Annotated in this window: 66 protein-coding genes (1 of these 66 running past the window's edge); 38 read left to right on the top strand and 28 right to left on the bottom strand. The window is 62.6% G+C overall.

The genetic code is table 11. From position 1 onward, the window contains the following. Nucleotides 1-358 carry the 3' portion of a DUF411 domain-containing protein gene (locus tag E4O86_RS00320; protein ID WP_246206020.1) on the top strand. The gene continues 116 nt to the left of window position 1, outside the view, so the window shows 358 of its 474 coding nt (coding positions 117-474); the start codon falls outside the window, past its left edge; the stop codon is at nt 356-358. Between the two features lie 227 nt (nt 359-585). Beyond that, nucleotides 586-1632 carry an IS110 family RNA-guided transposase gene (locus E4O86_RS00315; RefSeq protein ID WP_161138521.1) on the top strand — a complete coding sequence of 349 codons (1047 nt, stop codon included), beginning with the start codon at nt 586-588 and terminating at the stop codon, nt 1630-1632. A gap of 201 nt (nt 1633-1833) precedes the next feature. Here the strand turns inward: E4O86_RS00315 and E4O86_RS00310 are convergent, their stop codons facing one another. Next, on the bottom strand, nt 1834-2052 hold the full coding sequence (locus E4O86_RS00310) for a helix-turn-helix domain-containing protein (RefSeq protein WP_161138520.1): 219 nt from the start codon (nt 2050-2052) through the stop codon (nt 1834-1836). 155 nt (nt 2053-2207) lie between these two features. On the opposite strand from E4O86_RS00310, the gene E4O86_RS00305 reads away from it, so the two are divergent. The 27 genes from E4O86_RS00305 (at nt 2208) to E4O86_RS00180 (ending at nt 23296) form a co-directional block, all read left to right on the top strand. Continuing rightward, nucleotides 2208-2462, top strand: a complete 255-nt coding sequence (locus E4O86_RS00305; RefSeq protein WP_161138519.1) for a helix-turn-helix domain-containing protein — start codon at nt 2208-2210, stop codon at nt 2460-2462. A 63-nt stretch (nt 2463-2525) separates the two neighbouring features. Beyond that, nucleotides 2526-2780, top strand: coding sequence for a DNA -binding domain-containing protein (locus E4O86_RS00300; protein WP_161138518.1), 255 nt, complete (start codon nt 2526-2528; stop codon nt 2778-2780). Between the two features lie 130 nt (nt 2781-2910). Then, nucleotides 2911-3114: a transcriptional regulator domain-containing protein gene (locus E4O86_RS23355; RefSeq protein ID WP_246206019.1), complete on the top strand. Its 204-nt coding sequence runs from the start codon at nt 2911-2913 to the stop codon at nt 3112-3114. 28 nt (nt 3115-3142) lie between these two features. Next, nucleotides 3143-3685 carry a DNA -binding domain-containing protein gene (locus E4O86_RS23880; protein WP_161138517.1) on the top strand — a complete coding sequence of 181 codons (543 nt, stop codon included), beginning with the start codon at nt 3143-3145 and terminating at the stop codon, nt 3683-3685. Between the two features lie 132 nt (nt 3686-3817). Beyond that, on the top strand, nt 3818-4090 hold the full coding sequence (locus E4O86_RS00290) for a helix-turn-helix transcriptional regulator (protein WP_161138516.1): 273 nt from the start codon (nt 3818-3820) through the stop codon (nt 4088-4090). An 8-nt stretch (nt 4091-4098) separates the two neighbouring features. Beyond that, the gene (locus E4O86_RS00285) at nt 4099-4977 is read left to right on the top strand and encodes a replication initiator protein A (protein ID WP_161138515.1); all 879 of its coding nucleotides are present in this window, start codon (nt 4099-4101) and stop codon (nt 4975-4977) included. 208 nt (nt 4978-5185) lie between these two features. Further along, nucleotides 5186-5839 (top strand): ParA family partition ATPase, encoded by a 654-nt coding sequence (gene parA, locus E4O86_RS00280; protein ID WP_161138514.1) that lies wholly within the window; start codon nt 5186-5188, stop codon nt 5837-5839. Next, nucleotides 5836-6579: a DNA-methyltransferase gene (locus E4O86_RS00275; RefSeq protein WP_161138513.1), complete on the top strand. Its 744-nt coding sequence runs from the start codon at nt 5836-5838 to the stop codon at nt 6577-6579. Before parA ends, E4O86_RS00275 begins: the two co-directional genes overlap by 4 nt. After that, nucleotides 6576-6830: a ribbon-helix-helix protein gene (locus E4O86_RS00270; RefSeq protein ID WP_161138512.1), complete on the top strand. Its 255-nt coding sequence runs from the start codon at nt 6576-6578 to the stop codon at nt 6828-6830. Before E4O86_RS00275 ends, E4O86_RS00270 begins: the two co-directional genes overlap by 4 nt. Then, a complete protein-coding gene (locus tag E4O86_RS00265; protein WP_161138511.1) occupies nt 6827-7336 on the top strand; it encodes a DUF2840 domain-containing protein in 510 nt (169 codons plus the stop codon). Before E4O86_RS00270 ends, E4O86_RS00265 begins: the two co-directional genes overlap by 4 nt. Further along, a complete protein-coding gene (locus E4O86_RS00260) occupies nt 7333-7878 on the top strand; it encodes a S26 family signal peptidase (protein WP_161138510.1) in 546 nt (181 codons plus the stop codon). Before E4O86_RS00265 ends, E4O86_RS00260 begins: the two co-directional genes overlap by 4 nt. Before the next feature lie 46 nt (nt 7879-7924). Further along, on the top strand, nt 7925-8260 hold the full coding sequence (locus E4O86_RS00255; protein WP_161138509.1) for a DUF736 domain-containing protein: 336 nt from the start codon (nt 7925-7927) through the stop codon (nt 8258-8260). A 4-nt stretch (nt 8261-8264) separates the two neighbouring features. Next, nucleotides 8265-9041 (top strand): lytic transglycosylase domain-containing protein, encoded by a 777-nt coding sequence (locus E4O86_RS00250; RefSeq protein ID WP_161138508.1) that lies wholly within the window; start codon nt 8265-8267, stop codon nt 9039-9041. 244 nt (nt 9042-9285) lie between these two features. Continuing rightward, nucleotides 9286-11025: a relaxase/mobilization nuclease domain-containing protein gene (locus E4O86_RS00245; protein ID WP_161138507.1), complete on the top strand. Its 1740-nt coding sequence runs from the start codon at nt 9286-9288 to the stop codon at nt 11023-11025. Between the two features lie 28 nt (nt 11026-11053). After that, a complete protein-coding gene (locus tag E4O86_RS00240; protein WP_161138506.1) occupies nt 11054-13039 on the top strand; it encodes a conjugal transfer protein TraG in 1986 nt (661 codons plus the stop codon). A gap of 6 nt (nt 13040-13045) precedes the next feature. Then, nucleotides 13046-13480 (top strand): CopG family transcriptional regulator, encoded by a 435-nt coding sequence (locus tag E4O86_RS00235; RefSeq protein ID WP_161138505.1) that lies wholly within the window; start codon nt 13046-13048, stop codon nt 13478-13480. Nucleotides 13481-13649: 169 nt separating this feature from the next. Further along, nucleotides 13650-14633, top strand: coding sequence for a P-type conjugative transfer ATPase TrbB (gene trbB, locus E4O86_RS00230; RefSeq protein ID WP_161138504.1), 984 nt, complete (start codon nt 13650-13652; stop codon nt 14631-14633). Continuing rightward, nucleotides 14633-14962: a TrbC/VirB2 family type IV secretion system protein gene (locus tag E4O86_RS00225; protein ID WP_425500101.1), complete on the top strand. Its 330-nt coding sequence runs from the start codon at nt 14633-14635 to the stop codon at nt 14960-14962. Before trbB ends, E4O86_RS00225 begins: the two co-directional genes overlap by 1 nt. After that, nucleotides 14962-15240: a VirB3 family type IV secretion system protein gene (locus E4O86_RS00220; RefSeq protein WP_161138502.1), complete on the top strand. Its 279-nt coding sequence runs from the start codon at nt 14962-14964 to the stop codon at nt 15238-15240. Before E4O86_RS00225 ends, E4O86_RS00220 begins: the two co-directional genes overlap by 1 nt. 7 nt (nt 15241-15247) lie before the next feature. Then, nucleotides 15248-17704: a conjugal transfer protein TrbE gene (trbE, locus tag E4O86_RS00215; protein WP_161138501.1), complete on the top strand. Its 2457-nt coding sequence runs from the start codon at nt 15248-15250 to the stop codon at nt 17702-17704. After that, nucleotides 17701-18468 carry a P-type conjugative transfer protein TrbJ gene (trbJ, locus tag E4O86_RS00210; RefSeq protein WP_161138500.1) on the top strand — a complete coding sequence of 256 codons (768 nt, stop codon included), beginning with the start codon at nt 17701-17703 and terminating at the stop codon, nt 18466-18468. Before trbE ends, trbJ begins: the two co-directional genes overlap by 4 nt. 9 nt (nt 18469-18477) lie before the next feature. Next, nucleotides 18478-18852: a putative entry exclusion protein TrbK-alt gene (trbK-alt, locus tag E4O86_RS00205; RefSeq protein ID WP_161138499.1), complete on the top strand. Its 375-nt coding sequence runs from the start codon at nt 18478-18480 to the stop codon at nt 18850-18852. 4 nt (nt 18853-18856) lie between these two features. Beyond that, entirely contained in the window at nt 18857-20209 is a 1353-nt protein-coding gene (trbL, locus tag E4O86_RS00200) for a P-type conjugative transfer protein TrbL (protein WP_161138498.1), read from the top strand. Next, the gene (gene trbF, locus E4O86_RS00195) at nt 20209-20892 is read left to right on the top strand and encodes a conjugal transfer protein TrbF (RefSeq protein ID WP_161138608.1); all 684 of its coding nucleotides are present in this window, start codon (nt 20209-20211) and stop codon (nt 20890-20892) included. Before trbL ends, trbF begins: the two co-directional genes overlap by 1 nt. Further along, nucleotides 20889-21866 (top strand): P-type conjugative transfer protein TrbG, encoded by a 978-nt coding sequence (trbG, locus tag E4O86_RS00190; RefSeq protein WP_161138497.1) that lies wholly within the window; start codon nt 20889-20891, stop codon nt 21864-21866. Before trbF ends, trbG begins: the two co-directional genes overlap by 4 nt. Continuing rightward, entirely contained in the window at nt 21863-23053 is a 1191-nt protein-coding gene (locus E4O86_RS00185; protein ID WP_161138496.1) for a TraB/TrbI/VirB10 family type IV secretion system protein, read from the top strand. The genes trbG and E4O86_RS00185 overlap by 4 nt, the downstream gene beginning before the upstream one ends. Nucleotides 23054-23056: 3 nt before the next feature. After that, nucleotides 23057-23296 carry a DUF2274 domain-containing protein gene (locus E4O86_RS00180; RefSeq protein ID WP_161138495.1) on the top strand — a complete coding sequence of 80 codons (240 nt, stop codon included), beginning with the start codon at nt 23057-23059 and terminating at the stop codon, nt 23294-23296. Here the strand turns inward: E4O86_RS00180 and E4O86_RS00175 are convergent. From E4O86_RS00175 to E4O86_RS00150, 6 genes are all read right to left on the bottom strand, one after another. Beyond that, nucleotides 23229-24278 carry a LysR family transcriptional regulator gene (locus E4O86_RS00175; RefSeq protein ID WP_161138607.1) on the bottom strand — a complete coding sequence of 350 codons (1050 nt, stop codon included), beginning with the start codon at nt 24276-24278 and terminating at the stop codon, nt 23229-23231. The genes E4O86_RS00180 and E4O86_RS00175 overlap by 68 nt on opposite strands. 106 nt (nt 24279-24384) lie before the next feature. After that, nucleotides 24385-25038, bottom strand: coding sequence for a BON domain-containing protein (locus tag E4O86_RS00170; RefSeq protein ID WP_161138494.1), 654 nt, complete (start codon nt 25036-25038; stop codon nt 24385-24387). Nucleotides 25039-25319: 281 nt separating this feature from the next. Then, a complete protein-coding gene (locus E4O86_RS00165) occupies nt 25320-25820 on the bottom strand; it encodes a nucleotide exchange factor GrpE (protein ID WP_161138493.1) in 501 nt (166 codons plus the stop codon). A gap of 55 nt (nt 25821-25875) precedes the next feature. Further along, nucleotides 25876-27720, bottom strand: a complete 1845-nt coding sequence (gene dnaK, locus E4O86_RS00160) for a molecular chaperone DnaK (protein ID WP_425500100.1) — start codon at nt 27718-27720, stop codon at nt 25876-25878. A 302-nt stretch (nt 27721-28022) separates the two neighbouring features. Further along, a complete protein-coding gene (locus E4O86_RS00155; protein ID WP_246206017.1) occupies nt 28023-28727 on the bottom strand; it encodes a hypothetical protein in 705 nt (234 codons plus the stop codon). Nucleotides 28728-28802: 75 nt separating this feature from the next. Further along, nucleotides 28803-29639, bottom strand: coding sequence for a universal stress protein (locus E4O86_RS00150; protein ID WP_161138491.1), 837 nt, complete (start codon nt 29637-29639; stop codon nt 28803-28805). Between the two features lie 516 nt (nt 29640-30155). On the opposite strand from E4O86_RS00150, the gene E4O86_RS00145 reads away from it, so the two are divergent. Both E4O86_RS00145 and E4O86_RS00140 read left to right on the top strand, forming a co-directional pair. Further along, entirely contained in the window at nt 30156-31196 is a 1041-nt protein-coding gene (locus E4O86_RS00145; RefSeq protein ID WP_161138490.1) for a zinc-dependent alcohol dehydrogenase family protein, read from the top strand. Nucleotides 31197-31489: 293 nt separating this feature from the next. Continuing rightward, nucleotides 31490-32320, top strand: a complete 831-nt coding sequence (locus E4O86_RS00140; RefSeq protein ID WP_161138489.1) for an aldo/keto reductase — start codon at nt 31490-31492, stop codon at nt 32318-32320. 230 nt (nt 32321-32550) lie between these two features. Here E4O86_RS00140 and E4O86_RS00135 read toward each other — a convergent pair whose 3' ends face one another. From E4O86_RS00135 to E4O86_RS00120, 4 genes are all read right to left on the bottom strand, one after another. Beyond that, on the bottom strand, nt 32551-33054 hold the full coding sequence (locus E4O86_RS00135; protein ID WP_129608313.1) for an Hsp20/alpha crystallin family protein: 504 nt from the start codon (nt 33052-33054) through the stop codon (nt 32551-32553). A 9-nt stretch (nt 33055-33063) separates the two neighbouring features. After that, on the bottom strand, nt 33064-33447 hold the full coding sequence (locus E4O86_RS00130; RefSeq protein WP_161138488.1) for an Hsp20/alpha crystallin family protein: 384 nt from the start codon (nt 33445-33447) through the stop codon (nt 33064-33066). An 11-nt stretch (nt 33448-33458) separates the two neighbouring features. Then, the gene (locus E4O86_RS00125; protein WP_161138487.1) at nt 33459-33899 is read right to left on the bottom strand and encodes an Hsp20/alpha crystallin family protein; all 441 of its coding nucleotides are present in this window, start codon (nt 33897-33899) and stop codon (nt 33459-33461) included. Between the two features lie 241 nt (nt 33900-34140). Next, complete coding sequence (locus tag E4O86_RS00120) at nt 34141-34464, bottom strand: hypothetical protein (RefSeq protein ID WP_205520530.1); 324 nt, start codon at nt 34462-34464, stop codon at nt 34141-34143. Between the two features lie 222 nt (nt 34465-34686). Between E4O86_RS00120 and E4O86_RS00115 the strand changes: the two genes are divergently transcribed. Both E4O86_RS00115 and E4O86_RS00110 read left to right on the top strand, forming a co-directional pair. Next, entirely contained in the window at nt 34687-35778 is a 1092-nt protein-coding gene (locus tag E4O86_RS00115) for a LuxR C-terminal-related transcriptional regulator (protein WP_161138486.1), read from the top strand. A 321-nt stretch (nt 35779-36099) separates the two neighbouring features. Beyond that, nucleotides 36100-36759 (top strand): helix-turn-helix domain-containing protein, encoded by a 660-nt coding sequence (locus E4O86_RS00110; protein WP_161138485.1) that lies wholly within the window; start codon nt 36100-36102, stop codon nt 36757-36759. A 37-nt stretch (nt 36760-36796) separates the two neighbouring features. Here E4O86_RS00110 and E4O86_RS00105 read toward each other — a convergent pair whose 3' ends face one another. The 10 genes from E4O86_RS00105 to trxC all read right to left on the bottom strand — a co-directional run bounded on the left by E4O86_RS00105 (nt 36797) and on the right by trxC (nt 46249). Then, nucleotides 36797-38617, bottom strand: coding sequence for a cation:proton antiporter domain-containing protein (locus tag E4O86_RS00105; protein WP_161138484.1), 1821 nt, complete (start codon nt 38615-38617; stop codon nt 36797-36799). Nucleotides 38618-38837: 220 nt separating this feature from the next. Continuing rightward, nucleotides 38838-39644 carry an ATP-binding protein gene (locus tag E4O86_RS00100; protein ID WP_161138483.1) on the bottom strand — a complete coding sequence of 269 codons (807 nt, stop codon included), beginning with the start codon at nt 39642-39644 and terminating at the stop codon, nt 38838-38840. Continuing rightward, on the bottom strand, nt 39641-41476 hold the full coding sequence (ftsH, locus tag E4O86_RS00095) for an ATP-dependent zinc metalloprotease FtsH (RefSeq protein ID WP_205520527.1): 1836 nt from the start codon (nt 41474-41476) through the stop codon (nt 39641-39643). Before ftsH ends, E4O86_RS00100 begins: the two co-directional genes overlap by 4 nt. Before the next feature lie 15 nt (nt 41477-41491). After that, on the bottom strand, nt 41492-42877 hold the full coding sequence (locus E4O86_RS00090) for a DegQ family serine endoprotease (protein ID WP_161138482.1): 1386 nt from the start codon (nt 42875-42877) through the stop codon (nt 41492-41494). A 113-nt stretch (nt 42878-42990) separates the two neighbouring features. Next, the gene (locus E4O86_RS00085) at nt 42991-43356 is read right to left on the bottom strand and encodes an SPW repeat protein (protein WP_161138481.1); all 366 of its coding nucleotides are present in this window, start codon (nt 43354-43356) and stop codon (nt 42991-42993) included. Further along, nucleotides 43331-43741 carry a DNA-directed RNA polymerase subunit omega gene (locus tag E4O86_RS00080; protein ID WP_161138480.1) on the bottom strand — a complete coding sequence of 137 codons (411 nt, stop codon included), beginning with the start codon at nt 43739-43741 and terminating at the stop codon, nt 43331-43333. The genes E4O86_RS00085 and E4O86_RS00080 overlap by 26 nt, the downstream gene beginning before the upstream one ends. A gap of 9 nt (nt 43742-43750) precedes the next feature. Beyond that, nucleotides 43751-44482: an ETC complex I subunit gene (locus tag E4O86_RS00075; protein WP_425500099.1), complete on the bottom strand. Its 732-nt coding sequence runs from the start codon at nt 44480-44482 to the stop codon at nt 43751-43753. A 77-nt stretch (nt 44483-44559) separates the two neighbouring features. Then, nucleotides 44560-45066, bottom strand: a complete 507-nt coding sequence (locus E4O86_RS00070) for an Hsp20/alpha crystallin family protein (RefSeq protein ID WP_161138478.1) — start codon at nt 45064-45066, stop codon at nt 44560-44562. 95 nt (nt 45067-45161) lie between these two features. Then, a complete protein-coding gene (locus tag E4O86_RS00065; protein WP_161138477.1) occupies nt 45162-45644 on the bottom strand; it encodes an Hsp20 family protein in 483 nt (160 codons plus the stop codon). Between the two features lie 155 nt (nt 45645-45799). Beyond that, nucleotides 45800-46249, bottom strand: a complete 450-nt coding sequence (trxC, locus tag E4O86_RS00060) for a thioredoxin TrxC (protein ID WP_161138476.1) — start codon at nt 46247-46249, stop codon at nt 45800-45802. Nucleotides 46250-46427: 178 nt separating this feature from the next. Here trxC and E4O86_RS00055 point away from each other — a divergent pair, with 178 nt between their 5' ends. The 3 genes from E4O86_RS00055 to E4O86_RS00045 all read left to right on the top strand — a co-directional run bounded on the left by E4O86_RS00055 (nt 46428) and on the right by E4O86_RS00045 (nt 47779). Next, complete coding sequence (locus E4O86_RS00055) at nt 46428-47159, top strand: peroxiredoxin (RefSeq protein ID WP_161138475.1); 732 nt, start codon at nt 46428-46430, stop codon at nt 47157-47159. Nucleotides 47160-47171: 12 nt separating this feature from the next. Beyond that, nucleotides 47172-47462, top strand: a complete 291-nt coding sequence (locus E4O86_RS00050) for a glutaredoxin family protein (RefSeq protein WP_161138474.1) — start codon at nt 47172-47174, stop codon at nt 47460-47462. Between the two features lie 98 nt (nt 47463-47560). Beyond that, nucleotides 47561-47779, top strand: a complete 219-nt coding sequence (locus tag E4O86_RS00045; protein WP_161138473.1) for a hypothetical protein — start codon at nt 47561-47563, stop codon at nt 47777-47779. Nucleotides 47780-47853: 74 nt separating this feature from the next. Here the strand turns inward: E4O86_RS00045 and E4O86_RS00040 are convergent, their stop codons facing one another. Continuing rightward, a complete protein-coding gene (locus tag E4O86_RS00040) occupies nt 47854-48165 on the bottom strand; it encodes a hypothetical protein (RefSeq protein WP_161138472.1) in 312 nt (103 codons plus the stop codon). A gap of 280 nt (nt 48166-48445) precedes the next feature. Between E4O86_RS00040 and E4O86_RS23980 the strand changes: the two genes are divergently transcribed. Then, nucleotides 48446-48838 (top strand): hypothetical protein, encoded by a 393-nt coding sequence (locus E4O86_RS23980; RefSeq protein ID WP_161138471.1) that lies wholly within the window; start codon nt 48446-48448, stop codon nt 48836-48838. A gap of 271 nt (nt 48839-49109) precedes the next feature. Here the strand turns inward: E4O86_RS23980 and E4O86_RS00030 are convergent, their stop codons facing one another. The 5 genes from E4O86_RS00030 to E4O86_RS00015 all read right to left on the bottom strand — a co-directional run bounded on the left by E4O86_RS00030 (nt 49110) and on the right by E4O86_RS00015 (nt 51693). Continuing rightward, nucleotides 49110-49628: a nucleotide exchange factor GrpE gene (locus tag E4O86_RS00030; RefSeq protein WP_161138470.1), complete on the bottom strand. Its 519-nt coding sequence runs from the start codon at nt 49626-49628 to the stop codon at nt 49110-49112. 277 nt (nt 49629-49905) lie between these two features. After that, entirely contained in the window at nt 49906-50232 is a 327-nt protein-coding gene (locus tag E4O86_RS23345) for a phosphate-starvation-inducible PsiE family protein (RefSeq protein ID WP_246206013.1), read from the bottom strand. After that, nucleotides 50117-50380 (bottom strand): hypothetical protein, encoded by a 264-nt coding sequence (locus E4O86_RS23340; protein ID WP_246206048.1) that lies wholly within the window; start codon nt 50378-50380, stop codon nt 50117-50119. Before E4O86_RS23340 ends, E4O86_RS23345 begins: the two co-directional genes overlap by 116 nt. Before the next feature lie 50 nt (nt 50381-50430). Then, on the bottom strand, nt 50431-50781 hold the full coding sequence (locus E4O86_RS00020; RefSeq protein WP_129608294.1) for a chaperone modulator CbpM: 351 nt from the start codon (nt 50779-50781) through the stop codon (nt 50431-50433). After that, the gene (locus E4O86_RS00015; protein WP_161138469.1) at nt 50782-51693 is read right to left on the bottom strand and encodes a DnaJ C-terminal domain-containing protein; all 912 of its coding nucleotides are present in this window, start codon (nt 51691-51693) and stop codon (nt 50782-50784) included. Nucleotides 51694-51989: 296 nt separating this feature from the next. On the opposite strand from E4O86_RS00015, the gene E4O86_RS00010 reads away from it, so the two are divergent. Continuing rightward, the gene (locus E4O86_RS00010; RefSeq protein WP_161138468.1) at nt 51990-52331 is read left to right on the top strand and encodes a DUF5335 domain-containing protein; all 342 of its coding nucleotides are present in this window, start codon (nt 51990-51992) and stop codon (nt 52329-52331) included. A gap of 56 nt (nt 52332-52387) precedes the next feature. Here E4O86_RS00010 and E4O86_RS00005 read toward each other — a convergent pair. Beyond that, nucleotides 52388-53870 (bottom strand): amylo-alpha-1,6-glucosidase (locus E4O86_RS00005; protein WP_161138467.1); only part of this gene is annotated, 1483 nt, incomplete at its 5' end.

Raw genomic sequence — 53870 nt, 5'->3', positions numbered from 1 at the left:
GAATTGCGGATGTTGCGGGGCTTGGGTCGAGGTTCTGCAGTCCGAAGGGTTCGACGTGACGGTCGAGGCGAGCATGGGGACACTGCTGACCCGCTACAAGCTCGACAACGGGGTCCCCCAGGAGATGATCTCCTGCCATACCGGCAGGATCGAGGGCTACATGATCGAAGGTCACGTACCTGTCGCCGACATTCGTCGTCTTCTCGACGAACGCCCGGATGCCGTCGGTCTTGCAGTGCCTGGGATGCCTTACGGCTCGCCGGGCATGGGGCCGGAAAGCGAGCGCGAAGCCTATGACGTGTTCCTGATCCGACGCGACGGTTCGACGGAGGTCTATGGCAGCTATTCGGCTGCCTGACGCCTGAGACGGCAAGACTGGCCGCTGCGCAGATTAATGCGCGCCGGTCACGAGCGCTGCCGGTCAAAAGGACTTCTTCGAGCGGCTCTTGGTCCGACAACAAAGGTTGCCCAAGGGCGCATTGTCGTCGTTGTTCAACGAAGAACGACCGAAATAGTCGTAGTTTACAAAACCATTCGAAGATTGGTTATGAGAAGTGCCGACCTTGATTCGAAGGGGGAAACGGCATGCCAGAAAATCACTATATCGGGCTGGATGTCTCGGCTCGCACCGTCAATCTCTGCGCCGTCGATCACGATGGCCACGTAGTGCACGAGCGCAAGCTCGCCTCCGAACCGGAGGAAATCGCACAGCATATCCTGTCACTTCGGTTTCCGATTGTTCGTGTCGGTCTTGAAGCCGGTATGTTGTCGCAACATATCTATGGGCGGTTGGCAGATGCTGGCCTCCCAGTCGTTTGCGTCGAAACCCGGCACATGAAGGCGGCGCTCGCCGCGCAACTCAACAAGACAGACCGGCACGATGCGCGCGGGATCGCACAGATGATGCGCGTCGGACTGTTCAAGCCGGTCCATGTCAAGACGCCGAGCAGCCAACGCCTACGCACCATCCTCACAGCGCGGCAGCTCTTGCGGAACAAGCTCCAGGACGTCGAAAACGAAATCCGCGGACTCATCCGCAACTACGGCTATCACCTTGGCAAGGTGACGGCTCGCGACTTCGAGCCTCGGGTGCGTGAACTCATTGCTGACACTGACCTCCATGCCGTTGCGGACGCTTTGCTGCAGGCGCGGCGCGGATTGCGAGAACAATTCGACCGGTTGGACGACATGCTCGTCCGATTGGCCCGCCAGGATGAATTGGCGCGCCGGTTTATGACCGTTCCCGGCGTTGGCCCACTTGTCGCACTGACATTCCGGGCGACAGTCGATGTCCCAGCCCGCTTCACGCGCTCGCGCACAGTCGGCGCACATTTCGGGCTGACACCGCGCAAGCAGCAATCCGGTGAGGTGGACCGCAGCGGCCGGATTTCGAGATGGGGCGATGAGATGATGCGAAGTCTTCTTTATGAAGCTGCACAAGTGCTGCTGACGCGAGTGAAACGGTGGTCTGCGCTCAAGGCCTGGGGCGCACAAATCTCGCGACGAAGAGGTCACAAGAAGGCGATCATTGCGCTGGCGCGGAAGATCGCTGTGATCCTTCATCGCATGTGGATCGACGGAACGGAATTCGACTGGGGCAAACGGCCGGGACCCGCTGCTTCAACCGTTTAGGGTTCGACCGGGTTCAGTCCAGGTCGAAGCATATCCCCGCGAGGGGACGGGGAACGGCGAGCGCGCAAATACGACTTGACCGCCAAGGCCGATGCCGAGGTGATGTCGCAATTTAGATTGTCCCGCCGGCTCCTCTGATCCCATCCTGTGGCGGTCTCGTACCGACCACGAAGAGAAGCATGATCCTCGCGGGGGTGCCGCTCAAACTTCGTCGTCGGGCTCGACTAGATCGACGTGGCTGACCCCGAGGGATTGGGCGAGTTCATACAGCGTGATCACGGTCGGGTTCCTCCGGCCGCGTTCGAGGCTGCTTAGATATTGCTGGCTGAAGCCGGAACGTACCTCGACCTCTTCCTGGGTCAGGCCCTTCTCCCGACGCAGGCGGGCGAAGTTCCGGCCGACCAGTTTGCGCATATCCATGCGCAGGAAGATCGCGATTTACATACTTTAAGTTTATCAACTATAGTATGTAAATGAACCGCTGGGGAGTATGGGAAACCATGCTATCCGGTTGGTCCGAATAGAGAAGTCGTAGTTCTGGCGCGCTCGGTCGGCCCGGTGGGAGGTGATCATGCATGATCACCGCCCGACAATCGCGGGCCGCTCGCGCGTTGCTGGGATGGACGCAGGAAACGCTTGCTGACCGGGCCCTTGTTTCGCTCACGGCGCTGAAGCGCCTCGAATCCGGTCATCGCGCCGTCTACGAGTCGACGGAGGATCAGGTCCGTCGAACGCTGGAGGCGGCAGGCATCGTCTTCCTGACGTCCGACCAAGGCGAAGGAGTGATGCTTGTTCATACTGAGGTCAAAGGCTCGAAGCATAGTCAGTAGCGTTGCGGTACGCTTCGGGCCGAATCAGATTGCGCGGCGCCATGATCGAGTAGCGAGAGCCAGTTGACACAGGATGCATTTTTCGATGAACCACCGCAGAGCGACGAGCTCACACGCTATGATCGAGCACACATGAAGCTCTACATGCGACTTCTCGACGCCGACTCAAGCGGTGCCGACTGGCGAGAGGCCGTTCACGTACTCTTCGGGATTGATCCGGACAAGGAGCCGTTGCGTGCCAGCCTAGTGCACCGCGCCCATTTGGCTCGCGCTCGTTGGATGACCGAACACGGGTACAAACAGCTGCTCCGCGAATAGGCAGCTAACGGAAGCATGATGCCGGCTCGGCATCACCTGCTGCCAAGAACCAAACTTCACTTACCTCGCCACAGCCATGATCGTTGCTTCCTTCGATGCAAGCCTCAGCGGCGACGAAGGGAGGAACTAGATGAGACCTGATACATCGCATTGGCATTCGTCGGTATCGTATGATTATGTGGACGGCCTGATCGCGTCAGACTTGGCCTGGGAATGGTTGCGGCGAAACACGAACTACCAGCACGATTATTTCCGAAGCGAGCGCCGTCCGACCCAATCGAAAGACTTAACGCGCGAGGTATGCGAGCGCTGGGGGTTGCGCTTTCCCGATTGACCCGGGTCTTTCGGCAAAAGACGTCACGGTGTTCTGGTCACCGGAAACCGACCCAGGCACGGTTATCCTGGGTGCATGGCAGGCTATATCCACCGTCGACAGCATCGTTGCGCCAGCGATAGATGCCGAGACCAGTCATACGGATTCCGATGGTGGTGTAAGTCTCACCCTTGGCCGCGGCCTCTTATCGATCCATGTCCTTCTTCTGCCGGGGATTGCGCCAGGTCAGCGAGTCATCGCTCTCCTCCCTCTGGGTACGGACGGCCTTGACCGCATAGAGGCGATCGCAAGGCTTTGGCGCATGGCGCATAGCCTTCGCTTGCTCCCCGACGCACGCATTACAGTGCAACAGCGCCGCCGGCTAAGACGTATGCTCCAGGCGGTCGACGGTCACAGCGAAGGAGCGAGCTACCGCCAGATTGCCGAAGCCATTTACGGTCAATCCCGCGTCTCCGAGACGCCTTGGAAAACCTCCGCCCTACGCGACGCGACTATCGACCTCGTTAAAGACGGTCTGGCCCTGATTGCCGGCGACTACCGCTCGCTACTCAAGCGTCGCCGTCGGCTGTAGGGCTATGCCAACGCGGGGGTGCTTTTTTGGCCATCCCAAATTCGCCATCCCCCCTCGCAGCTTCTCTCCGCCACCGTGGCCTTCGAACGCCGCCGATCACCGGCAGCCTTAACGAACGCCCGGAGGTGCGAAATGACCACTCTCGCCGGCTTGCCGCCGCGCTTTCTACGAACTCCGGAGGCAGCCAACTTTCTCGGCCTGTCCAGCCGTACGCTCGAAAAGCATCGTACCTACGGCACAGGCCCCGCATATCGAAAGCTCGGCGGACGGGTCGTTTACGCTCTGGAGGACTTGCAGGCCTGGGCTGACCGGGGCGCGGTCACCTCCACATCCGATCCTCGCGGCTCCGTTCTTCCGGCAAAGCGCCATGCGTCAGCGCTGCATGCCGGACGTCAGCATCGCTGAGACCGCAGATGACTTCGGCGCGCCGCAGCACAGAGCGCGAGCAGCTCGATCTTTTCCGGGCTCTCCCCGGCGATCTCGCACCGCGCGACGCGCAGGACCTCATGGCCTACCCATTCTTCTCCCTGGCAAAATCGAAGCGCCTTGCGCCAATCGACTTCAAAGCCGGGACGATCGTCATCCGTGTCGAGGCGGTGCCCGAACACGGCTTGGCAACCATCTGGGACGCGGACGTCCTGATCTGGGCGGCTTCGCAAATCGTCGAGGCGCGCGACATCGGCCTTCAGCCCTCGCGTCTGATGGCAGCAACGCCGTACGAAATTCTCTCGTTCATCGGCCGCGGCGTGAGCGCTCGCGATTACGATCGCCTGAAGGCTGCGCTCGACCGCCTGCAATCCACCACGGTAGCGACGTCGATCCGCCAGCTGACGGAGCGGCGGATGCATCGCTTCTCCTGGATCAACGAGTGGAAGGAAAGGGCCGATCCACACGGTCGCCCGCTCGGCCTAGAGCTGATCGTACCGGACTGGTTCTACGCCGCCGTCCTCGACGACGCGCTCGTCCTCACAATCGACCGCGCATATTTCGGATTGACGGGCGGCCTGGAGCGCTGGCTCTACCGGCTCGTGCGAAAGCATGGCGGTCGCCAACAGCACGGCTGGAGCTTTGACTTCGCACATCTCCACGCGAAGTCCGGAAGCCTCTCGCCACTCAAGCACTTCGCCTACGACCTGCGCGAGATCGTCCGCCGCCAACCGCTGCCGGGCTACCGCCTCAGCATCGATCGGACGCTGAACGGGTCCGAGCGCCTTGCCTTCATTCCCACCGAACCCGTGCACGGCGCCGCTGCGCGCAGCGGCGCGCCCCTTCGCCCTGGGGATAAGCTGTGAGTCGCCTCGTACTATCAGGGACCCGGCCTATCGTGCCATCGGGGACCCATCCCTCGTGCTTTCGGGGACCAAAATCGGCGAATCCTCCCGCTGATTCAACGTGTTGCGGCAGCCGTAACTCTTCTAACGAAGATTCCTTCGGAATCTTTCTAACGGCCTTCGCATTATCCATACCTGTGCATGGCGCTCCGCTTGCGGGAGCTACGCCATGATCCTCGCTCTGCTGAATCAGAAGGGAGGCGTAGGAAAGACGACGCTCGCGCTTCACCTCGCCGGCGAGTGGGCGCAGCGCGGGAAGCGCGTCACGGTCATCGACGCCGACCCCCAAGGCTCGGCACTCGACTGGTCGCAGCAGCGCGCGCGTGAACGGTTCCCGCGGATGTTCGGTGTCCTCGGGCTTGCCCGCGACACGCTGCATCGCGAGGCGCCTGAACTTGTCCGTGGCGTCGACCACATCATCATCGACGGTCCGCCGCGCGTCGCAAGCTTGATGCGCTCTGCATTACTTGCCGCTGATTTCGTGCTCATCCCAGTCCAGCCCTCCCCGCTAGACGGCTGGGGTTCGGCCGAAATGCTCGCGCTTCTCAGCGAGGCTCGCATCTATCGGCCGCAACTGGCGGCGCGCTTCGTGCTGAATCGCTGCGGCGCCCGCACGATCATCGCGCGCGAAACGGCCGACACGCTGGCAGACCATGACCCGCCGATGCTCGCCTCGACCGTCGGCCAGCGCGTCGTTTTCGCCAGAGCCGCGCAGTCCAGTCAGCTCGCCTCTGAGATCGACCGCGACGGCTTCGCCGCTCGCGAGATTCAGGCCCTGATCGACGAGATCGCCAAGCTTCACATCGAGAGGCTGGCGCCATGATCGTGCTCACTGGCGACTGCCGCGCTCTCATGCCGGCGCAAGGACCGTTCGATATGATCGTCGCCGATCCGCCCTACGGCGACACGTCGCTCGCCTGGGATCAGCGTGTCGACGGCTGGCTCCCCCAAGCATGCAGCGCCCTCAAGCCCACTGGATCGCTCTGGGCCTTCGGCTCGCTCCGCTGCTTCATGGCCACGGCCGAGCGGTTCGTCGAAGCGGGCTTCCGATACGCCCAGGAAATCGTCTGGGAGAAGCAGAACGGCAGCAGCTTTCACGTTGACCGCTTCAAGCGCGTGCACGAGTTGGTCGTGCAATTCTACCGCGCGGACGCGCCGTGGCGGAACGTCTACAACGATGTTCAGACCTCGCTTGATGCCACGGCACGGACCGTCCGCCGCAAGCAGCGCCCACCCCACATGGGCCATATCGACGCCGGCCGCTACACCAGCCATGACGGCGGCCCCCGGCTCATGCGCTCGGTTCTTTTTGTTCGCAATTGCCATGGGCGGGCCATCCATCCGACCGAGAAACCGTCAGCGCTGCTCGAAATTTTGATCCGCACCAGTTGCCCCCCGGGAGGCCTCGTGGGCGATTGGTTCGCCGGCTCCGGCGCTGCAGGTGAGGCCTGTCTTCTGTCTGGCCGACACTACATCGGCTGCGAGATCGACGCCGAAATGGCCGACCTCGCCCGCGCGCGCATAGCCACGGTCCTGCCGTTTCACGACGGGAGCCTTGCATGAACGACCGCAGGGCACCCCGCACTTTCGCTTCACGTCCCGGCGGCGCCGACAAGTGGGTGAGGGCGCCCGACCCGCGCCATGCCAGCAATGGCGCGACAGCCGAGTTCAGCGCTCGCCTCACCATTGACGTCACACCGGACCTGCGGGGGCGAATCAAGATCGCGGCCTTCCAGCACGGCGTCACGGTCGCTCACATGCTGCGCGACCTGCTCTCTCGCGAATTCCCCCCAAGTGAAGGAGACACGCCATGATCGGTGCGTCTGACCTGCGCATTGTATGCGAAGCTCTCCCGTCGGACGGCATCACCCGTGTCGAATTGACGTGGATCGAGAAGAGGGTCGAGCACTGGATCCGCTTCGGCCGCGACGTTCACGAAGAGATACTCGACCGTCGCCGCCGTATCGTCGGGTTTGCTCCGAACACGGTGTTTGCCTTTGTCCGTTGGGCAGCCAATGAGCACGGAACGATCATCTCGCGCATCGACATCGTCCGCGCGATCGTGCCGGGCGAACGCTACCAGACCCTGCCATTCGTGCGTCCTGGCGGCGACATCCTCCTCAAGGTGGAGAGCTGGCCGAAAGTCGAGCGCGTCCTCCAGATCATCGACGCCATTGAGACGGTTGGAATCGATCCGAGCGAGGTCTCGCCGCATCATTGGCGGCACGTCCACAACCGGCTGACTGCGGGGCAGGAGCCGCGCGCCTACACGATCGAGCAGCATCGCGCGATCCTCCTGCGCCGCGAGATCGAGTCATGACACGCTTCGGCTGCGTCATGACGACGTACTTCGCCGTGATGTCGGTCGGCGTAGGCTCCTTCGTCTCGGTGACGCCACGACTCATCTGGAACGCTTCCGCCAGCATGCCGATCGGCTTCTATACGATCGCGCCGGCGGATCGGCTCGAGGTCACCGACCTGGTCGTCGTCAATGCGCCCGAGCCGCTTTCCTCCTTCCTGGCTGAGCGTCACTACCTGCCACGTGGTGTGCCGCTTCTGAAACGTGTTGCCGGGCTGCCGGGGCAGGAGGTTTGCCGCCACGGTATGCACGTCACAGTCGACGGCGTCGACATGGGCGACGCGCTGGCGCGCGACCGTTTCGGCCGCGAACTGCCGGTCTGGCAGGGCTGCCGCCGCATCACCGACAGCGAGATCTTCCTCATGAACTGGTGGGTCGAGGACAGCCTCGACGGGCGCTACTTCGGCCCGCTCCCGGTCAGCACAATCGTCGGCCACGCACGCCCGCTGTGGACCGATGAGGAGGGCACCGGACAGTTCGAATGGCGCGCACCGCCGCGGTGACGGTGCGCGCTGTCGTCCTTCTCATCGCACTAGCAGGGAGACCGAAATGCCTCAGATCGGAGAGTTCACCCGCACAAAGAATGGCTATTCCGGACGTATCCGCACGCTCTCACTCGACATCGAGATGGTGTTGGTTCCGGCGGAACATTCGGACGCCGAGAACGCGCCAGACTATCGCGCGCATCTCGGTGACAGCGATGGCCCAGAGATCGGCGCGGGCTGGAAGCGCACCGGAGAGAAGGCTGGCGACTACGTGTCGGTCCAGATCGACGATCCGGCGCTCGGACAGCCGATCCGGGCCAACCTCTTTCAATCGGGCGACGGCAAGTCCGGCTGGGGTTTGCATTGGACGCGCCCGCAGAAGCGCGCCGAACGGGACTGATGGAATGCCCCGCTGCTGCACTTCACCAACGCAGATCATGAGACCCGGGCGGCGTTTGCCTGCTCGACGTCTCGCCGCTCTTCTCCTTTCCGGCCTGCTCTCGATAGTCACGACCAGCGGTTCGGCCAGCGCTCAGGCGGTGCCGTCCGCTAGCGCCGATCAGGCCAGCCCATTCGCTCTCCACATCGACGTAGCCTCGCGCCGCTTCCGCGTTCCGGCGTCCTGGATTCGCGCTGTCATGCGCGCCGAAAGCGCACATAACGTCCGTGCCGTATCCTCCGCTGGCGCGATCGGCCTTATGCAAGTCATGCCGGAAACCTGGCTTGAACTGCGTGCCCGCCACGGTCTTGGTAGCGACCCCTTCGATCCGCGCGACAACATCCTCGCTGGCGCGGCGTATCTGCGCGAGATGTACGACCGATACGGCAACGTCAGCGCCATGCTGGCCGCCTACAATGCAGGGCCCCGGCGCTACGACGAGTATCTCGCGGGCACGCGCAATCTGCCGGCCGAGACGCGGGCCTATGTCGCCACGATCGCACCCCTTCTCGGGGCTGAGCCGCTGCCGTACGCAATGTCATCGGCGCCCGGTGATCCGCTTGCGTGGATGAGCGCCCCGCTGTTCGCACGCTCTGATGACGGCCGGCAGGCAGCCGCGATGCATCCCGAGCGTCAGCGCGAGAGCATGCCGAACGCGCCACGAATGCAAGACGCCAGCGCGTTGTCAGCGCGTTCGCGTGCCCTCTTCGTGGCACGCGGCGGCAGCGAGAGACCGCAATGACGACTGCCGTCCCCATTCGCGTCATGGCGTCTTCGGGCGTGGAGTGGAGTGCATTGAGGCGGGAGCGCGGAAGCACGACCGCACGATGGCGAGATAAAAAGGCGCGATGTGCGCGCCAGGACGGTCGTGTCTTTTCAATAGCTTGCGAGCCGAAATCGGGAGGTGCGCCTCATCGGCGCAGCCTGCGAGTTCGACGTTCTCTCCGTTCAATCAGAGCCTTAGTGCGATGTGCGGGGTTGGCGCCATGAGCGTCGAGGACGAGTTCCGCATCCGCCCCGGCCGCATCCGCTCGACGCGCGCCCAGCGCGCTCGGCCGTTCATCGCGCAGGCGCTTGCGGCCGCGCAGCGGGCCGGCGGTCACATCTCTCGCTCGGGCAACATCAGCTCCGGCACGGGATCGCGCTTCGGACGTGGCCGCCGCGCGACCGTGCAGGCGAACCGTCTGCTCACCAGCCGCTCGCGCATCACGGTCATCAAGACCCGCGTCGTTCGCCATTCGGCGCGCTCGGCGCCGCTTGCAACACACCTCAGCTACCTCCGCCGAGAAGGCGTGACCCGGGATGGGGAGAAGGCCCGTCTCTTCGGACCCGGCGGCGACGATCTGGATGCCAAGGAGTTTGCCGAGCGGTGCGAGGACGATCGCCACCACTTCCGCTTCATCGTCTCGCCCGAGGATGCGACCGAGATGTCGGACCTCAAGACCTTCGCCCGCGACCTGATGAGCCAGATGGAAAAGGACCTCGGCACCAAGCTGGACTGGGTGGGCATTGATCATTGGAATACCGACAACCCCCACGTCCACATCATCCTGCGCGGCCGCTCCGACGACGGCCAGGACCTTGTCATCTCGCGCGACTACATCAAGGAGGGCATGCGTGCGCGTGCGCAGGATCTCGTGACGCAGGAGTTGGGCCCACGCACGGATCAGGAGATCCGGCGCAACCTCGAACGTCAGGTGGAGTCGGAGCGCTGGACCAACCTCGACCGGCAACTCTCGCGTGACGCGTATCGGACAGGCGTCATTGATCTGGCGCCGAGCCCTGATCGCCAGCCTGACGAGTTTCGCGTCCTGAAAGTCGGACGGCTGCGCAAGCTGGAGGCTCTGGGCCTCGCCGATCAGATCGGCCCGGGCCAGTGGGTGATGGTCGAGAATGCCGAAAACACCCTGCGCGAGCTTGGCGAGCGAAGCGACATCATCAAGCGCATTCATCGCAGTCTGGCCGAGCGTAATATCGAGCGCGGCACCTCAAGCTACGTGCTCGCCGGAGAGAGTCTCGACGACCCCATCGTTGGCCGCCTCATCGCGCGTGGTCTCGATGACGAGTTGAAGGGCTCGGCCTACGCTGTGATTGATGGCGTCGACGGCCGGACTCATCACATTAAGCTCGCCGACCTCGATGCTGCGGGAGACTCAGGCTCGGGTTCGATCGTCGAGCTGCGCAAGTTCGATGATGCACAGGGCCGGCGGCGCGTCGCCCTCGCAGTTCGATCGGATATCCCGCTCGAGCAGCAGATTATTGCCAACGGTGCCACCTGGCTGGACCGCCAAGCGATTGCGCGCGAACCGTTAGCCCTTGGCGGCGGTGGTTTCGGCGCCGAGGTGCGCGACGCACTTGATCGCCGTGCCGAGCATCTCATCGGTCAGGGCCTGGCCGAGCGTCAGCCGCGCGGCGTGAGTTTCAGCCGCAACCTCATCGAAACACTGCGCCGCCGCGAGCTCGACGCACTGAGCGAGCGCCTGACCGCTGAGACAGGACAAGCCGCCGCCAAGCCGTCGGCCGGCGAATATGTCGCCGGCACATACCGTCGCCGTTTCGATCTCGCCTCCGGCCGGTTTGCGGTGCTTGACGACGGGCTCGGCTTCCAGCTCGTCCCGTGGTCGCCGTCGCTCGAGCGGAATCTCGGTCGCCATGTCTCGGGCGTTGCACGTGGCGATGGCGGGATCGATTGGAGCTTCGGCCGCAAGCGGGGCATCGGCCTGTAACGAAGCGAGGGAAAAGGAGAGCAGGTTGATGTCCGCAACCAAGATCCTCTGGGGGCAGCTCCTCGCCGTCGCACTGATCATCCTCGGCACGACGTGGGTCGCGACCGAGTGGACGGCGTGGCGATTGGGCTTTCAAGCCCAGCTCGGCGAGCCATGGTTCATCGTGTTCGGCTGGCCGGTCTACTATCCGCCGTCCTTCTTTCTGTGGTGGTATTTCTACGATGCCTATGCGCCGGCGATCTTCGTGGAAGGGGCCCTCATCGCAGCGTCAGGCGGCTTCATCGCGATCGCAGCCGCGATCGGCATGTCGGTGTGGCGTGCCCGTGAGGCCACGAACGTCGACACCTACGGCTCGGCACGATGGGCCCGGACCGACGAAGTGGAGGCGGCGGGCCTCCTCGGTCCCGACGGTATCGTACTCGGCAAGCTGGGTCGCGACTACCTCCGGCACGACGGGCCCGATCATGTTCTCTGCTTTGCGCCGACGAGGAGTGGGAAGGGCGTGGGGTTGGTCATTCCCTCGCTGCTCACCTGGCCAGGCAGCGCGATCGTCCACGACATCAAAGGGGAGAACTGGCAGCTAACTGCCGGGTTTCGGTCGCAGCATGGCAGGGTGCTGTTGTTCGATCCGACCAACGCGAAGTCTTCCGCCTACAACCCGCTGCTCGAAGTCCGGCGCGGGGAATGGGAAGTCCGGGATGTCCAGAACATCGCCGACATCCTGGTTGATCCCGAAGGCTCTTTGGAGAAGAGGAACCATTGGGAGAAGACCTCCCATGCGCTGTTGGTCGGCGCCATCCTACACGTGCTCTACGCGGAGGAGGACAAGACGCTCGCCGGCGTGGCGTCGTTCTTGTCCGACCCGCGGCGTCCGATCGAGTCCACGCTCGCGGCGATGATGAAGACCGCCCATCTCGGCGAGGCAGGACCGCATCCGGTGATCGCGAGCGCGGCACGAGAGCTGCTGAACAAATCGGACAACGAACGAAGCGGGGTGTTGAGCACCGCGATGTCGTTCCTCGGCCTCTATCGCGATCCTGTTGTGGCTGCCGTCACGCGCCGCTGTGACTGGCGGATCACCGACATTGTCGGAGATGCACGGCCGACGACCCTCTATCTCGTCGTGCCGCCATCCGACATTGTGAGGACCAAGCCGTTGATCAGGTTGATCCTCAACCAGATTGGCCGCCGCTTAACGGAGGACTTGAACAGCAAGGCCCGGCGGCATCGGCTTCTGCTCATGCTCGATGAGTTTCCGGCGCTTGGCCGCCTCGACTTCTTCGAGAGCGCACTGGCATTCATGGCCGGCTACAAACTGAAAAGCTTCATGATCGCGCAAAGCCTCAACCAGATCGAGAAGGCCTACGGACCGAACAATTCAATCCTGGACAATTGCCACGTCAGAATCTCGTTCGCGACCAATGACGAAAGGACAGCCAAAAGGGTCAGCGACGCCCTCGGCACCGCGACCGAACTGCGGGCGATGCGGAACTACGCCGGGCATCGGCTCAGTCCGTGGCTCGGCCATCTGATGGTCTCGCGCTCCGAGACGGCCCGGCCCCTGCTCACGCCGGGCGAGATCATGCAGCTCCCGCCCGCAGACGAGATCGTGATGGTGGCGGGCACACCGCCCATTCGCGCGAAGAAGGCGCGCTATTTCGAGGACCCCAGATTTCAGGCGCGAATCTTGCCGCCGCCCATCCTGACGAAGACAGATCGCCAGCAATCGGACGACTGGACGGGCAGGCCCTTGCCGCCGCGACCCTTGCAGGATGCCGCGTCGTCAGTGAGCGGCATGGACGACGAAGACCCGACGGGCTCCGAGAGGCGCCGCCAGCCGGAGCTGGATCGCGTGGCACCGATCGAGAAGAAGCCGCCCATCGCCAATGAGTTCGAGATCGACCCCAACGATGACGAGCCCGACGATGCCGCGCGGCTAAGGCGCATGAACCGCCTCGTGCAAGGCATCGCGCGGCAGGTCTCGCTCGATCCGAACGACGGCATGGAGCTGTAGGGCACCATGCCAAATCCGAACAAGAAGCAGCGGCTCTCGGTTTATCTTGAACCCGGCGTCACCAAATCGCTCGCGGAATACGCAGCGCGTCGTGGCCTGTCGCGGTCGCTCATCGCCGAAGCCGCGATCGCCTCTTTCCTGTCACCTGACGCCGCCGAGCGGCAGGAAGCTGCTATTGCGAAGCGTCTCGATCAGCTCGACAGGCGTATGACGCGCCTCGAACGAGACCTGGGGATCGCGGTAGAGACGCTCGCGGTCTTCGTCAGGAGCTGGTTGATGACAAACCCGCCGCTGCCGGAGCCGGCCCAGGCGGCCGCGCGCGCACAAGCGGGCGAACGCTACGATGCGTTTGTCGCTGCGCTCGGTCGCCGCCTCGCCAAGGGACCGCGGTTGCGTCAGGAAGTATCCGAAGATGTCCCTGGCGACTCACCACCTGAATAGAGGGCACGAGACCGGTCACTAGACTTCCGCGGTTTCGCCGTTTCCCTGTATTTGTACGCCACAGTACGACGACCACATTCCCATTGTTGCGTCGCCCGAATTTCTGCCTCTTCTACTCGTCCCCGATCCAGGGCCGCTCTCGAGTGGTCCCGCGCAGAACGGGGACGACATGGCGAATTCTTTCCAGCAAACAGAGGCGATACTTCGCGGCACACGCATGCTGCGGACGGCCCTAGGGCCCGCGGTCGCCGGTTTCCTGGAGGACCCGTCGATCGTCGAGGTGATGCTCAACCCGGATGGGCGGCTCTGGATCGACCGGCTCTCCGAAGGCCTCGCTGATACTGGCGAGCGCCTGTCGGCCGCCGACGGAGAGCGCATCGTCCGCCTCGTCGCCCACCATGTCGGTGCAGAAGTCCACGCCGGAAGTCCGCGGGTCTCTGCGGAGTTGCCCGGGACGGGAGAGCGCTTCGAGGGCCTGCTGCCGCCTATCGTGGCCGCGCCTGCTTTTGCGATTCGGAAGCCCGCCATCGCGATCTTCACGCTGCAGGATTATGTGGCCGCCGGCATCATGACGGCCGACCAGGCGGAGACCCTTCGCAGCGCGGTCACCGATCGCCGCAACATTCTCGTCGCCGGGGGAACGAGCACCGGCAAGACCACGCTCACCAACGCGCTCCTCGCAGAAGTATCGAAATCGGCCGATCGCGTCGTTCTCATCGAGGACACGCGCGAGCTTCAGTGCAGCGCCCCCAATCTCGTGGCGATGCGCACCAAGGACGGCGTCGCGACGCTGTCCGACCTGGTGCGCTCTTCTCTGCGGCTGCGCCCCGACCGCATCCCCATCGGCGAGGTGCGCGGCACTGAGGCCCTGGACCTTCTGAAAGCTTGGGGCACCGGGCATCCCGGTGGCGTCGGAACCATTCACGCCGGCACAGCCATCGGGGCACTGCGGCGTCTCGAACAGCTCATCCAAGAGGCGGTGGTCACGGTGCCTCGCGCCCTCATCGCCGAGACGATCGACCTCGTCGCTGTCCTCAGCGGCCGCGGATCATCGCGCCGCCTCGCCGAGCTCGCACGCGTCCACGGCCTCACACCCGACGGCGACTACCACGTCATCCCCGCAACATTGCCCGCCACAGGAGATCACGCGTGATCCACAAGCTCCAGAACCTTCGTCGTCATGTTGCCGCTGCAACCGCGGCCGCTGTCGTCAGCCTCGCGCTTGCTCCGGCCGCACATGCCTCCGGCTCCTCAATGCCGTGGGAGCAGCCGCTCGAACAAATCCTTCAGTCGATCGAGGGACCCGTCGCGAAGATCATCGCAGTGATTATCATCATCGTCACCGGCTTGACTCTCGCGTTCGGCGATACGAGCGGTGGCTTTCGGAGACTCGTTCAGATCGTCTTCGGTCTCTCGATCGCCTTCGCGGCCAGTTCGTTCTTTCTCAGCTTCTTCAGCTTCGGCGGCGGAGTGCTCGTGTGATGACGGGCATTGCAGACAACGCAGAAGTCCCAGGCTTCTCGGTGCCCGTTCACCGGGCGCTGACCGACCATATTCTGCTCGGCGGTGCGCCTAGGTCAATCGCGATCCTCAATGGCACGCTGGCGGCCGCTCTCGGCCTTGGCCTTCGGCTCTGGCTCGTCGGGCTCGGACTCTGGGCTGCCGGCCACTTCGCGGCCGTATGGGCAGCCAAGCGCGATCCGTTGTTCGTCGAAGTGATCCGCCGGCATCTGCGCATCCCCTCCTTTCTCGCGGTCTGAGCCTGCCATGATGAACCTCGCCGAATATCGCCGCACCGCCACTCGCCTCGCAGATTTTCTGCCTTGGGTTGCGCTCGTTGGCCAAGGCGTTGTTCTGAACAAGGATGGTTCGTTTCAAAGAAGCGCAAGCTTTCGCGGTCCAGATCTGGATTCCGCTGTTGCAGCGGAACTGGTTGGCGTGGCGGCAAGGCTTAACAACGCTTTCCGCCGTCTCGGTTCGGGCTGGGCGATTTTCGTAGAGGCGCAGCGATACCCGTCCAACCGCTATCCGGACAGCATCTTTCCCGATCCCGCGTCGGCGTTGCTTGATGCCGAGCGCAAGGCTGATTTCGAGGAAGAAGGCGCGCATTTCGAGTCCCGCTACGTCCTCACGTTCGCTTGGCTGCCGCCGGCCGAGGATGCCGCGCGTGCGGAGACTTGGCTCTACGAGGGGAGGGAACGGTCAGGCGTCGACCCTCACGAGATTCTGCGAGCCTTCGTCGACCGCACCGACCGTGTGCTCGCGCTGCTTCACGGTTTCATGAAGGAATGCCGTTGGCTGGATGACAGCGAGACGCTGACCTACCTGCATTCCTGCGTTTCCACCAAGCGCCATCGTGTCCGTGTTCCCGAGACACCGATGTTTCTCGATGCGCTGCTAGCCGACCAGCCCCTCACCGGAGGCCTTGAGCCTCGTCTCGGCGATCAGCACCTACGAACCCTCACCATCGTCGGCTTCCCGACCGCGACGACGCCCGGCATCCTCGACGAGCTGAACCGCCTCGCATTCCCCTATCGCTGGGCGACGCGCGCGATCCTGCTCGACAAGACCGACGCGACCAAGCTGCTCACCCGCATCAGGCGGCAATGGTTCGCAAAGAGGAAAAGCATTGCGGCCATCGTCAAGGAAGTCCTGACGAATGAGGCGTCGGTGCTGGTGGACACCGACGCTGCCAACAAGGCCGCCGACGCCGACATGGCCCTTCAGGAGCTCGGCGCGGACCTCGCCGGCATGGCCTACGTGACGGCTACGATTACCGTGTGGGACAGCGATCCACGCCTTGCTGACGAAAAGCTGCGCCTCGTCGAGAAGGTGATCCAGAGCCGCGATTTCACCGCAATGCTCGAGACTGTCAACGCGGTCGACGCCTGGCTCGGGAGCCTGCCCGGCCATCTGTATGCCAACGTCCGGCAGCCGCCGATCAGTACATTGAACCTCGCACACATGATTCCGCTCTCGGCCGTCTGGGCGGGGCCTCAGCAAGATGAGCACTTCAAAGCGCCGCCGCTGTTCTTCGGCAAGACCGAGGGAAGCACGCCGTTCCGCTTTTCGCTCCACGTCGGCGACGTGGGCCACACCTTGGTCGTGGGACCGACCGGCTCCGGCAAGTCGGTGTTGCTCGCGCTGATGGCGCTGCAATTTCGACGCTACGAGCGCAGCCAGGTTTTCGCCTTTGATTTCGGCGGTTCGATCCGCGCCGCCGCGCTCGCAATGGGCGGAGACTGGCACGACCTCGGTGGCGGCCTCACCGAAGGTTCAGAAACCTCCGTCTCTCTCCAGCCGCTCGCACGCATCCACGACACCTATGAGCGGGCCTGGGCAGCCGACTGGATCGTCGCCATCCTGATGCGCGAAGGCGTCGCGATTACTCCGGAAGTCAAGGAGCACATCTGGACGGCGCTGACCTCTCTTGCCTCCGCCCCTGTCGAGGAGCGGACCATTACCGGCCTGACGGTGCTGCTCCAATCAAACAACCTCAAACAGGCAATTCGACCCTATTGCGTTGGAGGCCCCTATGGCCGCCTGCTGGACGCGGAATTCGAGCATCTGGGTTCGGCCGCTGTTCTGGCCTTTGAGATCGAGGGCCTTGTCGGAAGCGGGGGGGCGCCGGCCGTTCTGTCCTACCTGTTTCATCGCATCTCCGACAGGCTCGACGGCTCGCCAACCTTGCTCATCATCGACGAAGGGTGGCTTGCACTCAACGATCCCGGCTTTGCCAAGCAGCTCACCGAGTGGCTGGTCACGCTCCGCAAGAAGAACGCGTCGGTCGTCTTCGCAACCCAGTCGCTTGCACAGATCGAGAAGAGCACGATCGCTGCCGAAATCGTCGACAGTTGCCACACGCGGCTGCTGCTGCCTAATGACCGGGCGATCGAGCCGCAGATCACCAGCATTTATCGCCGGTTCGGGCTCAATGATCGCCAGATCGAGATTCTCGCGCGAGCCACGCCGAAACGAGACTACTACTGCCAGTCCCGACGCGGCAATCGCCTTTTCGAGCTGGGCCTCTCCGACGTCGGCCTCGCCCTCTGCGCCGCATCCGCAAAGGATGATCAGGCGCTGATCGCCAGCATCCTGGCTGAGCACGGCCGGGAGGGGTTCCTCCCTGCGTGGCTCGAGGCCCGCGGCGTGAGCTGGGCCGTCGATCTCCTTCCCAACTTCTCGACGCTCCTCCCCGAACACTCAAAGGAGGCTCAACTATGAGCACCCGTCGATCCCGCTCGCGCGCGGCACTCCTCGCCGCCACCATCTTCTCACTTCCGATATCGCTTATGCCGCTGGTGGTCACGCCCGCTTCGGCGCAGTGGATCGTCTACGACCCGACGAACTACGTGCAGAACGTGCTTCAAGCGGCACGCGCGCTTGAGCAGATCAACAATCAGATCACCTCGCTTCAGAACGAAGCGCAGATGTTGATCAACCAGGCACGGAATCTCGCCAGCCTGCCGTACTCCTCGCTCCAGCGGCTGCAACAATCGATCCAGCGGACCCAGCAGCTCCTCAACCAAACGCAAAACATCGCCTTCGACGTCCAGCAAATCGACCAGGCGTTTCAGACGACGTATGGCAGTGCCTCGCTGTCTGCGTCCGACCAGCAACTCATCGCCGACGCTCGCACCCGATGGCAGAACACCGTGGGCGGCTTGCAGGACGCGATGCGCGTGCAGGCGACAGTGGTCGGCAACCTCGACGCCAACCGCGCCGAGATGTCAGCGCTCATCGGCCAGAGCCAGGGTGCGACCGGCTCCCTGCAAGCCGCCCAGGCTGGCAACCAGATCCTCGCCCTTCAAGCGCAACAGCTCGCGGACCTCACCGCCGTTGTAGCCGCTGATGGCCGCGCCCGTGCGCTCGCAGAAGCCGAGCGCGCGGCCGCCGCGGAGCAAGGCCGCGAGCAGCGCCGGCGGTTTCTCACGCCCGGCTCCGGCTACCAGCCCGGCAACGCCAGCATGTTCCCCGCTGGAAACTGAGGCCTCGCGATGGACGGAAACATGCTCGCCCGGCTCGGTGCCGTCGCCTTCGTTGCCGTCGCAATCACGGCGACGGTCGTCGAGCTGACCCGGAAGGAGGAGCAGCCGGAGATGGAGCCCGCCCGTCCGGCGCAGACAAACGCCGTGGACCCGCTGAACGCCGAACTGTTCCGTTGTCAGAGCCTCGGAGAGGCCGGTCCGCGCGATCCCGCATGCCTGCGCGCCTGGGCTGAGAGCCGCCGACGCTTCCTGACGCCTGGGACCGGCAACACGATAGCGGATCGAGAGCAGTCACGAGCACGCGGTGGAGCGTCCGCCGAAGGCTCATCCGCGATTGAAGCGCGCCGTCGTGAAGCGGCGCCGCAGACCGAGGACGCCGAGTAGCGCCATGGGGGGCACGGGGGTCATCGATCATTTCCTGGAGGTCTTCACCCGCTACATCGACAGCGGGTTCGGCCTGTTGGGCGGCGAGGTCGCATTCATCGCGACAACACTGATCGTGATCGACGTGACGCTCGCAGCGTTGTTCTGGAGCTGGGGCGCGGACGACGACATCATTGCCAGGCTCGTCAAGAAGACATTGTTCGTCGGTGTTTTCGCCTACATCATCGGCAATTGGAACAATCTCGCCCGCATCGTCTTCGAGTCCTTTGCCGGCCTCGGCCTCAAGGCTTCCGGCACCGGCTTCTCAACCGCCGATCTGCTACGCCCCGGCCGTGTCGCGCAGACCGGCCTCGACGCCGGACGGCCGCTGCTCGACTCAATCTCCGGCCTCATGGGCTATTGGTCGTTCTTCGAGAACTTCATTCAGATCGCGTGCCTCTTCCTCGCCTGGGCGCTCGTGCTGCTCGCCTTCTTTATTCTCGCCGTGCAGTTGTTCGTGACGCTCATCGAGTTCAAGCTCACTACGCTTGCGGGCTTTGTGCTCATCCCATTCGGGCTGTTCGGCCAGTCCGCCTTTATGGCCGAGCGCGTGCTCGGCAACGTCATCAGCTCCGGCATCAAGGTGCTGGTGCTGGCCGTGATTATCGGCATCGGCTCGACGCTATTTGGCGAGTTCACCGCCGGCTTCGGTGGCGCCAGCCCGACCATCGATCAGGCCATGGCCATCGTGCTGGCGGCGCTGTCGCTGCTCGGCCTCGGGATATTCGGTCCTGGGATCGCGAGCGGCATTGTCTCGGGCGGCCCACAACTCAGCGCCGGAGCCGCCATCGGCACGGGCTTCGCGGCTGGTGGCGCCGCAGTCGCCGCAGGCGCGGCCGGCGGGCTTGCGGTACGTGGCGGCGCTGCGGCCCTCTCTGGCACGGCCGCGGCCGCCCGGGGGGGTGCAGCCGTGGCGGGAGGCACGGCAACTGCCTATAGCCTTGGTGCTGCCGGGCAATCCGGCGCTGCCGGCGTGGCTTCGGGCCTCGGTGGCGTTGCCTGCGCCGCCGGCAGCGCAGCGGTCTCGCCGCTCCGTCGCGCTGCAACCCGCGCTGCCGACAGCATGCGAACCAGCTACGCGCGGGGTGCTCAGTCGGCTTTCGAAGCGACGGGCGGCGCATCGACCATGGGGAGCGTCGGTGGCAGTGCTGCCGAGGCATCCTCTGTGCCGACGTCTGAGGGTCCGCCGGCCTGGGCCCGCCGCATGAAGCGCTCTCAGCACATGTCGCACGGCGTGATGGCCGCCGCTCACGCGATCCGCAGCGGCGACAGCCATGGCGGCGGCGCCTCCGTCAACCTCTCCCAGCGAGACCAATGATGTTCAAACGGCCATCGACACACTACGGAAAGACCCCCGAACCCGAGACGCCATACCAGCGCGCCGCTCAGGTCTGGGACGAGCGGATTGGCTCGGCTCGGGTGCAGGCAAAGAACTGGCGCCTCATGGCGTTCGGCTGCCTGTTCCTGTCCGCTGGATTTGCCGCGGCGCTCGTTTGGCAGTCTGCCCATGGCACCGTGGTGCCATGGGTAGTTCAGGTCGACAATCTCGGCCAGGCCCAGGCCGTGGCGCCTGCCGTCGCGGACTACCGCCCCACCGATCCGCAGATCGCCTACCACCTTGCGCGCTTCATCGAGCAGGTCCGTGGGCTGCCTGCCGATCCCATTGTCGTGCGCCAGAACTGGCTGCGGGCTTATGAATTCACCACCGATCGTGGTGCCGCAGCGTTGAACGACTACGCAAGGGCGAACGATCCCTTCACGCGCGTCGGCCGGCAGCAGGTCGCAGTCGAAGTCTCCAGCGTGATCCGCGCCTCGCCCGACAGCTTCCGCGTTGCCTGGACCGAACGCCGCTACGAGAACGGCCAACTCGCGGCGACCGAGCGTTGGACCGCCATCCTCACTGTCGTTCTGCAGCCTCCGCGCGACGCCGAAAGGCTCCGCGCCAATCCGCTCGGCATCTACGTCAATGCCATCAACTGGTCGCGGGAGATGGGACAATGAGCTCGATGGGAGTCCTGGCCAGACCGGCTTTCCGCAAACCCGCTTCTGTGTGCCTCGTACTCGCTGCAATGGCGATGGGCGGATGCGCGACGAACAGGCCGCCGCAGATCAGCTACGACTCCGATGTACCGCCGCTCCCTGCCGTATCTGCCGTGTTGACGGATGAGCGACCGCGACCCTTGCACATACCGCCGGCCTGGACTCCGAGCCGCGGAGGCGCCGCATCAAACTCACCGACCGGCCGGGTCGAGAACGCCAACGCCGCCGCTCGTGTCGAGCCTCGTCGCGAAGGCTACTTCAACGCGATCCAGATTTATCCCTGGAGCGAGGGTGCGCTCTATCAGGTCTATGCCGCGCCGGGACAGATCACCAACATCGCGCTCGAGCCCGGCGAAAGCCTGACCGGGGCCGGGCCAATCGCCGCGGGAGATACCGCGAGATGGATCATCGGCGACACCGAGAGTGGATCGGGGGCCAACCGGCGCGTCCACGTGCTCGTAAAGCCGACGCGTGCGGACATCTCCACGAACCTTGTCATTACCACTGACCGCCGCATCTACATGATCGAGTTGCGTTCCGGCGAGCGGCCCTACATGCCGGCCGTGGGATGGGCCTATCCGCAGCCCCCAGCCTCGCAGCGTCCGGGCGTGCCGGCAGCGCCGATCATCCCGGCAGCGGCCGCACGCAATTACCGCTACGCGCTTACTGGGGACAGTCCGGCGTGGCGGCCTACCGCTGTCTATGACGATGGCCGCCGCGTCTACGTCGAGTTTCCGCGCGGTATCGTCCAAGGCGAGATGCCGCCGATATTCGTTATCGGGTCGGAAGGTGAACTCCAGATTGTCAACAGTCGCATTCACCAGAACATCCTGATCGTCGATCGGCTCTTCGGCGCCGCGGAACTTCGGCTCGGCAGCGGCAACCGCCAGCAAACTGTGAGAATCGTCCGCAGCGACGGGAGGCCCTCCTCATGAGCGATGCAGACAACCAGGGCCAGAATATCGAAACCGAAGGACCAGCGAGCGACGCCACGGCTCCGATGCGGCTGCGTGGTGAGCCGCCTCGCGTGACCCGCTTGTCGCGCAAGGCATTGATGGCGATCGGCCTGATCGCGTGCGCGGGTCTTGGAGGCGCGTTGATCTATGCCCTCCAGACGCGGCACGCCGGCCCCGCTACCGAAGAACTGTACTCTACGAGGAACCGCCCCACGGCTGACGGTCTCACCGATCTGCCACGCGACTATATCGGCCCGCGTCTCGGGCCACCGCTGCCTGGCGATCTCGGTCGACCGATACTCGACGCGCAGAACCGGGGCCAACCGGTCGTTCCATCGCCCATTCGGCCGACGGTCGACCCGGCAGAGCAGCGCCGCCTCGCGGAGGAGGAGGCAGCACGCACCAGTCGCGTGTTCTTTCAGACCGAGGCACGCACGATTACGGCTCCCGCCGGGCCGGCTAGCGCCGCAACCACCACGAACCTGACCGGCCTTGGCCTTCCCGGGCAACTCAGCGCGCCAACGGCGCAGGACCGCCAGATCGCCTTCCTCAATGCCGCCGTTGATCGCCGCATCGTCGCGCCCGACCGCGTGCTAGCGCCCGCATCGCCCTACGTCCTGCAGGCCGGGGCGGTGATTCCGGCCGCGCTGATCACGGGGATCCGCTCGGACCTGCCGGGACAAATAACAGCTCAGGTCACCGAACACATCTATGACAGTCCGACCGGCCGAATACTTCTCGTGCCGCAGGGCACGCGCATCATCGGCCAATATGACAACGCCGTGCAGTTCGGTCAACGGAGAGTATTGCTGGTGTGGAATCGCCTCATTTTCCCGAACGGGCGCTCCATCGTTCTGGAACGCCAACCGGGAGCAGATACACAAGGCTACGCCGGCCTCGAGGACGGGGTCGACTACCATTGGTGGGAACTCGCCAAGGCCGCAGGCCTCTCCACGCTGCTAAGCGTCGGTGCTGAGCTTGCGATTGACGACGAAGACCGCCTGCTGCGAGCGATACGCAACGGCGGCCAGGATACGATCAACGATGCCGGGCAGCAGATCATTCGGCGTCAGCTCAACGTGCCGCCAACGCTGACGATCCGGCCTGGCTTTCCCGTGCGCGTGATCGTCACGCGTGATCTGGTCCTCGAACCCTACGGAGGATAGTTCGTGGCAAAACTCAAGCTTGGGGCCCTGGAAGACGACAAGCCGGTTAAAGTGACGGTAGAACTACCTGCCGCCGTCCATCGGCAGTTGGTAGCTTATGCCGATGTCCTCGCACGGGAGACCGGTAAGCCCGTCCCCGATCCTGCCAAGCTCATCGCGCCAATGATTGAGCGATTCATGGCGACTGATCGGGCATTTGGGAAGGCTCGCCGCGGCCCGGGATCGCGGCCCCCCCAGCCTTGACCTGCCGCCTCTCACCATCCGCTTTACCGGTCCTGCCGTTGGCGTCGGGCTGCTGGCGCGACATTGCTTTGGCAAGACTGAGCAGCCGCCTCAGGGCCGGATTGTCATTCTGGCGCGACCAGATTGCGCAGAATGGTAGCAAATGCCCGCTGAGCGGCCTATACGCGATGCCAGGAAAGCGGTCCGCTGTCGTGGCCTCGCTTGTCAGGGTTAGCCCCTGACTCATCGCCACCAGATGCATGAGATTGTCCCGTCCGACCGCGTGGCGCTCTACACTCGGATGGTGGCCAAGGTCGGCCAAGTGCTTGACAAGGTAATCTTCGATCTCAGGTCCGGGATCACACTCGCTTACAATAAAGCGATACGCGCGGAGGTCATTCCATGTGAGCTTTCGCCGTCCCGCGAGTTCATGCGCCACGGGCAGAACGACGAATATCCGTTCTGTCCAAAGGTGCTCCCGATCGCAGTCGTCTGCGGTCGGTGTGCCTGTCAGAAAGGCGATATCGATCTGAAGACGTCGAACCGCTGACAAATGTGCGGCAGGCGCCCCTTCCACCAGGTCGAGCCGGACAGCCGAATGTCGTTGACCGTAGGTGCGCAGCAAGTCCGCCAGAAAGCCACCGGCCAATGACGTAAATATTCCCACGCGAATACTGCCGACTTCCCCACGACCACCTGAGGCTGCGTCCGATGCAGCATGTCTTATGTGGTTCAGTGCGCGGCGGGCCCGGCCCACGAAGGACTGTCCGGCGTTTGTAAGGCAAACGCCGCTGTGGCCGCGTACAAACAGCGAGACGCCGAGTCGGTCCTCCAGGTCGCGAATTCTTCGGCTGATTGCCGATTGCTCGACATTGAGTGTGCTTGCAGCACCGCGAAAGCTGCCCGCTTGTGCGGCAGCTATCACATAGCATAGGTGTCGCACTTCAATGCGGAGGCTCGCATGCCCGGCGAGCCGCAGCCGCGATCTAGGTCCATATGGCATGCTCTTCACCGATACAGAACCGCGTTAAATCTGAGCCGGCTTTTTCTCAAAGCCCGCGTGAAAGGGCGGACGTCGGTCCGCCCCTCCGCTTTTGGGTGACGAGCGCCTACACGGCAATCGTGATGCGATTGTCGACCTTGGTGACCCCCGGCGCTCGCCACGCGGCCCGCTCGGCCTCCTGACGTTCTGCCCAGGAGCGCACCGAACCGGTGAGCGTCACTTCGCCGCCATTTGTCGTCACGATGATGCGGTTAGCATCGATCTCGGCGCTGCGCTTGAACGCGTCTTCGATCTTCGCCTTGATCTCGGATGGAGCAACGCGAGGCTTCAAAGTGATCAGGTTGGAGATTCCCTTCAGGCCTTTCAGGCCGCGCACCACCCGTTCCGCACGTGAGCGCTGGTAATCCCACTCCAGGTTGCCTTCGAGGGTCGCCCAGCCGCTCTTCACCACCACCTTGATGTTCTCGTGCGCATACGGAAGCTCCGTCTTGATTGCGGCCACGGCCTCGCGCGCCAGTTCCGGGTCGGGGCGCTGGTTTTCAGAGGGCAGCCGCACCTCGATATCGTTCGCCACGCCGAGCACTCCCGACACGCGCTTTGCCGCCTGCTCAGCCTCATATTTTTGCGCATAGCTGCGCACGAAACCGGTAAGCGTCACGACGCCCGACTTGACGGCCACGCCGATGTCGGTGGCATCGATGTCAGGGTCCCACTTCAGTTCGGTTTCCACATCGCGCTTGATGTCGCTGTCGGATCTCATTGTCGTGCTTCCTTTCGCTACTAGGGCATGGCCGCACTGCGAGGCCGGCGCCCGGTCCTCCGCAACTTGCAGCCAGACGAGGCTACTGCCGGCCAGGTGGAGCGCGCTGACGGGTGTCAGTTTCGGGCGAGGAGCAGCAGATTCACCTAAAGCGACAGTCGTTCGAACAATGCGAATGGCACTGTCAATCAGCGGCTGAGCGACGCTGAGGTTTCGAAGTTAGTGAAGCGACCGGCGATGACCGTCAGGCTGGCACCCGCAGATCGAGAAAGCCGGAGCAACTACGTCTTGGGGTGATCGGAAGACCGATTATCAGCAGCCGCGACAGCAACAATAGCTGGACGTACCAATCTGTCGTGGAGCAGATAGCCTGGCTGCAAAACCTCGACGACCGTGCCTTCCGAGACAGTCGTTTCGATTCGCAGATACACCGCCTGCTGCTCGCGCGGGTCAAACCGTTGTTCTATCGGATCAATCCTGCGCACACCATGACGGGCGAGAGCCGACAGTAATGAATATTCACTCGCCCGAACACCGGCGATGAGTGATGCCGCCGAGGCCTTACCCGCATCCATGCACGCGTCCTCGATCGAGGTGTTCAATCTCTCAAACGTGTCGAGCAGTTCCCCCGCGAAGCATCCGACTGCCCGCTTCACGGCCTCATCCCGCTCGCGTCGCATCCTCTTGCGAATGTTCTCCTGTTCGGCGAGAGCGCTCATGAGTTCGCGCTCGAGTTCAGCGACCCTCGCCTTGTGGTCGACGGCAGGCGCTGTCGGCGCCATCGATCGAAGATCCGGCCCAGTCCCCCGATCGATCCGCGTCCTGGTAGCGCGAGGATCAGACATCGCGTTTGTCGTCCTTGTCGTCCAACTCCTCGAAGTCCGCATCGACGACATCCTCGCCGGTCGATCTCTGTCCGCTCGCACCACCGGCGGAGCTGTCGTTCAGCTTCGCTTTGAAGTTCAACAGGGCGATCTGCAGCATTTGCGCCTTGGCTTCGATCTCTGCGGTCGAGTCGGTACCAACCACCGACTTCAAATCCTCGATTGCCTTCTCGACCGCTTCCTTCTCCGCGGCCGGCGCGTTGTCCTTTGACTCGTCGAGCGCTTTCTGGCTTGCCGCAATCTCGGAGTCTGCCCTGTTCCTCGCCTCGACCAGCGCCCGCCGCTTCTTGTCGGCTTGGGCGTTTGCCTCAGCCTCCTTGATCATTCGCTCGATATCTGCCTGCGACAGGCCCCCCGAGGCCTGGATGCGAATCTGTTGCTCTTTCCCTGTTGCCTTGTCCTTCGCCGAGACATTCACGATGCCGTTCGCGTCGATGTCGAAGGTCACCTCGATCTGGGGAACGCCACGAGGCGCGGGGGGAATACCAACGAGATCGAACTGGCCGAGCAGCTTGTTGTCGGCCGCCATCTCGCGCTCGCCTTGAAAGACGCGGATCGTGACCCCGGCCTGGTTGTCTTCCGCTGTCGAGAAGACCTGACTCTTCTTGGCCGGAATGGTCGTATTGCGCTCGATGAGGCGGGTAAACACCCCACCAAGAGTCTCAATGCCGAGCGACAGTGGTGTCACATCGAGCAGCAGCACATCCTTGACGTCGCCTTGGAGCACGCCGGCTTGGATCGCCGCGCCAATCGCCACCACCTCATCGGGATTGACGCCCTTGTGCGGCTCTCGGCCGAAGAGGTCGGTGACAGTTTGCTGGACCTTCGGCATTCGCGTCATGCCGCCAACAAGAACAACCTCGTCGATTTTCTCCGGCTTGATCTTCGCATCCTTCATTGCGTCCCGGCAGGGCTTTTCCGTGCGATGGACTAGGTCGTCGACCAGTTCCTCCAGCTTGGCGCGCCTGAGCTTGATCTCAAGATGCTTCGGGCCATTCTGATCGGCCGTGATGAAGGGCAGGCTGATGGTGGTTTCCAGCGCCGAGGAAAGCTCGATTTTGGCCTTCTCCGCCGCTTCCCGGAGCCGCTGTAACGCAAGCCGGTCATTGCGCAGGTCGATGCCCTGGTCTTTCTTGAACTCGCTTGCGAGCCAGTCGATGATCCGCTTGTCGAAATCTTCGCCGCCCAGGAATGTATCGCCATTGGTGGCCTTCACCTCGAACACGCCGTCACCGATCTCGAGCAGCGAAATGTCGAAGGTTCCGCCACCGAGGTCGTACACCGCGATCATCCCGGCCTTCTTTTTGTCGAGGCCATAGGCAAGAGCGGCGGACGTCGGCTCGTTGATAATCCGCAGCACCTCGAGGCCGGCAATCTTGCCGGCATCCTTCGTCGCCTGCCTTTGGCTGTCATTGAAGTATGCAGGAACGGTGATCACCGCCTTCTCGACCTTCTCGCCGAGATAGGCTTCAGCGGTCTCCTTCATCTTCACTAGTATGTACGAGCTGATCTGGCTCGGACTGTACTTCTTGCCCTGCACCTCAACCCATGCATCGCCATTGTCGGCCCTGACAATCTTGTAGGGCACAAGAGCCTTGTCTTTTTCCACCATGGGGTCGTCATAACGCCGGCCGATCAGACGTTTGATGGCGAAGATGGTGTTCTCGGGATTTGTTACCGCCTGTCGCTTCGCAGGCTGGCCAACGAGAATTTCACCGTCGCTCGCGAAGGCCACAATGGATGGTGTCGTGCGTCCACCCTCCGCGTTTTCGATGACTTTGGTCTGGGAGCCTTCCATGATCGCGACGCAGGAATTCGTCGTACCCAGGTCGATGCCGATCACCTTGCCTGTCATGCTGTGTCTCCGTCAGTCGGGAATTTCGATGCAACACCTGCCCCGCAGTATGGCCGAGGGGCAGGTCATCGACGTTGACGGACGTCAGTCCGACGGCAATGCAATCGGCTGGACAGGACAGTCAAGCTTGCCAATCGCCGGCCGCCAAGCGACGAGGTCGGCGGACTCGCGCCAACCGTGCAGCGGTGTACGCGCCGCGCTCCAGCACGGGCGGTTTTCAGTCGGTTGGTTGTGCGGACCCGAAACTAAAGCCACCTTGCCGCAAGCCCCGTAGAGAGGCCCGATCTCTTGCGGTCGTAACTTCCGGTGTGCGCGTCTCTTTCCAGCCACGGGTCCGGCTGAACGTTCGCAAGAGGCACGTCTTCCAACCGCTTCACGATATCAATCTCATGTACCCGGATCGCTTCGGCACCGAATTTTGCCAGAATCTCCTGTGCTTCCGCTTCCTTCTCCGCGGTACGGGCACGCACCCAGAGCACAATGCCGCCAGACATGAGCTGAAGCTCGAGCTCCTCCGCCTGCTTGTTGCCAAGCAGTCGAACTGCAGCAGTGCCGATGCCCGCTCCGACCGTCCCGGCTGCCATTGCGGCTGCGGCGATCACTGCGAGACTTCCGCCGGAAGCGACGACGGACATCACGGCCGCCGTAGCGCCAACATAGAAGAGGATTCCCGCCACGCCGGCGGTCGCCGTTGCGAGATCGTCTCGGGCGACAAACGCCCGACGCGGGGTCCCCGGCACATCGGCGATCTCCTCCGGCGGAATGTAGAGCATGCCCAGACAGCGCCTGACCGCTTCGAGCTCACCCATGATGTCAATATCCGCTCGGTCGAAACCTGCATGCAAGAGGGCTTCGATTGCATCCTCGAGAGTGTCTTTCCTATGAAATATGCCGGCCACTTCACGGACCTTCCGCGTCTCAAGAATCCCCTCGTCGTCTGGATTCGTCATGATCATCGATCCTTCGCAGCGGCCGGCAGAGACCGCTACGCGCCGGCTCATTCCCAGAAACCAATGGACAGCATTTCAATGCGCCATGACGAGCGACACTGGCGACTTGCGAAGGAGCTGGTACGTCGCTCCCCCGAGCAACCATTCCCGCAACCGGGAATGGCCGTAGCCGCCCATGATAAGCAGGTCACCCTTGCGCGCAACCACTTCGTCCGCCAGCGCCGTCGCGACGTTGCCAAGCCCCTTCCTCGCAACCCGCTCCAGCGCGGCGCTGATGCCGTGTCGTCGAAGATAAGCAACGAGTCTATCATCCTGCGTCGCGGTCAGAATTGACTCGCCTTCCCCGCCGATGCGGAGCACAGTGACTGCTTTCGATTTCTCAAGATACGGCAATGCCTCGGCTACCGCCCGTGTTGCTTCGCGGCTGCCGTTCCAGGCAATCACCGCATGCTGAAAACCCTCGTCGAAGCTCCTCTGATCAGCCACGAGGAAGATGTGCCTTCCCGCCTCGAACAGGGTTTCCTCCACCACGTCGTGCAGTTCAATCGCATCATCCTCATCGCTGAGGCGAAGACCGACGAGGGCGTCTGCCGTCCGGCATTCCCGTGCCGTGAGACGCGCCTGCTCATGGGCGTACGCATCGATTCGACGCACTTCGGATGACGACGCTAGGCCTTTCAGGCGGTTCTTGATCTTGTCCTCGAACTCTCTTCCTGCCGTCTGTGCCTGATCGAGAAGTCGGGACCACTCGTTCACGTTGACCACGCTGTCGACGATGGTTGGGTCGGGCAAAACGTTAATTATCAATCCAATCACATGGGCATTGAACAATTTCGCCAGACTTTCCGTGGCCGCGAGCCTGAAATCGTCTCCGCCCGTTCCGTCGAGTCTGACCACCAACACCTTAATCATGCTCTCCTCCTAAGGCGCGACCACGACCGACCTCTTGAATTCAAGGTCCGGATCATCCTAGTAGGATGAGGGCCCGCGGCTGGCCGTTCACTGACGCTCGTCAGCGTTGCTCAACATTTGTGATTGCCAGGGTGCGACGCAGTTGTCAGGAGGCGAACGGCACCGGCTTCGAACAACCGGCTCACCGGTTAAGCATCTTGTCCTTAGGCCACCGTCGAAAAGCGGCTCTCAATCCGACACAAAAAGTCACCGGAAGTGGCGCGGTACCGGAGCTCTCGAACGAGCCGTATCTGCGTCAGAGCCAGCTTTGAGGCGTGGCCCAGCGTGACGATCGTGAATTGCACCCCGATCACAGAGGCTGACGCGCCCCGGCAGTGCCGGGCGCAATTATCACGCTCATTTGGCGCGTACGCAGGCGCGTCCTCGCGACACTGACAAACGTCAGTGCAGGGCCAATCGTGGTGCTGATCTAGTGATTACTGCACGTCCCACCGATCGTCAGCGACGGAGAAAACAATGAAAGCTCTCATCTTTGAAGGGCCCGGCAAGAAATCGCTCCAGGAGCGTGATATTCCGGCCGTCCAGAATCCGACCGACGCCATCGTCAGGGTGGCGAAAACCACCATCTGCGGCACTGACCTGCATATCCTCAAAGGTGACGTTCCCCCCTGCGCGCCTGGGCGCGTCCTCGGGCATGAGGGCGTAGGCGTCGTCGAGCAAGCGGGCGCAGGAGTGACGCAATTCAAGAAGGGCGACCATGTCCTGATTTCCTGCATCTCCTCCTGCGGCAAGTGCGAATATTGCCGGCGCGGCATGTATTCCCACTGCACAACCGGTGGCTGGATTCTCGGCAACACCATTGATGGCACGCAGGCCGAGTACGTCCGCATTCCTCACGCTGACACCAGCCTCTATCCTATCCCGGACGGCACCGATGAAGATGCACTGGTAATGCTAAGCGATATCTTGCCGACCGGCTTTGAATGCGGCGTGCTCAATGGCAAAGTCCAGCCGGGTGCTTCCGTGGCGATCGTCGGCGCGGGGCCTGTCGGCCTGGCAGCTCTGCTGACGGCGCAGTTCTACTCACCTGCAGAACTGATCGTGATCGATCTCGACGAGAACCGGCTCGAGGCCGCGAAGCGTTTCGGTGCGACAAAGACGGTCAAGGCCACCGGAGAGGAGGCAAAGCGGCAGCTTCTCCAACTGACAGAGAACAAGGGGGTGGATACAACCATCGAGGCCGTCGGCATCCCCGCAACATTCGAGCTGTGCCAGGAGATCGTCGCCGCGGGCGGCGTCATCGCCAACATCGGCGTTCATGGTGTTAAGGCTGACCTTCATCTTGAAAAGCTTTGGTCGCACAATATCGCCATCACTACGCGCCTGGTCGACACGGTCACCACACCGATGCTGCTGAAGACCGTGCGATCCGGGAAAATCGATCCGAAAAAGCTGATCACTCACCGCTTCAAGCTCGATGCCATTCTCGACGCTTACGGGACCTTCTCGAAAGCATCAGATACGCGAGCGCTCAAGGTCATCATCGAGGCGGACTAGCGGGCGCCATCATTCAGGGCGGCCCCATCGCGGATCCTCGGCTGCCGGTGGGCGCTGGCAAAGCGGCGAGCTTTCGGCGGTTGGTGCCGGATAGGGCTGCCTACCTGCTTGGTCTCGCCGGGGTCGACAGGACGATCGGTCGGCCGGGCTTTCAGGCGGGACCACCCCAACGGCCCATACGGGATTTTACGATAAGGGATTCCCACAAAGTCGCGTGGTCCGCACGATCAATCAGCCCGCCTCCGAGAACCTGTTCCGAAGGTTCAGCGCGGCCAAGCCCAATAGGAACCCTCATGCCTGCCACGATGAGGACGATACTTTTACCCGCCGGAGAGACGATACCACTGCTCGGACAGGGCACATGCGGGATGGGTGAGCACCGCGAATCGCACAAAGCAGAGGTGGCCGCACTGCGAACCGGCATCGACCTCGATATGACGCTCATCGACACGGCAGAAACCTATGGAGACGGAGGCGCTGAGGAGGTTGTGGGAGAGGCTGCTGCGGGTCAGCGCGATAAAGTCTTCATCGTTAGCAAGGTGCATCCGCATCGCTCCTCCCGTCTCGGCGTCCTGACGTCTTGTGACCGGAGCCTAAAGCGTCTCCGCACGGACTGGATTGATCTTTATCTGCTTCATTGGCGGGGTAACGTCGCGCTGAGCGAAACCATCGAGGCCTTCGAAACCCTAAAAGCCGCGGGAAAAATACGGTACTGGGGGGTCAGTAACTTCGGTATTGACGACTTGCGAGACTTAGCGGCCGTTCCGATGGGAAAATCCGTTCAGACCAACCAGGTCGCCTACAATCTCATGAGACGCGGCATTGAGCGCAATCTCCTGCCTTGGTGCCGGGAGAGGGGAATTCCACTCATAGCCCATTCACCCATCGAGCGAGGTCAACTCGCTCGCGAGGGAAGGCTGGCGCGCATAGCCGACCGATACGGGGTGAGCCGCGCCCGCCTGGCGCTCGCTTGGATCTTGAGCCAAGAGGGTGTCGTTGCCATTCCGAAGGCTGCAACCGCAGAGCATGTCAAAGATAATCGGGAAGCACTCGAGTTGCGGCTTGCTCCAGCCGATCTGGCTGAACTCAACCGGCTCTTTAGTCTGCAGATTGGGAATCGATAATCCCGAAGACGGTGGGCCGACGTCGTAGGCCGACCCGGCGGGCACGGGTGGGGATCGAGCAGCTGCACCCTCGATCACGAACCACTGCACGGATAGCGGACACTTCCGGCGATCTGGACACGCGGATGATCATCATACCGAGATGTTGGCTTGCTGCCCAAAGGAATGCCCGCCATCCGGGGGGCAGGATGGCGGGCAGGCAAGGCGGGTGGGGCTAAGAAGCGGCGATGTCAACCCGCCTGCACAGGGATACGCTTGACGTTGGCAAGGGCCTCGGCTGTCTTTGGAAGCACCACCGTCAGTAGACCGTTCTTGAATGTCGCGCTGGCCGCGTCGGGATCCACTCCCTCGGGTAGCGGCAAGGTGCGTTCGAAGGCGCCATAGGCTCGCTCGTGGACTATGAGCCCGTTGTCCTCTGATTGCCGGTCGGTCCTCTTTTCACCGCGGATCGTCAATTCTCCATCAACGATGGAGATGTTGACATCGTCTTCGGTGAGACCCGGCAATTCGGCCGTGACGGTTACTTCTTTGCCGCTATCGCTGACATCAACGCGAACGACATCGGCAAACTCAGACTGACCGAGCGCCGGAAATGAAGACGGTATTATCCGCCAGAAATTCTCAAATGCGCGATCGATGTCCTGCCGAAATGCGCGGATCGGGTCCGCCGGCTCCGTTCGCACGGCCACGTCCCGACGGGAGGTACGCCAAGGAATAAGATCGGTGATCCTCATTGTCTTTCCTCACGCGGCCTTGACAGGGATCTTGGCGGCGGGCGCAGGCGTCGCCTTCGGTAGCGTCAACCGCAGAACGCCGTCTTTGAACACAGCTTCGATTTTTGCCGCGTCGACAGGTTCGGAGATGACGAAGCTCCGCTCGTAGTTCCCATCCCGGTACTCCGCGTGCTGCAACGTACAGCCCTCGGGATGGCTTGACGCCGAGCGGGCTGCGATCCGCAGTACCCGCTTGTCGAGCGTCACATCGAGGCTGTCCGGATCGGCGCCGGGGACGTCGAGGACCATAAGCAGACTGGACTCGGTCTCGATGATATCTGTGGGGGGTACAAAGACCGGAACATCTCGTGTGGTCTCTGCAGCCACGCTTCCGTTGGTTTCCTGATCGGCCATGACTATTCTCCCTAAGAGCGGCTGACGGTGATCTTGCGGGGGCGATCGGCCTCCGGGCGAGGCAAGTCGAGGCGAAGAAGCCCGTTCCGAAACATTGCCGCTGCCTTGTCCCCGTCCACCCGAAACGGCAGCACCAGGCTGCGCGCGAAGGCACCGGCAACGCGCTCGCGACGATGCAGAATGTCGCCTTCGCCGACCGGCTCGGCCACGCGCTGACCACGAAGCGTCACTGTGTTCTGGTGGACGGTGATTTCGAGGTCGTCCGGCGAGACGCCGGGAATCTCCGCGGTGATGACGGCTCCGTCGGGACCCGTCCAGATGTTTATCAGCGGGAACTCGGGCGGCGCCGGCGCCCGGAGGCTGTCCATCAGGCGATTCATATCCTGTTGCATGAGCCGCATTTGGCGGAGCGGATCGAACCAGCGCCCCGCATTTCCCTGATAAGCGAGCATCACCGAACTCCCTTGCTGATGTTGCAGGTATGATGGCAGCTCAGCTCCGGGGTCAGCACTGATGACCGTCAGTTTCAGAGAAAAAGACGGACTCTTCGGTCCAGCAGTCCAGCGTGCTGCCCGAGACCTACGTGGGCGGGATTCCCATGCTCGCCACGGCGCCGAGCCGTCGGGCGCAGCAACCCACATGCTGGTCTAGCGCATCCAGCTCTGGCGACCGTCCTGGATCGTCGATACGGCCTCAGCGACGCACGAGTTCGCCCCAAGCCGGATCCCAAAGGTCTTCATGCTCGAGCACGATCACGATCCTCCGGAACCCATAGCGCCGCTGAAGGTGTCGGGCCCGAGCCAGTGCGAGACCGACTTCGACCTCGTCACTCTCGTCCGGCCCAACTTCGGCCTCCTTCCGGGCATGCGCTATCCATCCGAGGGTGGCCCGCACAGGGGCCTTTCCCTGCCAGTCGAAGATGGTCACGATAATCTCGTTCCCGGCAGCTAGCCCGGGGTCATCGAGAACGGTGTAGATCGGTCGCTCCTTCGTAGTCACGTTCGTGTCCAACCTCATGACCTCAATTTCCGGTTCGTACTATCGCCGCTCCGTCTGGACAGAACATAGCCACCGCTGCAAATTTAGATTGTCCATCGATCCTGACAACTGCCCATGGCGGCTGATTGGGCTGGCCGCCACGAACACAAATCGAATTGTAGCCGAAATCCGATCCTGGTTGTAGCAGGCAAGACCCGATCCGCAGGATCTGTCGGATAACCCGGATCGGCGGAGACGCGAATGCCTGAGGCGGAAAAACAGAACCTGGTCCGTGCGCTTGACGATCTCTTCCACCTCTCCGCCCTTCAGGCGGACTGGAAGGATCTCGACGAGGATGCCGTCGCCGAAAGCCTCGCCTCGGTTCTCGTGAAGACGCTCCGTGCCGACTTTGCTTATGTGTCGATTGCAACGCTGCACGTCGTGGTGGAACTCGCATACGGTCCCAGCGGGCGTCTTCCACCGGCATTCGTTCCCACAGTCCGCAATTCGCTCCTTAGCGCCGTCACCGATGGCGGGAAGATCGTCAGTCCCGTCAGCGGCAATCAGGTCACCGTCCACGCGACACCCATCGGTAATCATGGAGAGGCAACCCTTATCGTCGCATCGGAACGACCGGATTTTCCGACGGACGTCGAGACACTCCTCCAGCGGATGGCCGCAAGCCAGGCCATGCTGGAGCTGCGCCGGCGCGAGACGACCGCTCCCAGCGCATATCTCGCAAGGCTCATCGAGGCTTCCTCTGACTTCATTGGCATCATGAACCTCCAGGGCCGGCCGCTGTTCGTGAACCCGGCCGGCCTACAGCACGTCGGCCTGGCCGACATGCGCGAGGCCTCGGAACTTCATATCGCCGATTTTCTGGCGATCGGCGACCGTGATCAGCTTCGCTACGGCGTGTGGCATCGACTTCTCTCCGAGGGGCACTGGACCGGCATGCTCCGGCTTCTCAATACCAAGTCCAAGGAAGCAAGGCCTTTCCTCTTCGATTGCTATCGCCTCGATCTGCCACCAACCGGCCCGGTCGCGATCGGCATCATTGGCAAGGAGGTCTCCAGCACCTCGAAGACATCGATCGAACTGAAGGACGGAACGTCTCCAGCGATCTCCGATGAACGGGAGGAAGCGGCTGCGCGCCTGCAGAGCCTCAGCGAGCGCGAACGGCAGGTGCTCGTCAGGCTAGCGGATGGCCAGGCGCACAAGGAAATTGCCCACGACCTTGGCATTAGTGTCCGTACCGTCGAAGTCCATCGCTCGCGGATGTTGCGGCGACTCGGGGTGAAGACCGTCGCTGAGGCGATCAAGCTTGCAGTTCTCGCGGGTCTGAAGGAATAGCGCCGCCCGTGGCGACGTTCACCGCCGACCTTATGGCCATGCCATCGGGTTGGGCGGTCGCAGCGCGCGCCAGCGCAAGCGGCCCGTCGAGATGAGAAACAGCATGCCTTGGCGTTGTTCGGGTAATGGCTCAGCATATGCCTTGCGGTCGTGTCGGCGAAACGCTCCAAGCTCCAATTCTACTACGAACAAGCCACTTTTGTCCGTTGAGAGAAGGCCCATAAGGGGATTCCACAAATAGTCCCTTACACGTGCCATTTCATATCCTCACCCCGACCGTCCCCCTTTCCTTGGGCGGTGCCGTTCTCGAAAGGGGTGTCAATGTTTCGTTCCTCAGGATGTGCCGACCCAGATTTTGGACCGCATAATAGTAGAAACGGGAAGGACATCCACTCGATCAGCATTCTGCGTACCTTTCATCGCGATCAAGACGTTTTTGAATGCGATCATCGTTGTGATTGGTGGTATCGTATTGTCTCGGGTGCTACGCGCAAATATCGAATTCGAAGCGATGGGCGCCGGCAGATCGCGGATATCCACCTGCCCGGAGACTTCTTTGGCTTCTCGTCAAATGAAAAGCACGGGTTTTCGGTTCAGGCGATAGTGGAAGGAACAACGATCGCCTGCTATCCGCGAAGGATGACGGAGGCTCTTGCGGATTCAGACCCATCGGTCGCCCGACTCATTCGGATGGGCACGTTTGCAGCAATCGAGAGGCTCGAACAGCAGATGCTAGTTGTCAGCACAACGTCGGCCCCTGAGCGCGTGAAGGCGTTCCTAGTGCATTTCCGGGACAGAGTTGGGCGGTCTGGCGAAGATGGTCTGGCCCTTCCCATCACGCGCTACGATATCGCCGACCTGCTGGGTCTCTCCACTGAAACCGTTTGCCGGGCGTTCACCGATCTTCGCGAGCGCGGCGCAATATCGTTGGAAGGCCCTCGACAGGTCACCATAATTCGGCCGGGGAGCGGTAAAGATTGATTTGTGCACGCCTCGACCCCGTGAGCAAGAGGCTGTCCTACTCCTGGTGAGGGCGCAACTCTGGCGCACCGTGCATCTCCTCGGAAGAGCCAGAAGCATCAGCCGTTTTCGCCTGCTCCTGCTGTAGCGCATCCACGGTAGCCGTTGCCTTCGCACGCGCTAGACCAAGCCCGCTGAGGGTCGCCTCGGCTATCGCCAGACCCGCATTGTGCTCTCCCAAGATCGCCCGCGTCGCGCCATGCGACAAGAGATACAAGCGATCTGAATCATTGTGCGCGCGTACCAGAATCTCGACGCGCGCGTTTATTTCTCGGGCGCGTTCCAGCACACGCCTGGCCTCATAGCCGTCTGGAACTGCAATAGCGATAAGGCGAGCGCGTTCTGCCCCCGCAGCTTCAAAGACGCCCGGCGCTGCGGCATCACCCTGTATCACCGGGGCACCCTCGTCTCGGAATATTTCCGCACGTCGGCGATTGCGCTCGATCACAATGTGCGACACCCCTGCTTGTCGTAGCGCCGCAGCGACCGTTCGCCCCACCCGACCGGCACCAACAACAATAACGTGGTCCGCCCATTTCCTCTCATGCTCTTCAATATCCAAACCGGATAAGCGGTCCGCGCGCGCACTCGTTCCGGCTCCAGCTCTCAGTTTCGCCAGGCGTGGTTCGGCGAGTTTCGCCACGGCAAATACAAACGGGTTGAGGGAAATCGAGAGCAAGGCTCCGGCAATGATAAGATCACGGCCTTCCGTTGGCATCAGCCTCAATGACACACCGAACTCAGCGAGTATGAAGGAGAACTCGCCAATCTGCGCCAAGGCGGCCGAGACGATCACAGCGGTTGGAAGCGGATAGCCGAGTGCGACCACAATCGCCGCGGCCGCAAGAGCCTTGCCTACAACGATCACCAAGACCACAGCGATCACTGCCAATGGATCCCGGATGAGGACAGAGGGGTCGAACAGCATGCCGACCGAGACGAAAAACAGCACCGCGAAGGCATCCTGCAGCGGCAGAGACTCGGTGGCTGCCCGATGGCTCAATTCGGATTCACTGAGCACCACACCTGCGAAGAAGGCGCCAAGTGCGAAGGACACCCCGAACAACTCCGCCGATCCACAGGCAATGCCGAGTGCTATCGCCAGGACGGCCAGCGTGAAGAGCTCCCGAGAACCGGCGCGCGCTGCCTGTTTGAGCAGCCAGGGTACGACGCGCCGGCCGACCACCAGCACGAGCGCCGTGAACGCGCCCACCTTAGCCAGCGTCAGCCCGATCGCGAACCCGAGATTCGTTGCTCCCGCCTGGCCTACCGCGCCTGGATCATTCGTCCCGGCCGGCACAGCGAAAGCCGGCAGCACCACCAGCGCCAGGACCATGGCAATGTCCTCGACAACCAGCCAACCGACTGCAATGCGTCCGTTGGCAGAGTCGAGCAGGTTCATCTCATCGAGCGCGCGCAGCAGCACAACAGTGCTTGCAACCGAAAGCGCAAGTCCGAACACCAACCCAGCGCTCAGGTCCCATCCCCACGCCTTTGTCAGGACAGTACCCATGGCCGTGGCGCCAGCGATTTGGATGATTGCGCCTGGAACTGCGATCCGACGAACGACGAGGAGATCGTTAAGGGAGAAATGCAGCCCAACCCCGAACATCAGAAGGATGACACCAAGTTCGGAGATTTGGCCCGCCAACCCCACATCGCCGATAAACCCGGGCGTGTTCGGACCGATTGCAATCCCGGCCAGCAAATAGCCAATCAGAGGCGGCAGGCGCAGGAATCGTGCAATCAGTCCCAGCCCGAAGGCAAGCACCACCCCGAGGGCCAGCATTGCGATAAGCTCGGTTTGGTGATGCGGCATGGTGTTGTGCGATCAGTTGGCCATCACGAAAGAAAGGTAAGCATTCCAACACGAAAATCGAATTGATGAACGACAGAATCCTCCTGACTTGCAATGGACGCTGCCTCGTCGCGGCCCCTTCGCGTGGGTAGCGGAGGTGAAAGAGGCAGGCCCGACCAGCGCCGGCTGCGGTTCATCGCGCTCTACGATGTGATCTGGCGGGCCGTCTTGACCGGCCCCCTTACACGGTCACGCTTCGATCTGCGTCGTGGCCTCGCGCGCGCCGTGGTAAGTACAAATGCACCTGGGTCCCAGTTCCCAATTCGCTATCGATGCGGACTTGGCCACCCGACTGTACGACGAAGCCATACACCTGGCTCAATCCGAGACCTGTGCCGTTGACGTCGCCTTTGCGGGTAAAGAAAGGTTCGAACGCTCTGGCCTTCGTCTCGGCGTCCATGCCGATCCCTGTGTCCTTGACCGTGACGCGGATGAAACCCGGCTGGTCCTCGGGCTCGCTCCCGTCCGCTGCCACGCTCGTCTCGATCGTCAGCGTGCCGCACCCATTCATGGCATCCCGCCCGTTGACCGCGAGGTTCAGCAGCGCGACATCGAGCTGATCGGCATCGACCTCCACGAGTCCGACGTCCTCATTCAATACGGTCCGAATGCCGATACCCCTGCCTAACGTCTGGCCGAGAATGGATGCTATCGACGCAATTCGTTCGTTGACGTTCACGATCTTTGGCGCCAGGACCTGATTGCGCGAGAATGCCAACAGATGTCCGGTGAGCGCCTGGGCATTCTGCGTGCGCTGCATGATCTCGTGAATGAGCGCGTCCACATCGGCCGCTGGCGCTCCCTCCCGCAGCTTTGTGCCGATCAGCCGAAGGCCGGCCTGGACGACCATGATGAGATTTCTAAAGTCATGAGCGATGCCGGCCGCAAGTCTGCCCAGCGCCTCCAGCTTTTGTAGTTCGCGCAGACGCTGTTCGTCTGCGCACTCAGCAGATGCGTCTCCCAAGTTGGTAAAGAGGCCTTCCGTCATGCGTTGGCCGCTGCTACTGGTTTCATCCTGGCCAGCGCGGCGAGCTCCTTTTCGTCGAGCGTCTCCTTTTCCAGGAGCTTTCGGGCGATCCGCTCCAATGCATCTCTGCGCTCGCGCAGAAGTCCGACGGTCCTCTCGAAAGTTTCGTCCACGATGCGCTTCACCTCTTCATCGATCGCTGAGGCGGTCTCCTCGGAATAGGCACGCTCCTGCGGACCGTAGTAGGGCTGGTCCGTAGCAAGGTACGAGCGGCGGTCCTTCTCCAGCGCGACGTGGCCGAGCCGGTCCGTCATGCCATATCGCGTGACAATGGCGCGTGCGATATCGGTAACCTTGGCGAGATCGTCTGCGGCTCCCGTCGAAAGATGCCCGAATATGATCCGTTCCGCAGCGCGTCCGCCGAGCAACACCGCCATCTTGTTTTCCAGTTCCTCCCGGGTCATCAGAAAGCGATCCTCCGTCGGCCGCTGGATCGTGTAGCCGAGCGCGCCGACGCCGCGCGGGATGATGGAGACCTTGTGGACCGGATCAACGCCGGGCAGCGCCATGGCCACCAGCGCATGGCCCGTCTCGTGAAAGGCGACGATCTCGCGCTCCTTCGGGTTGAGCAGACGGTTACGCTTTTCCAGCCCCGCCACGATGCGCTCGACCGCGTTGTTGAAGTCCTCCATCGTGACGGCGTCGGCCTTGCGGCGCGTCGCCAGCAGCGTCGCCTCGTTGACGAGGTTCGCGAGGTCGGCGCCCGTGAAGCCCGGGGTGAGCGCAGCAATTTTCTCCGCGTCCACCTCTGGCGCGAGCTTCGCCTTCTTCAGATGAACGTTCAGGATCTGGATGCGACCAGTCTTGTCGGGCCGGTCGACCAGGACCTGACGGTCGAAGCGGCCGGCTCGCAGCAGCGCCGGGTCGAGAATCTCGGGGCGGTTGGTCGCGGCCAGCAGTACGAGGCCTGTCGACGAATCGAATCCGTCCAGCTCGACGAGGAGCTGATTGAGCGTCTGCTCCTTCTCATCGTGACCGCCTACAAGCGGCCCGATGCCGCGAGCTCGGCCGAGCGCATCAAGTTCGTCAATGAAGATAATCGCTGGCGCCTTGGCGCGGGCCTGCTCGAACAGGTCGCGCACGCGGGCTGCGCCGACGCCGACGAACATCTCGACGAACTCGGACCCTGAGATCGAGAAGAAGGGGACGCCGGCCTCGCCGGCGACGGCCTTGGCCAGCAGCGTCTTTCCGGTGCCGGGTGGGCCGACGAGGAGGACGCCCTTGGGCATACGGCCGCCGAGCCGGCCATAACCCTGCGGGTCCTTGAGGAAGTCGACGATCTCCTTCAGCTCGTCCTTTGCCTCGTCGACGCCAGCGACATCATCGAATGTCACGCCCGTATCTTTTTCGACATAGACCTTCGCCTTCGACTTACCGATTTGCATCAGTCCGCCGCCGATGCCCCCGCCCATTCTCTTGAGCATGAACATCCAGATGCCGATGAAGAGCACCACGGGGATGACCCAAGACAGGAGGTCGCGCAGGAAGGTACTTTCGATCTGGCCGCTGACGACGACGCCGTGCTGCTGCAAATCGCGGGCAAGGTCCGGCTCAACCCGCGTCGTGATGAACATCGACCGGCCCTCGACGGGCTCTTTGAACCGCCCTTGAATGAAGCGGTCCGACACGGCCACCTCGGCGATCCTCCCGTCCCGCAGATAGCTCTCGAATTGACTGTAAGGAATCTGCGCCACCTGCGTGGCCGTCGTGAACACATACTGAAACGCCATCAGGAAGAAGAATGCCGCGATCCAGTACCAGATGTTGAACTGAGTTTTCTTGTCCATTTCCATCGCCGCCTTCTCCAGTTACCTGATGATCAGCAGCAGGCGGCCGCCGTTCCGCAGCAACTCTACGGCGAGTGTGGCCAGACGGTCGGAGGTCTGGCGGCGGATATCATCGACCGATATCACGGGCATCCGATTGATCGCCAAGATCATGTCGCCCGGGCGAAGGCCAGCACGAGCGGCGCGACTTCCAGGAGTTACGCTATCGACAATCACGCCGTCCGATCCGGCCTCTCGCGCTTCCTGGCGAGAAGCGTTCCGCAGACTTGCGCCTTCGAAAGCCGTTCTGGCCAACTGCGAGGACGCGGGGCGCCCGCCGGCCTCGATCCGGACCTTGACCTCTCGCACGCCGTCGCTGCGCGCCACCGTCAGCCTGACATCGGTTCCAGCGGGCGTGAGGCCGATCCGGTTGCGCAAGTCGGCCGATCCGAGAACAGCCCGTCCGTCAACGGCAGTGACGACATCGCCAACCCGCAAACCGGCCCGCTCAGCCGGTGAGCCTGACTCGACATTGGCGATCACGGCACCCCTCAGGTCGCCAAGCCCCAGCGCCTCGGCGAGGTCCGGAGTGACGTCCTGGATGCCAATGCCGACCCGGCCGCGCCGCACCTCGCCATGAGCAACAAGTTGGTTCATGACGGTGACGGCCATATTGCTGGGCACCGCGAAGCCTATGCCGATATTGCCGCCGGCCGGGCTGAGGATCGCTGTGTTGATACCGACGAGCTTGCCGTCCAGCGTGACCAATGCGCCGCCCGAATTCCCGGGGTTGATCGAGGCGTCCGTCTGGATGAAATCCTCATAGCCCTCGTTGTTGATCCCGCTGCGCCCAAGCGCGCTGACGATACCGGAGGTCACCGTTTGACCAAGACCGAACGGATTACCTATCGCAACCACATAGTCCCCGACCTTGAGACGATCGGAGTCGCCGATCTCCAAAGCGACGAGATTGCGGCTCTCGACCTTGAGCAAGGCGATATCCGTCGCCTGGTCCGAGCCGATAAGCTCGGCAGGCAGGCGCCGCCCATCCTTCAGAGTCACCGTGATTTCCCGGGCGTTCGCCACAACGTGGTGATTGGTGAGCACATGGCCTCTCGCCGTGTCGACGATCACACCGGAACCGGCGCTCATACGCTGCTGAGGCGGCGGGGTGTCCGGCAGGTCGAAGAAGCGCCGGAAAAACGGGTCGTTGTAGAGCGGGTTGGACACTGCGGGCGTTTCCGAAATGACAGAGATGTTGACGACTGCGGGAGTGACCCGTTCAAGCACGGGCGCGAGCGTCGGAAGTTGCCCGGCTATGCCCGGAACCGCCTGCCCGACAGCGTAAGAGGGCAGTCCCACTACAATTGCAGCCGCCACCCAGAAAGCGATGATGGCTCGATGGACGACGGTATCCTTTCTGATCATGAGCAAATCTCCGTTTGACCCGACGGTTTGGCCTCCTCCTTTCCGTCTGAGGTCAGACGGAAGACACAATGACCGGCCCGGCGTTCGGGCCGGGCCGGTCCTGCCGAAATACATCACGCGGTTGAGAGCGGGCGGCCACGGACGAACCAGATGCAAGCGCCGGCCACTACAGCCACCACGATGCCGGCAATCACATGCGCCCACATCGCGACCGTAACTGCTGAGAAGCCGAGCACCCAGGGCGCGAGCACGGCCCAGAGGCCAGCCACCAGATTGACCCACTCTTCAGCTTCATGGAATGCAAAAAGAGCGGCAGCCGCGATCACGGCGACGGCAGCACCTACAATCCAGGCATTCCACGCGGCATAGGCTTCGTTCGTGAAGCCCAAATACCAAGGTGAGAGCAGAAGACCGAGACCGGCAACGATGTTGACGACATCGAAGGCCGTCCGGTTACTGGAAGACAGTGAGTTTGCCATTGTTCATTCCTCCTTGTCGGTTGGATGCGTCACCAGCAGGCGTCTGCATGCCCCACCCGCAAGCGGTCCCGCGATGACAATCATCAGTAAAAGATCTGGCTTCGAGAGAGAGCGGCGCAGCCGCGTCGGCCCGACGCGCGGGGCCTGCCGGAGGCGGAAGCAGCCTCGCGCCGTCCTGGCTCGGCAGGAAGGGGGCGAGTTCCTCCTCCGTGAAGGCGTTTGCAGCGATCTCGTGCAGCGCGAGGTCGACCGTGCTGGCCGCCGGCCGGGCGATCCGCGGAGAATGTCCCCTGTTAAGCGCCCGGCTACGCGCGGCCGCTGCCAAGGTCAGCGCGAAGCGGTTCGGCAGAACCCTTTCGCAATCAAAGACGACGGACGGGTCCATGGTCGCACCTCACGCCGCCTTTCGTGTGCTGCGGGCGCCGCCGGCCGCGACCTCGCGTTCAAGCGCCAGCAAGGCCTGCTCCACCTCGTCCAGACGAGAGGGGCGATCGTTTTCCGGCATACCCTCGTTCGTCGCCTGATCGATCAGGTACTCCGTATAGGCCCAGTTCATCAGGATCGATCGCTTGGCGTCGTGCGACAAAGTCGCGTCAGCCAGAAGCTGCATTGGCGAATCCCAGTGTTCCGCGCCTACAGGATCGTTTCGGTTGGCCGCGTCCTCCAGAGCCTTTCCGTAAGTTCCCTGAAGATGCGTCAGGCCGAGCTTCTTCAGGGTAGCGTCGGAGAACGAATGCATCATACGCCCCGCGCGAGCTGCTATCGGAGCGCGGTGCACGTCGCCCTCCACGACATAGTTCAGACCTTGCCGTTCAGCGTAGCGAACCGCCGAATCGAGCGTCGGAAAGCTGAGCTCGACCTGAGTCAGCGTGTCATCGCTGCCGGTCCAACCCATCAGCGGCTCGATGAAGGGTGCGCGGCGCGGCTCAAAACGGAGCTTCCAGCCCCTCGTGCGCGCCTTTCCCGAAGTCATCACCGAGCGGGACGGCTTGTAGATGTGGGCGACGGCATCCTCCGGGAAAACCGAGCGCCCCATCGAAAGCGGCTGAACCCGATTGTCGTTGAAGGGCCATGTCCGCGCCACCGTGGCTGATCTGCTATTCTCCGTCTGTCTGATGTTCTCCATCATTGCCTATCCCTCCCATTCTGGCGAAGGATGCTGCTGACGGCAGCCAGTCGGCCCGCCGTCAGCAGTCAGGCCTGTCAGCTTTTGATCGCTATGCGCTTCACCTGCGACTGCGCCTTCGCGCTCTTTGGCAGTACGATGCTCAGCACGCCGTTCTTGAAGCGCGCGTCGATTTTGTCTTCCTCGACCTCGACGCCGAGCGGGATGCGGCGCTCGAAGCGGCCATAGAATCGTTCCGAGAACTGCTTGTCCTTGTCCTCAGTTTCCGAGCGCTTCTCGCCCTTCAGCGTCAGAACGCCGTCATCGAGCAGAACCTCGATGTCCTTTTCCTCGAGGCCGGGCACTTCCGCGTTCACCTTGATCTCCTTGTCGGTGTCGGAGATCTCGACATTCGGCCAAGCCGCGCTGAACGACGACAGCGAGCCGAAGGCCGGCAGGCGGCTGTCGAACGAGCGGAAGACGTCGTCGAAAAGCCGATTCACTTCGCGGTGCAGCGAGAGAAACGGGTTGCGATCGTCGTCGCGAAACACAATGGGGGCCTGGTTGCTGGAGCGACCCCACGGAATCAGATCACGCACACTCATACTGCTTCTCCTTTCTGTTCGTTGTTTGGCAAAGCTTTCCCGGGGCGCCGGGCACGCTGCCCGGCACCTTGCAGAAACCGCGTTGACGGAAAGCCTCAGGCGGCGAGCTTCTCGGGCTCGGCCTGTCTGGCCTCGACCCTCGGCAGCGTCTCGCCAGTCCCGATCGCGATCCGGCGCGGCTTCATTTCCTCGGGAATTTCGCGCTTCAGCTCGACCGTCAGCAGGCCGTTGACAAGGCTGGCGCCGACGACCTTCACGTGGTCGGCAAGTTCGAAGCGGCGCTGGAAGGCACGGCCCGCAATACCGCGATGCAGATATTGCCCGTTCTCTTCAGTCACGCCGGACTTCTGGCCCGCCACCATGAGCATGTTCTGCTCCTGCGTGATGGTCAGTTCGTCCTCGGTGAAACCGGCCACCGCCATGGTGATGCGGTACTCGTCCTCACCCGTCTTGACGATGTCGTAGGGCGGCCAATTGTCGATGGACGCGACGCGCCTCGCATTCTCGAGCGCGTTCAACATTCGGTCGAAGCCGACGCTCGACCGGAACAAGGGAGAGAAATCCAAAACGGTGCTCATAGCCACATCCTCCTTTGAGCAACATGGATACAAGACTTCATGGCGAACGCCGGGCGCCGTTGGCGCCCAACCGATCGCCGCCGGCCCCGGAGTGGCAGCCGGCGTTTTTTGATTTAGTTCAGCGCTTTAGCGGTTCAAGAGGCGAAGCCCCCCGATCAGCCTGGATTCGAACAGACCACCAGGCGCTCGACCCACCCGCGCAGCGTGTTCGCGTCCGTCAAGCCGGCTTGCCGGGCTGCCACCTTGCCTTCTGAAAAGGCCAAAAGAGCCGGGATCCCCTGGACCCCATATCGGCGCGCCGCCTCAGGATTTTCATCGACATTCACCTTCGCGAACCGGGCTCTCGGCTCAATCGTTTTCGCGGCTTGGGCGAAGATCGGCGCCATCGCCCGGCAAGGGCCGCACCAGGGCGCCCAGAAATCCACGACCACCGGAATGTCGGAATTGGCGATGTGCCTCTTCAGTCGGGCGGCATCAAGTTCGGCCGGCGTTCCTTGGAACAGCTTCGCGTGGCATCGGCCACACTTTGCCGCCTCGGCCGGCCGATTCACCGGCACGGCATTGATACTGTCACAGTTCGGGCAAACGACGCGACGTTTCTCCATCGACGTGATTCCTTATGCAAACACTTTCCCTTCATTTGGGGAGCGTTCGCACCGGCTACCACGAGTGGCATCTCTCAAATGCCGTCCTTATATCACCACTGCTCGTGGCGTCGTCCGGCGTTCACGGCACATCACTCAAAGGAACGAAAGGATACAGGTTGAAGAAGGAGGTTTAGCCATGGACAGCCATGCAGGCCCTTTAAATGTCCGGCCGAGCCGAATTGAGCAGCTTGAGGCTGATTTTGCTTCACTTGCGCCGCAGCTTTCCGACAGTGCCGAAAGGAAGGCTTTGTCCGTTCTTCATGGCATGGTGCAGGAGCTCTGGCGCATCCAGGTGTCCGGCAATGCGAGGCAGGTCCGGTCCGGCCCCACCATCGATGACATCGTCGATCTCCATGAACACGCGCCCCCGATGGAGGGCGATGCTGTCAACACGCCGCTTGCCGCCGGAGAACCCGCGCCCGACTTCGCGCTTCCCGACGCGAATGGCCGCACGATTCGCCTGTCCGACTATCGCGGCCGGCGTGTCGTCCTCGCCTTCTATCCGCTCGACTGGAGTCCGGGGTGCAGCCGCCAGCTCGATCTTTATCAGCACGAGCTCGATGAGTTCCGCAAGCGCGGCGCCGAGGTGATGGGCATCTCCGTCGATAGCCTTTACAGCCATGGGGCGTGGGCGGCCGTGCGCGGGCTGACCTTCCCGCTGCTCGCCGACTTCAATCCGAAGGGCGACGTCGCGCGCCGCTACAAGGTCTGGCGCGAGGCCGACGGCTTCTCGGAAAGGGCGCTCTATATCGTCGACGAGAACGGCATCATCCGCCACGCGCAGGTCTCGCCGAAGCTCCAGCACGTCCCCGACATCTACGACTTGTTCAGCGCACTGGACCAATTGGCAACCCCTAAGGCGGCTTGAGGAGATTGGACCATGTATGCGTCAACCTACTCCCCCTTTGCGTACCGTCCGCAGGTCGCGGACGTGGCCGTCTATGGCAGCCGCTGGTGCGGCATCACCATGATGGTGCGCCGTCATCTGGACCGGGCCGGCATCCCCTATCGGTTCATCGACTGGGACCTCCATCCCGAAGCGCGCGACCAGCTCGAATGGCTGGCGGGTGGGCGGATCGGAAGCCCGACTGTGACGATCGGCGGCCAGGTGCTCGTCCAGCCGTCGCTGCGGGAGCTCGACTGGGCTCTCAGCCGAGCGGGATATCGTTGAAGCACGCAATTTGACCGCGACGGCCGGCGACCGAGATCACAACGTCTCGGCCGCGCGGTCGTCGCCCACCACGACAAGGACACGACGGAGGACAGACAATGACCGAGGAGGAAATCACCGTCATTCTCGGGCCCGTCGACGAGATCTTGATCGCGGAGATCAACCAGACGGGAGCGACGTCCGAAGAGCTGGCGGAAGCGTGGGCGTGGCTCAACGCCGATGAGGCGCTGATCAACGAGGGGCGGCCCCATCCCTCCGGACGCGTCGGCGCGCTTGTTGAAATTCTTGAATCGATCGAGCCCGATCCGGACGCGTAACGCTCTCGCGTCTGGCCGAGCACATGGGCCTCCAGGGCTCGTCATCCACCGCTCTATGCCATGCCGGCCTTGCGTCAAGGAGGCAGACTGAAACCGTTCCCACGTTCACGGGCTTCGCGCTCGCGAATCTCCTGTGCAATCTCGAGACAGGCGAGCAATTCGACATAGCTAGGAGCGCTCCCCAGTGAGCTGAGGTGCAGGCAGCGCGTGCGATCCGCCGGCGAGAACTTAGGCCACGAAGCCTTCAATTGGTCGCTCGCCTCCCGCTCCCTGTCTAGACATATTTGTAGGTATTCCGGCTCTCGGAGAAGCTCGGCGATCCCGCGGCAGAAGGGTTCGGCACTAAAGTTCGGCACGGGTCCTCCCGCCAGCACGAGAAGCACCATGGCCGCTCCTTGCAAAGCAGACGGCATGCTACTTCATCACCTCTATGGGCGAAGCCCTTTGACGCCGCGCGAAGAGATCAGGCGGGGTTCGTCCCCCCGCTCCACTTGCGGATTTTCTTGGGGCAGCTCGTGAAGGCGGCGCTGCTCCGATCCGCTCGACGGTGACGCTTGAAATTCGTTTAGCCGTACCTAGCTCCAAAGCGACGGCGGATCGCCATCCGCCGTCGCTTTGGCACAATATGGTTTGGTGGTCCGGAGGACGAGGAAGCGTTTCCGGCCGTTGCGTGGATTCGTTGTCAAGCGCATCGAGGCCGAAGAGCGGATAACGGACGACTTCATCATTCCGGTCACCGCGAAGGAGAAGCCGCAACAGGATGAGGTCGTGGCGTGGGTCAGCCCTTCCGGCCCTTTGCCAATAATCCGGGAGGCTAGTAAAATGTTCACAGAGGCGGTTCTCTCCATGGTATTCGTCTCGCATATGAGCGTTGCCGCAGCATTTCCGTGGCTCGCGTTGCAGAGCATCGCGCTCAGAAGCCTGCAAACTGCCCCAGTTGAAGGTCCGTCCAATCCCGCGCTGCGCGTTCCGAATTGGGAGCGACCGGTGTCGGCAGCGGAAGTCGGATCTGATCCCGACGCGCTGATCAGGGAGCCGGAAAGCAGGAAGGCTGCGTAGGCGGCGCCAACGTTTCCCAGCCGCGCTCCGCGTCTTGCGATTATGGCAACGCGCCCGTGTCGTCATGCTGCTGGCTTTTCTGCGACTACCACCCGAAGCAACTTTTCTGCGACTACCACCCGAAGCAACTCTGACGCGGCATGGTGAGCCTCGGCCCATCCCGACCTCTGTTTGCACGACCTCCAGATCGATCCCGCTGCTCACTCGTTGCATGACCCTCGCGAAGCCTCACGTGGCTGCCGTTGGGCATTCCTCAACTGGTTTGGCGATGTTAGCCATCAGATCGCATCGGCTTCGCTACCACCACTCTCGCTGGTCTCAGAAGGCGTCCATGGATAGTGAAGCCTTCTTCCAGGACCTGCGTGACAGTTCCTGGCGGGTGAGATTGGTCCGCAGATTCCATCAGCGCCTCATGCAGGGTTGGATCAAAGCGCTCTCCCAGGGCAGCGATCTTCTTGATTCCAAAGCGCTCGAGGGTCTGAAGAAAAAGGCGCAACGTTGTCGTGACGCCTTCTACCAACGCGTCACTCACCTGGTTCTCCGTCCGCCTTTTCGCGTCGAGAACGCGCTGCAGATTGTCGAGAATCGGTAAGAGCTCGCGCGAGAATTCCGCTACGGCAAATTTGCGCGTCTCTTCCATGTCACGATCCGCCCGTCGCCGAACGTTCTCAGCTTCAGCCAACGCACGCAGCAGGCGATCTTGGAGCGACGCATTCTCCGCGAGCAACGTTCCAATATCTACGGCCTCGGTTGCGACTACCTCATCTTCTTTGTTGTGTGGCGACGACATGCTCGCTCCTGACCCATCTCATGAATCCCGATCCTCGGCGGCGTTCGTCAGCCGGCCTGAACAGACTGCCTTCGGCCGACCATTCGCACAGGCTAGGAACAGCCGCCCTGACAACCGTCAGTTCAGCTGTAGGGGGGCGCCTGGCCGAAGTGACGCACCGCGGATCGGCCGGCGGGTCCCATTACTCGTCCGAAGGCCCTGCAGACCCAGCCCGCGCGCTGTAAAAAGTCGGGACGAACCATCGAGACCGTGGCCAAGTTCGCGCTGGATATTCGATCTACGCGTGAATCATGCGCCGTCGCGGATTTCGCGCGTGCCCCTTTCCAGAACGTCGATCTGGTCCTTGCGGTCTTGTTCGCGAACCAGCCAGTAAACGGCGCCTAAGGCAATAATGGCTGCAGCCAGCGATAAACTTTCGGATCACTGCCAGCATTGCGATCAGAACAACTGTGCGACCTGTACAACGCTCTGCTGACGTCTGACCATTATCAAGATCGAATTGCTTGAACTCCAGAGCGATAATAAGGGTCAGAATCATCCCGAAGACGGTTTGGAACACCGCCGGATCTGTCGGGTCGAAACTTGACAGAATGAGGCTGGACAAGATTTTGGCGGCCAAATGCCGGACAGCAGAAGCGATGACGACGATGATCAGCCCAGTCAGCCAGCACGACCACCTGCTCGAACTTCTCGTAGGTGCTCGCGAGATGCCATTGCGCTGTGTTGATATCCAACCGTTCGAGCAACTTCATACCTGCTCCCTTCGCACTTACGCAGCACGACCTTCAGGTCGGCAAGCAGGTCACGGCTCGTCGTTCCCCTTCAGCAGAATGGGGCGCCGACTACGGACTTCCGCCAATATTCGATGCTGCAGCTCAGTCGGCTGTACGCCGATCGCATCGCACAATTCGCGCAACGTCTTTCGTAGACCGTGCATCTGATCAATGAGGTCCAGGATGATTGCAACGCCCTCTTCATTGACGCCCAGGTCGTTGCGCAGGTCTTGGATCAGTTGCACGCGTGAGACGTCCATCTCCGAAAAGGCCGGTCCCTGCTCCGTTCGCCGCGGGCGCAACCAACCCTCAGCAACCCATGCCTCAATGATCTCCTGACTGAGCCTCACGCGCAGAACAAACTCATTGAACTCGAGCATTCATTCCCCCATGCCGCGGCGCGGATTGTGGCTCTTGCCTGCGGCCCATCCTTGTACGAACCGCTCCAGTTCCGGGTCGGGCTTGTCCGGCAGAACGATCTTCAGCCTGACGTATTCATCGCCACGCGTTCCGTTTGCCCGCGGGACGCCCTTGCCGCGCAGGCGCAGAACGGTCCCGGAATTGGAGCTTTTGGGAACCCTCATCGTCACCGGCCCACCAGGCGTTGGAACTAAAATCTTGCCCCCCATGACGGCTTCGGTAAGCGAAATAGGAAGCTCCAGGTGGATGTCGTCCCCCTTGCGGGTGAAGATCGGATGGGGTTTGACGGTGATCTCGATAAAGGCATCGCCGGGCGGGCCGCCGCCGACGCCGGCGCTTCCCTTGCCGGTGAGCCGCAGTACCTGCCCGTCGCGCGCGCCCGGCGGAACCGTCACGTCCACCGTCGAGCCGTCGGCGAGGGTGACACGGCGCACCGCTCCGTTGACGGCCTCCAGGAATTCCACCGGCAGGCGGTAATGCGCATCCTGCCCCCGCATTCTCAGGTTAAAACGTCCGCCGCGACCGAAAATGCTGGAGAACAGGTCACCTTCATCGCTGAAGTCTGAGAAACCCTCCGCCGTGGCATAGGGATGCTCCCCGGCGGCCGCTCCGGCGAAATCCCGGTAGTAGCGCTGGCGCGGGCGCTCATGACCCTCGGCGTCAATCTCTCCGCGATCGAAGCGCGCGCGCTTTTCGGGATCGCTCAGCAGGTCATACGCCGCCGAGGCCGCCTTGAACTGCTCCTCGGCCTGCTTGTTGCCGGGATTGAGATCGGGGTGCAGCTTCTTTGCCAGCTTGCGGTAGGCCTTCTGGATCTCCTCCTGACTGGCCTCCTTCCTCACACCCAGCACCCTGTAGGGATCTTCGCTCAATCAACACTCCGTCGCGGTTCGATAGAGATCTATATTCTTGCCCTGGGTATGAGGATGCTACCGGAAAGCGCAAAACCTGATCATGGGCGAGGCGAAGCCCGCCCTCATGATGAATCGCTTCGCCTATTCAGGCGGCCACGACAATGACGGTCGTCAATTCACGACCGATCTGCATCAGGCACAATGTGGTCAGGCCACAAATGACCGCGCGGCGTTTTCGGATTCCGCACGGAGGTGACACGTCGTGTCCTAGCCTCCTGGAGCACCACTCGCCATAACCACACAGGAGATTCCACATGTCCGTCCGACAACTCTCCAAGAGCGAATGGCAGTCGTACTGCGATCGCGTATCCAAGGGATTGCAGGGAAAGCGTGCTCAGATCGAGGTCGCTGCACTGCCCTTGGGGGATCAAATCGCCACCAAGTGGGTTCCGGTCCTCGGCATCACCTATGATCCCAAGAACGATATCGTCGACATCGCCCTCGAGGGCCTCGATCACCTGATACATCGTCCGCGCAGCATGGCCGTAGACGAAGGCGCCACCGGCCTCTCGAGCATGGAAATCATCGACGGCGAGGGGCGGAAGCAAATCGTCAAGCTCGCGGAGCCGCTCATGCTTCCGCCCCCCGGCCGGTAATGTCGGCCCGACACCCGGTCCGCAACCGATCGGCGCTCCGGCGCTGCCAGTTATCATCACGTCGTGGTCACCACGCGGACCGGCCCCTGGCGCTGCAGCACATCGACGACCACCTGCGAGCGGGACCGGCGCAGCGTGACGTCCGCCGAACCTCCATCGAGCACCAGATTGCGGATGGTGACCTCCTCGAGGAACGCCGGCAGGACCGGCTCATCGAACCTGATGTGAATCCGCTCCGCATCGAAACCGAGCCCCAGGCAAGACTGGAGCATTAACAGCGGCGCTCCCGCGGCCCAGGCCTGCGGGGCGCAGGCCACGGGATAGAAGGTCGGGCCCCTGGTGTGCTGGCGCGCGAAGCCGCAGAACAGCTCGGGCAGGCGCCGAAGATCGATATAGGTCGATGCCGCGAACAGGCCTTCGAAAATCCGAGCCGCTTCACGCTTGAAGCCGTAGCGTGCAAAGCCGGCGGCGATCAGGGCGTTGTCGTGAGGCCAGACCGAGCCATTGTGATAGCTCATCGGATTGTATCGCGCCTCGGTGGCGGCCACGGTGCGCACGCCCCAGCCGGAGAAAGACGCCGATCCCATCAGGCTCCGCACCACCGCTTCCGCTCGCTCCGGAAGCGCCAGGCCCGTCAGCAGGACATGCCCTGCATTGGAGCCGCGCACCCGGCAGGGCCGCTTGTCTCCGTCCAGCGCCATCACATAGGTGCCGAGTGACTCATCGAAGAAGCTTGCGTCGAAAGCAATCCTGATCGCTTCCGCCCGTCGCTCAAAGCCCTCGGCCTGCTCCGGACGCCCGGCAGCTCGCGCGATAGTGGCTGCCGCGCGCCAAGCCCCGTAGGCATAAGCCTGCACTTCCGCGAGCGCGATCGGCCCCCGGGCAAGGGAACCATCGGCATGGAAGACGGAATCGTGGCTGTCCTTCCAGCCCTGGTTGACCAGGCCGTCGGGATTGCGCCGGCCGTACTCGATGAAGCCGTCGCCGTCGCGGTCGCCATGCCGGTCCATCCAGGACAGGGCCGCCTCGATACTCGGCCACAGCCGGTGAAGCGTGACGGCATCGCCGGTCCGCTCCAGATAGGCGCCGGCCAGCATGACGAAGAGCGGCGTCGAATCGATGCTGCCGTAATAGCGGCGGAACGGCACCTCCTTCAGTTCGGCCATCTCGCCGTAACGGACCTCGTGCAAGATCTTGCCAGGCTCGGCATCAGCCGTCGAATCGAAATCGGCCGCCTGGTTCGCCGCGAGATGAAGCAGGACGCCTCGTGCGATCGCCGGGTCCAGCCAAAGGGTCTGCAGCCCCGTGATCAGGGCGTCGCGGCCGAAAACTGTGCTGAACCAGGGAATGCCAGCATAGGGAAAAGGTCCCTCCGGCGTATCCGTGACCAGCATATTGAGGTCGGACACCGAGCGGCGCACCGCTTCGTTGAAGATTTCGTTCGAGGTTTCGACGGCCGCGGCCCGGGCCGACGACCGCCGCAGCGCAGCCCGCGCATCCCGCAGCGCCACGCCGAAGCCGCGCCGCAGCGGCCCGCCG

Origin of the sequence: Propylenella binzhouense (assembly GCF_009866965.1) — a bacterium.
Classification (GTDB): Bacteria; Pseudomonadota; Alphaproteobacteria; order Rhizobiales; family Afifellaceae; genus Propylenella; species Propylenella binzhouense.
Note: the sequence above shows the minus strand (reverse complement) of the source record. Positions and strands in the feature narration are given on the sequence as shown.

Bases quoted from the DNA above. Each gene is read 5' to 3' on its own strand.
- E4O86_RS00140 (WP_161138489.1), top strand. From the start codon at position 31,490: ATGCCTGCCACGATGAGGACGATACTTTTACCCGCCGGAGAGACGATA.
- E4O86_RS00125 (WP_161138487.1), bottom strand. From the start codon at position 33,899: ATGCTCGCTTATCAGGGAAATGCGGGGCGCTGGTTCGATCCGCTCCGC.
- E4O86_RS00305 (WP_161138519.1), top strand. From the start codon at position 2,208: ATGATCACCGCCCGACAATCGCGGGCCGCTCGCGCGTTGCTGGGATGG.
- E4O86_RS00275 (WP_161138513.1), top strand. From the start codon at position 5,836: ATGATCGTGCTCACTGGCGACTGCCGCGCTCTCATGCCGGCGCAAGGA.
- trbL (WP_161138498.1), top strand. From the start codon at position 18,857: ATGGGGGGCACGGGGGTCATCGATCATTTCCTGGAGGTCTTCACCCGC.
- E4O86_RS00245 (WP_161138507.1), top strand. From the start codon at position 9,286: ATGAGCGTCGAGGACGAGTTCCGCATCCGCCCCGGCCGCATCCGCTCG.
- trbG (WP_161138497.1), top strand. From the start codon at position 20,889: ATGAGCTCGATGGGAGTCCTGGCCAGACCGGCTTTCCGCAAACCCGCT.
- E4O86_RS00120 (WP_205520530.1), bottom strand. From the start codon at position 34,464: ATGAGGTTGGACACGAACGTGACTACGAAGGAGCGACCGATCTACACC.
- E4O86_RS00145 (WP_161138490.1), top strand. From the start codon at position 30,156: ATGAAAGCTCTCATCTTTGAAGGGCCCGGCAAGAAATCGCTCCAGGAG.
- E4O86_RS23340 (WP_246206048.1), bottom strand. From the start codon at position 50,380: ATGAAGTTGCTCGAACGGTTGGATATCAACACAGCGCAATGGCATCTC.
- E4O86_RS00250 (WP_161138508.1), top strand. From the start codon at position 8,265: ATGCCCCGCTGCTGCACTTCACCAACGCAGATCATGAGACCCGGGCGG.
- E4O86_RS00155 (WP_246206017.1), bottom strand. From the start codon at position 28,727: ATGACGAATCCAGACGACGAGGGGATTCTTGAGACGCGGAAGGTCCGT.
- E4O86_RS00290 (WP_161138516.1), top strand. From the start codon at position 3,818: ATGACCACTCTCGCCGGCTTGCCGCCGCGCTTTCTACGAACTCCGGAG.
- E4O86_RS00055 (WP_161138475.1), top strand. From the start codon at position 46,428: ATGGACAGCCATGCAGGCCCTTTAAATGTCCGGCCGAGCCGAATTGAG.
- E4O86_RS00285 (WP_161138515.1), top strand. From the start codon at position 4,099: ATGACTTCGGCGCGCCGCAGCACAGAGCGCGAGCAGCTCGATCTTTTC.
- E4O86_RS00105 (WP_161138484.1), bottom strand. From the start codon at position 38,617: ATGCCGCATCACCAAACCGAGCTTATCGCAATGCTGGCCCTCGGGGTG.
- E4O86_RS00080 (WP_161138480.1), bottom strand. From the start codon at position 43,741: ATGGACCCGTCCGTCGTCTTTGATTGCGAAAGGGTTCTGCCGAACCGC.
- E4O86_RS00110 (WP_161138485.1), top strand. From the start codon at position 36,100: ATGTTTCGTTCCTCAGGATGTGCCGACCCAGATTTTGGACCGCATAAT.
- E4O86_RS00150 (WP_161138491.1), bottom strand. From the start codon at position 29,639: ATGATTAAGGTGTTGGTGGTCAGACTCGACGGAACGGGCGGAGACGAT.
- E4O86_RS00090 (WP_161138482.1), bottom strand. From the start codon at position 42,877: ATGATCAGAAAGGATACCGTCGTCCATCGAGCCATCATCGCTTTCTGG.
- E4O86_RS00240 (WP_161138506.1), top strand. From the start codon at position 11,054: ATGTCCGCAACCAAGATCCTCTGGGGGCAGCTCCTCGCCGTCGCACTG.
- E4O86_RS00070 (WP_161138478.1), bottom strand. From the start codon at position 45,066: ATGAGTGTGCGTGATCTGATTCCGTGGGGTCGCTCCAGCAACCAGGCC.
- E4O86_RS00020 (WP_129608294.1), bottom strand. From the start codon at position 50,781: ATGCTCGAGTTCAATGAGTTTGTTCTGCGCGTGAGGCTCAGTCAGGAG.
- E4O86_RS00310 (WP_161138520.1), bottom strand. From the start codon at position 2,052: ATGGATATGCGCAAACTGGTCGGCCGGAACTTCGCCCGCCTGCGTCGG.
- trbK-alt (WP_161138499.1), top strand. From the start codon at position 18,478: ATGGACGGAAACATGCTCGCCCGGCTCGGTGCCGTCGCCTTCGTTGCC.
- E4O86_RS00220 (WP_161138502.1), top strand. From the start codon at position 14,962: ATGACGGGCATTGCAGACAACGCAGAAGTCCCAGGCTTCTCGGTGCCC.
- E4O86_RS00315 (WP_161138521.1), top strand. From the start codon at position 586: ATGCCAGAAAATCACTATATCGGGCTGGATGTCTCGGCTCGCACCGTC.
- E4O86_RS00050 (WP_161138474.1), top strand. From the start codon at position 47,172: ATGTATGCGTCAACCTACTCCCCCTTTGCGTACCGTCCGCAGGTCGCG.
- trbJ (WP_161138500.1), top strand. From the start codon at position 17,701: ATGAGCACCCGTCGATCCCGCTCGCGCGCGGCACTCCTCGCCGCCACC.
- E4O86_RS00075 (WP_425500099.1), bottom strand. From the start codon at position 44,482: ATGGAGAACATCAGACAGACGGAGAATAGCAGATCAGCCACGGTGGCG.
- trbE (WP_161138501.1), top strand. From the start codon at position 15,248: ATGATGAACCTCGCCGAATATCGCCGCACCGCCACTCGCCTCGCAGAT.
- E4O86_RS00170 (WP_161138494.1), bottom strand. From the start codon at position 25,038: ATGAGATCCGACAGCGACATCAAGCGCGATGTGGAAACCGAACTGAAG.
- trbB (WP_161138504.1), top strand. From the start codon at position 13,650: ATGGCGAATTCTTTCCAGCAAACAGAGGCGATACTTCGCGGCACACGC.
- E4O86_RS00135 (WP_129608313.1), bottom strand. From the start codon at position 33,054: ATGAGGATCACCGATCTTATTCCTTGGCGTACCTCCCGTCGGGACGTG.
- E4O86_RS00260 (WP_161138510.1), top strand. From the start codon at position 7,333: ATGACACGCTTCGGCTGCGTCATGACGACGTACTTCGCCGTGATGTCG.
- E4O86_RS00010 (WP_161138468.1), top strand. From the start codon at position 51,990: ATGTCCGTCCGACAACTCTCCAAGAGCGAATGGCAGTCGTACTGCGAT.
- E4O86_RS00235 (WP_161138505.1), top strand. From the start codon at position 13,046: ATGCCAAATCCGAACAAGAAGCAGCGGCTCTCGGTTTATCTTGAACCC.
- E4O86_RS23355 (WP_246206019.1), top strand. From the start codon at position 2,911: ATGAGACCTGATACATCGCATTGGCATTCGTCGGTATCGTATGATTAT.
- parA (WP_161138514.1), top strand. From the start codon at position 5,186: ATGATCCTCGCTCTGCTGAATCAGAAGGGAGGCGTAGGAAAGACGACG.
- E4O86_RS00030 (WP_161138470.1), bottom strand. From the start codon at position 49,628: ATGTCGTCGCCACACAACAAAGAAGATGAGGTAGTCGCAACCGAGGCC.
- E4O86_RS00065 (WP_161138477.1), bottom strand. From the start codon at position 45,644: ATGAGCACCGTTTTGGATTTCTCTCCCTTGTTCCGGTCGAGCGTCGGC.
- ftsH (WP_205520527.1), bottom strand. From the start codon at position 41,476: ATGGAAATGGACAAGAAAACTCAGTTCAACATCTGGTACTGGATCGCG.
- E4O86_RS00045 (WP_161138473.1), top strand. From the start codon at position 47,561: ATGACCGAGGAGGAAATCACCGTCATTCTCGGGCCCGTCGACGAGATC.
- E4O86_RS00100 (WP_161138483.1), bottom strand. From the start codon at position 39,644: ATGACGGAAGGCCTCTTTACCAACTTGGGAGACGCATCTGCTGAGTGC.
- E4O86_RS00115 (WP_161138486.1), top strand. From the start codon at position 34,687: ATGCCTGAGGCGGAAAAACAGAACCTGGTCCGTGCGCTTGACGATCTC.
- E4O86_RS00130 (WP_161138488.1), bottom strand. From the start codon at position 33,447: ATGGCCGATCAGGAAACCAACGGAAGCGTGGCTGCAGAGACCACACGA.
- trxC (WP_161138476.1), bottom strand. From the start codon at position 46,249: ATGGAGAAACGTCGCGTCGTTTGCCCGAACTGTGACAGTATCAATGCC.
- E4O86_RS00165 (WP_161138493.1), bottom strand. From the start codon at position 25,820: ATGGCGCCGACAGCGCCTGCCGTCGACCACAAGGCGAGGGTCGCTGAA.
- E4O86_RS00085 (WP_161138481.1), bottom strand. From the start codon at position 43,356: ATGGCAAACTCACTGTCTTCCAGTAACCGGACGGCCTTCGATGTCGTC.
- E4O86_RS00255 (WP_161138509.1), top strand. From the start codon at position 7,925: ATGCCTCAGATCGGAGAGTTCACCCGCACAAAGAATGGCTATTCCGGA.
- E4O86_RS00270 (WP_161138512.1), top strand. From the start codon at position 6,576: ATGAACGACCGCAGGGCACCCCGCACTTTCGCTTCACGTCCCGGCGGC.
- dnaK (WP_425500100.1), bottom strand. From the start codon at position 27,720: ATGGAAGGCTCCCAGACCAAAGTCATCGAAAACGCGGAGGGTGGACGC.
- E4O86_RS00175 (WP_161138607.1), bottom strand. From the start codon at position 24,278: ATGCCATATGGACCTAGATCGCGGCTGCGGCTCGCCGGGCATGCGAGC.
- E4O86_RS00185 (WP_161138496.1), top strand. From the start codon at position 21,863: ATGAGCGATGCAGACAACCAGGGCCAGAATATCGAAACCGAAGGACCA.
- E4O86_RS00040 (WP_161138472.1), bottom strand. From the start codon at position 48,165: ATGGTGCTTCTCGTGCTGGCGGGAGGACCCGTGCCGAACTTTAGTGCC.
- E4O86_RS00265 (WP_161138511.1), top strand. From the start codon at position 6,827: ATGATCGGTGCGTCTGACCTGCGCATTGTATGCGAAGCTCTCCCGTCG.
- trbF (WP_161138608.1), top strand. From the start codon at position 20,209: ATGTTCAAACGGCCATCGACACACTACGGAAAGACCCCCGAACCCGAG.